We start from the raw sequence: 56043 nt of genomic DNA, 5'->3' as shown, positions 1-56043 counted from the left end.
TTTTCCGGTTCGACGAACAGCCGATCGTGTCAAATTTGGTCTAACAGAGCCTTAATAATTGGCGCAGCGTATAGCGCGCTTTGCCTTCTTCTTTTTGCAATAGCCATAATACGTGGAGGGCAAAACTATGCGCATAGCATGCTGGCTGCATTTTTGCCCGCAATGATGATTAACGCCGTATTGGTGATATCGGTTGCGTTGGAGACGGTGACCATCTATCGGATAACGGGCAGCGCTGTATTGAGCGGGGCCGTGGTGATAGTTGGATTTGTCATGAGCTTGACGCTCTACGGAGCCTTCCTTCAGACACCCATACCATCCTTGCGATGGATTTTCCTTCTTCCGGGGCCGTATCTTGGAGTCGGATGTGCCCTTGGGTATAGCGATATGGGCCAGCTGACGCTTCTGGGATATGGCGTGGCAGCCAGCTGTCTATCGGTATTGATTTACGCTCTCGTGAGCTTTCGTGCCGGGGGTGTGTTCAATGGCTCGTCAGATTAAAAGATTCCTCCATTCAGAATGGAAGCATGTGAGCAAATGGGCGTACGCCTTAATCCTGGTAATTTATGCGTGCATGGTGGTATTGCAGCTTAATTCTTTCCCGATGTGGCTCTGTGGCCTCCGTGAGAACAGTTTCTTGGGCTTTTTCCCAGACCCGACGCTTCGGCTATCGGCGGAGGATGCCCTTCTATTTGGTAATGCAGAGGTTTTTCGCGGTCTGCTGTTCAACGTAGCCCCGTTGGCTCATGCATTGTTCTTTCCGTTCATTGCTGCTTGTATTGTGCCGCGCTTTGTCAGTTCGGGCTTTGTCGAGGAACCGTGGGGGCTGTCGGAGGCCCGGGGAGGGAAGCGTGTGTGCGCTATCGTTGCGCGAGCGATGCTGTCTTCTTTTGCCCTTTTGGGCGCGTTTATCCTGACGAGTGTCGTTTTGTACTGTCTTAACTGCGCGATCGTTTTGGATGCTCAGCAGTATTTCAACCTGCATGTATTTTGCTATCGACTTGTTCTTGCTGCCGCTGCCTGCCTTGCATACGTGGTTTCTTGCGTAATCGTTGTTTCCTATTTTGGGTCCGGCTTCGGTCCGATTGGCATGCTGTTGCTTGTCAACGTCGTAGCGATCTACATACAGATCGGGGCCAATTCCATGCTTCCGCTTCCAGCCTCGATGCTCATGTGGATTTGCGGCGTGACCCCGTTGGGGAATGGTCAATGCATCTCGATTTTAATTGACTGCCTCATAAACGTAGCAAGCGTTTTTACCATTTGCTTTACCGTTGATCGATTGCGGTCGAGATTTCTTTGATTGTTTGTGAGGGATGATCATACCGAGCATACCAAATACAGGGGGGCGGACACCGTGGCTGGTGTCCGCCCCCCTGGCTTAGGAGGCTTTAACTTGTGTAGCTTGCGAGCTAGCGGGTCTGCTTTACCTTGGTCGCTGCCTCGACAAACGACTTCCACAGGTTAAAGTCGGTCTCGAGCGTCTGCCAGGTGTATTCGGGATGCCATTGCACGCCCAGGCAGAAAGGCTGGCCTTCGACCTCGATGCACTCGGGAACGCCGTCGGTTGCCTTGGCGACCAAACGCGTGCTCTTACCCAGACGATCGACGCAGCAGTGATGTGCAGAGTTGGTCTGGATCAGCCTGTGCCCGCCAACCGCGCGCTCCAGCAGCGAGCCCGGCACGACCTCGACGGGATGCACGGGGTCGTTGAGCACGTGGGTATGGCGCCACTGCGTGCGGCCCTCGCGAGCGCCCAGGCTCGGCACGTCCATGCACAGGGTGCCGCCAGTGGCGACATTGAGCAACTGCGTGCCGCGGCAGGTGGTAAAGAGCGGCTTCTTGGCGCGAAGCGCCTCGTTAACCAGCTTAAACTCAAAGCGGTCACGAATTTCACAGCACAGCGTGGGGTCGTAAGGACGCTCGTCGCCCCAGCGTTTGGGGTTGACGTCCGGGCCGCCGGGAATAGCGATACCGTCAGCGATTTCCACGTAATGACGGATGACATCGACGTCTTCGGTAATAGACATCTGCAGCGGCAGGCCACCGGCGGCAAGAATGGCATCGACAAAGACACTTGCGATTTCCTCGTTGGGGGAGAGCGTCTCGCTCAAATAGGGTTTCGCTTCTTCCCAGCGTGGTGCTACCAGGATGAGCGGGCGGTCGGCGGGATCGACGTTGACGTGCGGGGTGTAGGACGATGAGGTGCGGGTTCCGATCATGGGCGTGGCTTTCGAATCCGGGTGGACATGGCGCAGGGGCGGCGCGGGACAAACTGCTTCTGATGAATTTGCCCCGCGTGGTAATTGGGTTAGTGCCCCTTGATGGAGTTGAGGAAGTCCTGGGCGCGTTTGGTCTGGGGGTGGTCGAAGAACTCGTCGGGCGTGCCGACTTCCACGATCTGGCCGTCGGCCATAAACACGACGCGGTCGGCTACACGGCGGGCAAAGTTCATCTCGTGCGTAATGACGATCATCGTCATGCCCTGCTGGGCCAGACGGATCATGACCTCGAGCACCTCGTTGATCATCTCGGGATCAAGGGCGCTTGTGGGCTCGTCAAAGAGCATGGCCTTGGGCTGCATGGCGAGTGAACGGGCGATGGCCACGCGCTGCTGCTGGCCGCCCGAAAGCTGTGCGGGTACCTTGTCGGCCTGCTCGGCCACGCCCACGCGGCTCAGCAGGTCCATGGCGCGCTCACGAGCTTCCTCCTTGGACACGCCCAGCACGTCGACCGGCCCCAGCATGACGTTCTGCAGCACGGTCATATGTGCGAACAGGTTGAACTGCTGAAACACCATGCCCAGTTCGGCACGCATGCGGGCAAGATCCTTGCCTTCCTGCGGCAGAGGCTCGCCCTCGATGAGGATCTCGCCCGAGTCGATGGTTTCCAGGCGGTTGATGGTTCGGCACATGGTCGACTTGCCCGAGCCCGAGGGGCCGATCACGACGACGACTTCGCCGCGGTCGACCGAGAGATTGATGTCGTTGAGGACGTGCAGATCGCCATAGTGCTTATCGACGTGCTTGAGCTCGATCAGCGGCTGATTGCCGGTAGGAGAAGTGCTCTGTGCCATGGTGCTCGGCTCCTTATGACTCGAAATGGTAAAGCGTTAGCGAATGATGGTCGCGCCGGTCTTGTGCGAAACGTAGACAGCGGCCTTGTTGATCGCGACGTTGATGAGGATATAGATGACCGCGATCACCAGGTAGACCGACACGAGGGCGTCGTAGTTGGTAATGAGCACGCGGGCGTTTTGCATAAGGTCGGGGTAGCTCACCACGTAGGCGACGGTGGTGTCTTTGACGACGACCACAAGCTGCGAAATCAACGACGGAATGATAAACCGAATGGCCTGCGGCAGCACGATTTTAAAAGTGATTTTAGCCTTGGAGAGACCGAGTGCCTGGGCGGCCTCGACCTGGCCGCGCGGCACGGCATTGACGCCGGCGCGGAAGATCTCGGCGAGTACGCCGGCCGCGGCGAGCGCGACGGGAAGCGTGAGCATCCAAAACGACGGCAGTGAAATCTTGTACTGAGGCAGCACCAAAAAGAAGAAGTAGATGAACAGCAGGCTCGGCACGCCACGGAAGAAATCGGTGAGCACGCGGCAGACCAGCTGCAGCGGCTTGATGTCGCTGGTACGGCCGAGCATGAGGGCTAAGCCCAGTACCAGCGCGATGGCGCCGGCGGTGAGCGCGACCTTTACCGTGCCCTCAAAACCGGCAAGCAGGAACTTCCAGGTGGTGAGGTGCGTAAAGAAGTACCAGTAATGGACCGAAAGCTGGCCGGTCACATAAAAGCGCTGCAGTACCAGAGCGATGAGCGCGGCCACGGCAACAAGTGAGATGGCGGTGCCGACGCGAATCTTGGCGCGCATCTTGGGGCCGGGAGCCTCGTAGAGCGCATCGCGCATGGTGAGCGCGGAGGTGGAGTGCTTGCTCATCGGAGGATCCTCACCTTCTTATCGATATAGTTGCCAATGTGGCTCACCACAAAGGCCGTGCCCAGGTAGCCGAGCGCCGAGATAAAGAACGCGGCGACGCCGCCGAGCGAGCGCGTGTTGATGTAGCTCACCACGCCGGTGAGCTCCTGCGGTTTAAGCGGCACCTGACTGCCGAGCGCGGTGGTGAGCATGACGGCGATAAAGAGGTTGGTCATGGGCAGCACGCTCGAGCGCAGCGCCTGCGGAATCACGATCTTGGCGAGGATACGGCTGAAGCTCATGCCCAGCGAGCGGGCGGCTTCCACCTGGCCGACACCGACGGTGTTGATGCCGCTCATAAAGTTCTCGGAGCCAAAGGCAGAACCCAAGAGCACTGTGGCGACGATGACGCAGGTGCGGTAGGGCAGGACGACCTTGAGCGGCGGCAGCGCGTAGACGACGATAATGAGCAGCGCGATGCCGGGGATGTTACGGAAGACCTGGACATACAGGTCGCCAAAGACGCGCAGCGGCTTGAGCGGCGACACGCGCATCACGGTGACGGCGACGGCCAGCACCATGGCGATGGCAAACGACTCAAGCGTCATGCCCCAGGTTGCTAGCAGCGCGTCAATGTAGTTCTGGCCATAGAGCGACCAGAGCTCGGAGAGACTCATGCGGACCTCCCGCCGATAAGGAAAGGGGGCTCCCGTGTGTACGGAAGCCCCGACAACTCAGTGAGGAAACAGTTTAGCGCAATAAAGCGCATCATGCGTTTCCATATGGTTTCGTAGCGGCCGTTACTAGGCGTATTGCCTAGGCGCCGATCTCGGGTAGCTCGGGAACATTGGTGTCGCCCGTACGGTCGCCAATGCAGATCTGCCACAGTTCGGTCCAGGTGCCATCGTCCTCGATCTTCTTAAGGAAGTCGTTGACAAAGGCGACGCCGTCGGAATCGAGCGGCAGGCCGATGCCGTAGGGCTCCTTGCTGCCGAAGGGCTTACCGGCAATCTTGTACTTACCGGGCTCGCGGACCAGGGCGCTCTGCTGCATGTTGTTGTCGATGACGTAGGCATCGACGCGGCCCTGCTGGAGTGCCTGACGTGCCTCCTCGTCGGTCTTGAACTCCTGCTGGCTGGCCTTGGGGGCAAACTCCTCCAGGATGGCGGGGCCGTTGGAGCCGGACTGGACGGCGACGTTCTTGTCGGCCAGGTCGTCGACGCTCTTGATGTCCTCGTTATCGGCGAGCACCAGGATAGCCTGCTGGGTGTAATAGTAGGGACCGGCAAAGGAGACAAGCTTCTTGCGCTCGTCGGTGATGGTGTAGGTGGCAAAGACGGCGTCGACCTGGCCGTTCTGTAGGACGGACTCGCGCGTGTCCGAGGTCACCTGGGTGATCTCGATCTTGTTCTCGCCCAGAATGTAGTTGGACAGGAGCTGCGCGATGCCGGCATCGAAGCCACGGGTCTGACCGTCCTTCTCGTTGAGGAGGGAGAAGAGCGTGGAGGTCTGGACGCCACCGATCGTAAAGACGCCGGCATCCTTGACGGCCGTAGCCCAGGTGCTGGCGGCGATGGCGTCGTCATCGGCCTTGGGGCCGTCGTTGACGAGCTTGTCGAATGCCTTGGCGTCGAGTGTGGTGGAAGCCTCGGTATCATTGGAGCTCTTGGAAGAGCCGGCGGCGGAACCCTTGTCGGCCTCGGCGCTGGTGTCGGAGCAGCCGGCAAGACCAAGGCCGGCGACGGTTGCGAAGGTGGCGGCAACGAAGCCGCGGCGGTCGAGAACGACCTGCTGGGAGAGGTTCTTGCTCATGGTAGAACACCTTTCTCAATAAAATCCCTAGCGGTTGAGTAGAGTTATACCCTATCCCGCTCAAATGGGTCAACACGAAATAACTCAGAAACATACTTACCTTATGGGTTATTCTACCTACCATAAAGGGACAGGCACCTTTGTGGTGGTTCTTGCAGATGTGGTGGCCTGTCTCGCTGCTTTGTCTCAATCTGTAACAGGTAGACGAGGAAATGGGTTCTAACTGTTACAGATTGAGATTTTCTCTTCAGGGGAATTCGAATGTCTCGATCTGTAACAGTTAGACGGCCAAAAGGTCTCTATCTGTTACAGATTGAGACAAAGGTCAGGGGCAAAGACGGTTTGTCTAGATCTGTAACAGTTAGACGGGAATTCGGGCCATAGATGTTACAGATTGAGATAATCGCGCCGCGAAAATAAAAACCTCCGCAGGGGTGCTTCCCTTGCGGAGGTTTTTTACTCGTTAAGTAGCCTTACGGCTTCGGCGGCCATGTTCTCGGCCGTCATGCCGTTCTGAGCGAGCAGCTCGTTGGGGTCGTAGCGGTCGGGGAAGCCCTTGGCGATGCCGAAGGTGCGTGTGCGCAACGGCGTGCATGCCAGATAACATGCCACGCGCTCGCCCCAGCCGCCGTCCAAGATACCGTCCTCGAGGGTGACGACAACGCGATGCTCGGCGGCAAGGCTGTCGAGGAACTCGCGGTCGAGCTCGGTTGCAAAGCGCGGGTTGACGAGCGTGGCCTCGATGCCGTACTCGGCAGTCAGACGGTTTGCCACGCGCTCGCCCAGCTCAAAGAAATCGCCAAGCGCGAGCACGGCAACGTCGCGGCCCTGGCGCACGACATTGTAGCGCGCGACGCCGTAATCGTCGCCCTCGGCAGGCGCCAAGTCGGGGCGGCTTACCAGGCCAATGCCCGGCACACGGATCGCTACGGGATGCTCGCGGTGGTCGAGCGACCAGCTCAGCATGGACAGATATTCCTCCATGCAGGCAGGTGCAAGGTAGTGCATGTTGGGAAGTCCGCCCAGCATGGAAATATCAAAGAACGAGAGGTGCGTCTCGGACGTGGTGCCAAAGATCGACGCGCCAAATACCAGGATGGTTGCGGGGGCGTCGTTGAGGCACAGGTCGTGCCACAGCTCGTCGTAGGCGCGCTGCAAAAACGTGCCGTACACACCAAAGACTGGCTTGGCGCCCGAGCGCGCAAGCGCGGTGGCAAAGGTCACGGCGTGTTCCTCGGCAATGCCCACGTCGACAAAGTGCTTGCCTGCCGCGGCGCGAAGCTCGGGTGTAAAGCCCATGATGTAGGGCGTGGCAGCCGTGATGCCCACAACCTGCGGATCGCGCTCGATGGCGGCGCTGAGCGCCTCGCCCGTAATGTCGGCATAGGTGCGCGGCGCAGGCTCGCTCGGATGGCCCGGGCAGAGCTTGCGCCCAGTCGCCATGTCAAACGGACCCACATGATGCCAGCGCTCGGGGTCGCTCTGGGCTGGCTCAAAGCCCTTGCCCTTTGCGGTGGAGACGTGCAGCACGATGGGATGATCGATATCGCGCAGCTCCTGCAGCGTGTCGACCAGGGCCAACACATCGTTGCCGGTGTCCAGATAGCGGTAGTCGAGCCCCATCGCGCGGAAAACGTTGCGCTCACAGGTGCCGTTGCTGGCGCGCAGCTCGGCCAGATTGCGATACAGGCCACCGTGGTTTTCGGCGATGGACTGGTCGTTATCGTTGACGATGATGATCAAGTTGCTGTCGAGTTCGGCGGCATTGTCGAGGCCCTCAAACGCCAAGCCGCCCGAAAGCGAGCCGTCGCCAATGATGGTAATGACGTTGTACGTATCGCCCGCCAGGTCACGAGCGTGTGCCAGGCCGCAGCCCAGGCTCACCGACGTGGAGGTATGGCCCATGGCAAACAAGTCGTGCTCGGACTCGTCGGGATTGGCAAAGCCAGAAGCCTCACCATAACGCTCCGGATCGATATAAGTGTACGCGCGCCCAGTCAGCGCCTTGTGGGCGTAGGTCTGGTGCGAAACATCAAAGACAATCTTGTCGATGGGGGAGTTAAACACGCGATGAAGCGCAACCGTGAGCTCAACGACGCCCAGGTTGGGGGCAACGTGCCCGCCGACGGCGGCGGAGCTTTCGAGGATGGCGTGGCGAATCTCGTCGCAGAGCTGCGGGAGCTCGGCGCGATTAAGAGCCTTGACGTCCTCGGGCGTTGTCGTTTGCGTAAGCAGCATCGTTGTGGGTTACTCCATGCGAATCGAGCGCCGGCGCTCCCTCGGCCGGCACAATTGCACAAGACAGTCTCGCACATTTTGGCGTTTGATATGTGACGGCGGCGCGGTAATTCGCCAACTGGCGGGGCAAAACGTTTTGTCCGATGCCATACTAGTAAATTCGATGATGATTTTATTCATTGCGTGCAGGCTGCGACTTGTCGCCGGGAGTCGCTGGAAGGAGACAGCATGTCCGATGTCGCTCGTGCCGAGAAAATCGCGTGCGAAGTAGACCATGCTGCCCGTCAACTGGCACAGGCGGGCCGTCTGGACCTGACGCGCGAGTTTATCCAGCATGGCGACGTGACGGTGTATACGCATGTGACCTCGGTGGCGCGGGCAAGTCTGTCCTTTGCCGAGTGCTTGGGCCGTGCTGGCATTTCGGTCGACCGTGCCTCGCTGTTGCGCGGGGCCCTGCTGCACGATTACTTTCTCTATGATTGGCACGACCCCGATCCGAGCCATCGACTGCACGGATTTCGGCATCCATTTTTTGCCCTGGCGCGTGCCGAGGAAGATTTTGAGCTGACGCCGCGCGAGCGGAATATCATCGTGCGCCATATGTTTCCGCTGGTACCGGTTCCACCGACGTGTCGCGAGGCATGGATTGTGTGCCTGGCCGATAAATGGTGCGCTCTGTGCGAGACGGTCGCCGGCCGTCTGCGGCGCAAGGACGAGGCTGACGATGGCGTGAACAGCGAATCGAGCGAAAAGAGGAGAGGGTAGACGGTGGAAACCGCGATCGACATGGCATTTGACGGCGCGACGCTTGTCGCCTGTCCGCTCTCGGCGCTGGTACTCTCGTTTGCCTTCTACGGTTTTTGCGGCTGGGTATGGGAGTCGACAGTCTGCGCCATGCTCAACCACGGACGCTTTGCCAACAGCGGCTTTTTGCTAGGGCCGTGTTGTCCCATCTACGGTGCGGGCGGCATTGCGTGCTGGTTGCTGCTGCGTGGAATCCCAGACGCCTCGAGCCAGTTTGTCGCTGCCGCGCTCGTATGCAGCGTGATCGAATATAGCGTGGGCGTGCTGTTGGAAAAAACGACGGGTGCCCGGTTTTGGGATTACTCGCATCTGCCGTTTAACCTGCACGGACGCATCTGCCTGTACTGGGCCTGCGCGTTTGGCTTGGGTGCGTTGTGTATTTGCCGTTTAGTGGAGCCGGCATTGCTGGGGCTGCTTGGCCATCTGCCGGTGCTAATCGTGCGCTTGGCCGCCTTTATCGTCGCGGTCGCGATGATGGTCGATGCGGTGTGCTCGTTGGCGAGCTGGCGGCGTCTGTCCGATCAGCTTGAGCGTGTGCGTGCCGACCTTGCCGACCGCATCAATGAGTCGCTTGCCGACGCCTCCGACTCTATGCTCGAACGTATTCCCGATTCGGCGATTGACTCGGTGGCGCAGACGCATATCCGCGGTCGCGCCGTTAACGCTTGGCTGGCCGAGCTGGGCGACGCGGCGCTCGATGCCCTGCGCGAGAAGACTTCGATGCCGACGTTTATCTCGGATGGTGCTCGCGGCCTGGCGCTCGCTGCCCGCCGCGTGGCCGATGCCGCGCCGAGTATGCCGCGTCCGTCGCTCGGTCGTCGCCTTGCCGGCAAGCGCATGAGCCGCCCGGTACCGAGCGTGTCACTCAGCCGCCGCGACCTACGCTTCTTTAACGCCTTCCCGCGTCTGCGCATCAATCGTTACGAGGGTGTCATTCGAGCTACCGACCTCCGCGACCGAGCCCGCGAGCTGTTCCGGCGCTAGCCAGAGCGGAGCCAAGCGCGCCCTTCTCGTTCGCACGTTTCCCGTTCGTTTCGCGTCCGTTGCCGCGCCGTTTCCAAGATTGCGGTGCCGTTTCCATTCGACAACGCAGCGTTTAACAACGCCGTATCTGGTCTACACCAGTTGGCCCTCGGCCGCATCATGAGCGCCGACAACGTTCATGCGACCAAGGGGGAGCGAATGTACGATACGGGATCGACAACGTTTATGCTCATCTGCACCATGCTCGTGTTTTTAATGACACCGGGTCTGGCGTTTTTCTATGGCGGCCTGTCCAGGCGCAAAAATGTCATCAACACCATGCTTATGTGCTTTGGCGCCATTGGCCTGGTTGGTGTGCTGTGGATTGTTGCCGGCTGGTCGCTGGCCTACGGTGGCGACGGTTCTAACCCGTTTATTGGCGGCTTTGACCAGCTGCTGTGCCTGCCGGTGCTCAACCAGGTGCTGCAGGCGGCCGAGGGCAATGCTGCGGATGGTGCCGTCTACCCTCAGATCATCAACATCGCCTTCCAGATGGCGTTTGCCATGATCACCGCCGCTATCGTTACGGGCAGTCTGGCAGGCCGCGTTAAGTTTGGTGCCATGACGGCCTTCCTGGGCATTTGGCTGCTCGTGGTCTATGCGCCGCTCGCCCACATGGTTTGGGGCGGCGATGGTTCCTTTATCGGCGACATCATCGGCGCGCTCGACTTTGCCGGCGGCGACGTGGTACACATTTCGTCCGGTCTCACGGGCCTGATTCTCTGCTTAATGCTCGGCCGTCGTCGCGGCTTTGGTATGATGAGCTACCGTCCGCATAACGTGCCGTTTGTGGCGCTGGGCGCCGGCCTGCTTTGGTTTGGCTGGTTTGGCTTTAACGGCGGCAGCGAGTTTAAGGCCGACGCCGTGGCGGCGCTCGCCATCCTCAACACCGTGACGGCCAGCGCGGCGGGCATGGTCTCGTGGCTTGCCGTCGAGCGCGTGCACACCGGTCGCCCCACGCTGGTGGGTGCCAGCACCGGTCTGGTTGCGGGCCTTGTGGTGGTCACGCCGGGTGCGGGCTTTGTCGAGCCGTGGGCAGCGCTGGTCATGGGCCTGATCGTCTCGCCCGTCTGTTACCTGGCCATCAGCCATCTTAAGACCAAGTTTGGCTACGACGATGCGCTCGACGCGTTCGGTTGCCACGGTATCGGCGGCATCTTGGGCGGTGTGCTCACGGGCCTGTTCTGCGTGCCGGAGCTCTCGTGGACCGGTAAGGGCGGCCTGTTCTACACGGGCGACGTGTCGCTGCTTGTCTCGCAGGTTCTGGGCATTGTGGTGACGGTCGTTATTGTGCTGGTGCTCGACTTGGTGATCGCCGCGGTGGTCAAGGCACTGTTCCACGGCAGCCTGCGTGTGGACGAGGCCGACGAGGCGCTGGGCCTGGATGCCAGTCAGCACGGCGAGAGCGCCTATCCTTCTTTCTCCGGACTCGATTAGCAGCTTCCCCAAGCACCGCACCTTGCCGTTCAATCGTCGCTCACGTACTTAAGTACGCTTCGCTCCTCTTTCACGGCAATCTGCGGCACTTGGGAAACCTGCTAAGACCAGTCAGTTGAACTTATTGATCTCTGAGGTTGGTTTGCGGCACCTGGAAAACCCGTGCCATGTGAAGGACAATTCATTTCTTTTATTGAAGAGAGGAATTCACTATGAAGAAAATTACGGCTATCGTGCGCCAGGAGAAGCTTGAGGTTCTTAAAGATGCGCTGTTTGCTGCCGATGTTCGCGGCATGACCATCAACCAGGTGCAGGGCTGCGGCGCGCAGCATGGCTGGAAGGAATACGTGCGCGGCAACGAGTTGCTTGTCAACACGATCCCTAAGGTGCAGTTCACCCTCATCTGCGCCGATGAACATGTCGACGGAATTGTCGACATCATCTGCAATGCCGCCCGCACCGGCGCCGTCGGCGACGGCAAGATCTGGGTCGAGCCGGTCGAGGAAGTCATCCGCATTCGCACCGGCGAACATGGCCCCGCCGCGGTGTAGAATCGACCGTCTGCCATCCGCAACGTTAAAATGCTGCAATGAGGCACAAGGCTTGCGTTGCGGATGGGCGGATTATGGGTCGCAATAAATATCCCGAGGAGACGGTCGCGAAGATTCTCGACGCGGCACTGGAGCTATTCTGCGCACAGGGTTATGAGGGGACGAGTATTCAAGATATCGTTGACCGTCTCGACGGCATGACCAAGGGCGCTGTCTATCATCACTTCAAGAGCAAAGAAGAGATTTTCAACGCCGCGTTTGATCGGGCGATGACTCCGATTGTTGAGCACCGCCGCTCGATGCTTGGCGTCGGTAATATGACCGGAGCCCAAAAGCTCAAGCGACTGTACGCTCCCGAGTCCGTTGTTCCACAAATTGAGCTATGGGCACGTATGCGTCCTGCAGCAGATCCGGTAAAAAGCTCGCGCCTACTGGCGATGCAGTACCAGGGCTCATTTGACGAGTCGGCCGATGGCTGTCTCTTGCCAGTGATCGAGGAGGGCATCGCCGACGGCTCCATTGCGTGCGAATGCCCGCGCGAAGCGGCGGAGGCCGTATCGTTGTTGGCGAATCTTTGGCTGCTGCCATTGTTCCGTCCGCTCGAGCCCAAGGAGCGAATGCTCGCTCGCGCACAATGTTTGGCGCAGATGGCTGCCGCGGTGGGGCTCGATTTGGGTAATGAAGTGCTTCAGACAACGGCGCAGATTTGGGGCGTATGGGACCGCGCCGGGTGGTAATATAGATACCAACGGTATGTAATTGATTTGTGAGGGTAGCCACGGCTGCCCTTTTCAAGTCATTAAATACATACTAGTGGTATGTATAGGGGGTGGGCTTATGGCTGGGCTGAGAGACGTCGGTGTCTCGTTGAAATCAAAAACAGTGCGGTCAATCAGGCTCGCGGAACTTCTGGTTGCGCAGCTGTGCACGTATTCGATGCTGTCGGCGCTGTGCTTTGCGTATCCACTTTACTTGTTCGATCGCAGTGGATCGTCAACGTTATATGGCGTCGTCGCGGCGATAGCGTTCATACCCGGCGTACTTGCAACTCCGGTTGGCGGAATCTTGGCGGATAGGGGAAGACATCGCGAGGTCCTCGTGTCCCTCGGCATTGCTCTGATGACTGCATCACTGCTGTCTATCCCCATGAAGCACTCATTGCCTCTTGCGGTCGTCGTAGTAGCGATACTTTGTGTTCAATATGGTTCTCAATCGCTGCTGAAGCCAATGCTCCAAATTGAGACGGTGCGCATGGCGGGTGAAGAGAAGGTTGAGCGGGCCACTGCATTGGTTTCGCAGATGACCATGGTGAGCAATATCTTGGGCCCTGTGGTCGGGACGGCAGTCTATGGGTACTTTGGCATCGATGCTCTTTGCACAACCGCGTCGGTGGCGTTTGCGATTTCAGCTCTCTTGTTTGGGGGCGCGCTCAAGCAAAATGCCTCATTTGAAACGATGGGAGACGGCGCGACTCGTACGACATGCCGAAACGATTTTCGGGAGTCGATTCGGTATCTGTTGCAAAATGCATTATTGGTCGCTGTGATTTTGCTTGCGGCAGTTTTGAACCTTGCGTTGGTTGGGCTAATGATTGGCGCTCCCATTATTGTTACAAAGCATCTCGGCATGCAATCGTCCTGCGTTGGGATAGTTGAGGTGGCTATGGGCTTGGGTGGTCTTGCCGGCAGTGGCTTGGTCGGCATTTGGCCGCATCGTTTTTCTTTCAATGGCATATGTCGATATGTTGCGATGATCTGTTTTGGAGTCGCACCGATCATTGTCACGCTACTGTTCGGCGCAGATGCATGCATGCTCACCGTGTTTGTGGTTGGTTCGGCATGGGTCATGGTGTGGGCGAGCATTGCGTCGGTTGAAATTATCGCGTTTGTTCAGCGGGCAGCGCCGACTGAGCTCTGCGGAAAAGTGCTTTCGGTCGTTTACATGGTCCTTTCCTGCGCAATACCTATCGGCCAATTGACGTACGGGGTTGCATATGATCGATGGACACCGGCGATTGTATTCGCAGCCATGTTGGCGGTGCTGACGTTGACGACGGCTCTGTTTTATCGGCTGAAAAATCGATTGCGGCGATTGTCTTAACGCGCTGGGGCACCGTGAATTTGTGAAGGCGGTGGTACGCCGCGCCGGGACGGCATTGTTTGGACATGCCTCTCCTTCGTCTACAATATCGGGCAGACGAAGGAGAGGCATGTCCATGATCAAGATGTTCGCGAGTGACTTAGACGGAACGCTGCTGAACGCCCTGCACGAGGCGGATGGGACCATCCGCCGCGCCATTCGCGAGCTGACTGAGGCTGGCCTGCACGTGGTTCCCGCGACTGGACGCTCGACGTTGCCGATCGGCGAGCATGGCTTTACGGGCTTGGCGCTTGACGCCTGCTGCTCCAATGGATCCATCGTGCGCGACAGCCATGGCGAGGTGCTCAAGACTTGGACCATCGATCCGCAGGTCACTGAGGAACTGCTCAAGGCGTTCCCGGACATTTGCTTTGATTGTTCCACGCCCGATGGCATGTACTCGAGCGGTTCGTTCGAGATGCATCAGGCGGGCTTTAAAAAGGACAGTCCCATCAAGCGCATCGTGATGCGCGGCATGCGTGCGCGCGGCGGGTATCACGAGGAGCAGTATTTCGACCAGTCGATCGGTGACATCCTGCGCCACGATGTATGCAAGATCAATTGTCGCGTGACCTCGCCCGAGCTGGAGCGCGACCTTAAGGCGTATCTTGCCGAGCGCTCGGACCGTGTGGTCAACGCGCCGTTCGATCCGGTGATGTTCGAGATCACGGACGTGGCGTGTAACAAGGGCGAGAGTGTGGCCTGGCTGGCGGGCTACTACGGCATTGCCGAGGACGAGGTCGCGGTTTATGGCGACGGCGGAAACGACATCGCCATGCTCAAGCGTTTCCGCCACAGCTACGCGACCAAAAACGCTAGCGATGCAGCCAAGGTCGCCGCGAGCGCAACTATCGGCAGCTGCATGGTCCACGCCGTCCCCAAACACATGCTCGCCACCATGCATAAGCAGAGCTCCCGCACCATCATCGAATAATGTGACAAAGGGACTGCCCCCTCGTCACATTCCAAATATTGCCTTTACGTGTTGATGCACACGGTGTGCAATAATACTCGCACTGTGCAATAGCGCACAGGCTGAGTAACAAGGAGGACGCTTGTCCCAGCTCGAGAAATGCGATCGCCGGTCCCTTCGCTCGCAGCGTGCCCTTCGCCAGGCACTTGCCAGCGAGCTTGCCGAAAGCGGCGACCTTTCGCGCATTAATGTCGCGTCGCTCACCGAGCGCGCCGGCCTTACGCGCCGCACGTTCTATTCGCACTACCGCGATATCCCCGACTTCATCAATCAAATCGAGGACGGCTTGCTGGCCGAGATCTGTGAACGCATTGAGCTCATCACCGCAGCTCAGCTGCCCGATCTCTACCACAACATCGATGAACTCGAGCCGGCGCCCGGTTCGGTTGAACTGCTGCGCTATCTTGCGGCCAACCGCGACTTAATCGGTGCGCTGCTGGGTCCGGGCGGCGACCAGGCCTTCATTAAAAGGATCATCGACACCGCGCGTGAGGCTGTGGTGCCGCGTGCGCAGACGGGCATTTTGGGCCTGGCGCTGGGCACGTTCTTTGACTACTACGTCACCTACGTCGTGAGCGCCGAGGTCGGCATGATTCAGCGCTGGTTTGAGCGTGGGCTCACCGAATCGCCCGAGGCCATGGCGCGCATTATGACGGTGCTCGCTTTTGTGCGCCCTGGTGACCTGTATGGCCAACCCATCGATATCAACGTGCCGGAATACGGCATGAAGCTATTGAACTTGCAGCTCGAGGACGCGGCCGACACCGCCGCAACCGTCGAGTCCAACAACTAAGAGGAGAGACAATGAGCAAACTCGTCGAGGGCATCAAGGATCGTATGGTCGCTGCCGCACGCGAGGCCGCGCCCGCCGTGGTGGACGCCGCGCAGAAGGCCGCGACCGCGGCTGCCGAGAAAGTTGCCGAGGCAGTTGCCGATGCCAAGAACGCGGCAGGGGAGACGCTCACCGCTGACGCAGCCACGCCCAACGTTGCCGAGTCCGTAACCGCCACCGCCGCCCACGCCCCCGAAGGCGCGATCTTCAACCCCGAGGCCGCCCGCGGCAACCTGCACCTGGGCATCGACGTGGGCTCCACCACCGTCAAGCTTGCCGTGCTCAACGATGACAACCAGATCGTCTACGCCAAGTACCAGCGCCACCACACCGACGTCCGTGCCTGCGCCCGCGATCTGTTCGAGGGCGCCGCGACTGTGCTGCCGACGGCCCAGATGACCTGCGCCATCACCGGCTCGGGCGGTCTGCTGCTGTCCCAGTGGCTCGACTTGGAGTTTGTCCAGGAGGTCATCGCCAGCAAACGCGCCGTCGAGACCCTTATCCCGGCCACCGATGTCGCCATCGAGCTGGGCGGTGAGGACGCCAAGATCATCTACTTTGACAACGGCATCGAGCAGCGCATGAACGGCACCTGCGCCGGCGGCACGGGCGCGTTCATCGATCAGATGGCCACTCTGCTGCACACCGACGCGAGCGGCCTCAACGAGCTCGCGGCCAACGCCACCACCATCTATCCCATCGCCAGCCGTTGCGGCGTCTTTGCCAAGACCGACGTGCAGCCGCTCCTCAACGAGGGCGCCCGCCCCGAGGACGTCGCCGCTTCCATCTTCCAGGCCGTCGTGACCCAGACCATCTCGGGCCTGGCGTGCGGCCGTCCCATTCGCGGTAACGTCGCCTTCCTGGGCGGCCCGCTGCAGTATCTCTCCGAGTTGCGCCACCGCTTCTACCTCACGCTCAACCTGGACGAGGAGCACCGCATTGTGCCCCAAAACGCCCACCTGTTTGTGGCGAGCGGCGCTGCCATGGCGCACGAGTCCAACAAGCTCAGCACGTTCCCGCAGCTTATCGAGGCCATCGACAGCCTGGGTGACACGCAGGGTGCCGAGGTCGAGCGCCTGGATCCGCTCTTTGCCACCGACGAGGACTTTGCCGAGTTCAAGAACCGCCACGACCAGGAAGTCGTCCCCAAGGGTAAGCTCGACGGCTACACCGGCCGCGTGTTCATCGGCATCGACGCCGGCTCCACCACCATGAAGGCCGCGCTCGTGGGCGAGGACGGCCAGCTGTTGCACACCTGGTACGGCAACAACAACGGCGACATCCTGGGCACGGCCAAGGTCATCATGGCCGATTTCTACAATCACATCCCTGCCGGCTGCACCATCGGCCACGTGACCACCACGGGCTACGGCGAGGCGCTGCTCATCGAGGCCCTCAAGGCCGATTCCGGCGAGATCGAGACCGTCGCGCACCTGCGCGGCGCCAAGGCATTCCTGCCCGGTGTCGAGTTTATCCTGGACATCGGCGGCCAGGACATGAAGTGCCTGCGCGTGAAGGACGGCGTCATCGAGCACATTATGCTCAACGAGGCCTGCTCATCGGGCTGCGGCAGCTTTATCGAGAGCTTCGCCGTGTCCATGAACATGGACGTGCGCGCGTTCGCCGATGCCGCCATCCATGCCAAGGCCCCGGTCGATTTGGGCAGCCGCTGCACGGTCTTTATGAACTCGCGCGTCAAGCAGGCGCAAAAGGAAGGTGCCACGGTGGGCGACATCGCGGCCGGCCTGTCCTATTCCGTCATCAAGAATGCCCTGTTCAAGGTCATTAAGCTGCGCGACCCCAAGGAGATCGGCAGCCAGGTGATCGTTCAGGGTGGCACCTTTATGTCCGATGCCACGCTGCGCGCATTTGAGCAGCTCACCGGCGTGCACGCCGTGCGTCCCGACATCGCCGGCTGCATGGGTGCTTACGGTGCGGCCCTGCTCGCCCGCGACCGCGCCGGCGCCGACGGCACCTCGACCATCCTTTCTGCCGAGGACATCGCGCACCTCACCGTGACGCAAAAACACGTCCGCTGCGGCCGTTGCTCCAACAACTGCCAGCTCACCGTCAACGATTTTGGCGGCGGCAGGCGTTTCATTACCGGTAACCGCTGCGAGAAGGGTGCCGGCCACAAAAAGCAAAAAACCGAGGCTCCTAACCTCTTTAAAAAGAAAAACGAGCTGCTCTTTAACCGCGAGGTGCTGAGCCCCGACGAGGCCCCGCGCGGCACCGTGGGTATCCCGCGCGCACTCAACATGTACGAGAACTACCCCTTCTGGCATGCGTTCTTTACGCGCCTGGGCTTTAGCGTGCAGCTGTCCGACCAGTCGAGCAAGAAGACCTACCAGGCGGGCATCGAGTCCATGCCGTCCGAGAGCGTGTGCTATCCGGCAAAGATGAGCCACGGCCATGTGATGAACCTTATCGACCGCGATGTCGACTTCATCTGGATGCCGTGCGTGCGCTGGGAGCGCAAGGAGGATCCGACGGCTGGCAACTGCTATAACTGCCCCATCGTCATGAGCTACCCCACGGCGTTGGCACTCAACATCGACGAGATCCGCGAGCAGAACATCGAGTTCCTGTACCCGTTTGTGCCGTATCACGACAAGACCGAGCTCAAGCGCCGTCTGTACCAGGTGCTCGCCGTCGACCGTGTGGCCGATGCGCAAGCCGGTCGCGGTCGCGTGCGTGGGCCCAAGATCACGCGCTCCGAGGTCGATGCCGCTGTCAACGCCGCCTTTGAGGCCGATGCGCGTTTCCATGAGGACATCCAGACCATGGGCGAGGAGGCTCTTAAGTGGGTCGAGGACCACGGTGGCCACGGCATTGTGCTCGCCGGCCGCCCCTACCATAACGACCCCGAGATCAACCATGCCCTGCCCGAGCTTATCTCGAGCTTTGGCTTTGCGGTCTTTACCGAGGATTCGCTCGCGCACCTGGTAAAGCCTGAGCGTCCGATTCGCGTCGTCGACCAGTGGATGTACCACAGCCGCCTGTATGCCGTCGCCCGTTTTGTGACGATGCGCAACGACCTGGATCTGATCCAGCTCAATTCCTTCGGCTGTGGCCTGGACGCTCTGACCACCGACCAGGTGCAGGAAATCCTTGAGGCCAGCGGCAAGATCTACACCGTGCTCAAGATCGACGAGGTGTCCAACCTGGGCGCTGCGCGCATCCGCATCCGCTCGCTCATGGCGGCGCTCAAGGACCAGGAGGCCGAGCGCTTGGCCGAGGCTACGGCAGCGGGCGAGGCCTACGAGCAGGGCGACGCCGCGCCGGTGGCACCCTCCATGGATGCTCCCGCATTCGCGAGCCGCAAGTACACGTTCGAGGCGCAGCGTGAGAGCGCCTCGACCGCATGGCCCAAGGTGCCCTTTACCGAGCAGATGCGCGAGGAGGGTTACACCATCCTGTGCCCGCAGATGGCGCCGATCCACTTTGACCTGGTCAAAGAGGTGTTCCGCGGTGCCGGCTACAACCTGGAGCTGCTGCCCTCGACTGACCACGATGCCGTCGAGGCCGGTCTGCGCTATGTGAACAACGACATCTGCTATCCGTCGATCCTGGTGACGGGTCAGATCATGGAGGCCATCGAGAGCGGTCGGTACGACCTGTCCAAGACAGCCGTGGTCATCAGCCAGACCGGCGGTGGCTGCCGTGCCACCAACTACATCGCGCTTATCCGCAAGGCCCTGCGCGAGAGCGGCCACCCCGAGATTCCGGTGATCTCGCTTTCGGCCGTGGCGCTGGGCGAGGACAACCCCGGCTTTAAGATTACGCCGGCGCTGCTTAAGCAGGCAGTCTACGCGGTGCTCTTTGGCGACGTGATGATGCAGATGCTCTATCGTTGCCGCCCGTACGAGGCAACGCCCGGTGCGGCGAACGCACTCTACGAGGAGTACATGGCGCGCGCCCGCAAGCTGGCGCCCAAGTTCAACAGGCATAACTACACCAAGCTGTGCCGCGAGGCCATCCGCGCGTTCGACTCCATGCCGCTCGTGGGCGAGGGCACCAAGCCGCGCGTGGGCGTGGTCGGCGAGATCTTGGTCAAGTTCCATCCCACGGCCAACAACCACGTGGTCGACGTTATCGAGCGCGAGGGCTGCGAGGCCGTGGTGCCGGGTCTGCTCGACTTCTTCCTGTACTCCATGAGCAACGCCGAGCTGCAGAAGGACGAGCTGGGAAGCTCTCCCACTACGCGCGCGGGCATGCAGGCGCTCATCAAGCTGGTGGACTGGATGCGCACGCCGGTGGAGGAGATGCTCGAGAAGTCCCGCCGCTTTGAGGCGCCCGAGCGCATCGGCACCATGGCCGACAAGGCCCGCACAGTGCTTTCGGTGTGCAACAACATGGGCGAGGGCTGGCTGCTCACGGCCGAGATGCTCGACCTGATCGATCACGGTGCGCCCAACATCATCTGCACGCAGCCCTTCGCGTGCCTGCCCAATCACGTGGTGGGCAAGGCCGTAATCAAGGAGCTGCGCCGCCAACATCCCGAGAGCAACATCGTCGCGGTGGACTACGACCCCGGCGCGTCCGAGGTCAACCAGCTCAACCGTATTAAGCTCATGATCAGCGTGGCCAAGGAGAACATGCGCGCCGGTAAGGGCTTTAAGCTCGAGAAGGTGGCGCCGCTCGCGATGGACGAGGTCACCGGCCAGATGCGTGCTCATGACGGCTGTGTGAGCTGCGGGCCGGCCAGCGAGGAGGCCGTGGCATCGGTCGCCGAGCGCCTGGGACGCGGCATTAAGAAGTAACTGGCCTGCTATGGGCTAGATATGGGACAAACGGGTGGCAGCCGTACCGGTTACCACCCGTTTTTACTGGACATCTGTTGCGTAAACGGTCCAACTATCACCCCCTGCGAACTTGGATTTCGGAAGTATGCGGCAAAATTTGAATAGGCCGAGCACACTGGATATGCCCAAGCTTTGTACCTGCGGTTTTATTGGTGAAAAACCGGGGTGTGCTCGAGGGCTCCGGAATTTGCCGCATACTTCCGAAAACAACGTCTCGGTGGCACCAAAAATTGCCTCCAGAACCCTGAGATAATGAACATATTGTAGCCGTTCGCCGCAAATTATCGTCCGTTCATGGAACCTATCTCCAACGAGTTGTAACCATATGGTTTGATGTTGAAAACATATGATTGCCGGCAGGCCATAGGTGACGTTCCCCCTGATATCGGAGGTTCCAGGTATGTTTCGCGCTCCGTTAAATAACTATCGGTTGGGCTAACATGGGTCGCCGTGCTATTTCGATAACCCTTGCAGTGGTCTGCCTGGCTGTGCTCTTAGGCGCTACGGGGCTGTTTGCTATAAGTCGAGAAACATCCTATATGCAGGAATGTGCTTCCGAAGGCTTTGTCATTGATGGTTACTATCGGGATGACAAAACGAGTCGGGAAACCCTGGCTTTTCTTGAGGAGGACAACTGTCGATGGCAGCTGGTCGACCAAGACGGAATCTGCACAGACGGGCAGTTTAAGCGTACGGATGACCCCAACATCCTGATATTAAAGAAGGAAAACGGTGAAGAATTCGGTACGGTCCACGTGGCGTACTTGTCACGCCGACGCGATCAGGGCTTGCTCTACCTATTTAGAGATACCAGGGTGACCCGTTTTTATCTGGTGAGTACCGGTCCGGCGTTTACGGTGGAGTCTGGCGATGTCGATGCGGACAGTTGATTCACGGCAATAAAACAGCGAGCGGGGCACGGACATGAATCGCGCCCCGCTTTTTTGCTCGCGGCCTGCGTCGCGTCTGCGCCTCGTTCCGACTCGCGCCCGTGCGCGCATCCATCTCACATCCCGCATCACTTCACATCGAACTCCACGCGATCGAGTTCGGGCACGTTGAGGTCGATGAGCTTGCGGGCGACGTGGCGGTCGTGTGCCCCAAGCGTCTCGTCTGTCGTCACATGGGCGACAATCTCGCGCTCGACGATACCCTCCTCCTCGCCTTCGGTAGCCGAGGTCTCGACGGCGACGGTGTAGTCCTTAAAGCCTGGCAGCACCGCCGCAAGCTCGCGCGTGGTCTCGGTGATGCCGTAGCCGTCCTGCACGCCGGCCTGCGCCGAGCCAATGGATCCCGCGGTCATAACGATGCAGGGGATGGCAAAGATCACCGTACCCACGATGATGCGTCGGCGCACCTTGCGCGATAGCTCGTCGACCTCAGCGTTTTCCTCGGCAGTCACAATGCCGTCGCCGTTGAGGTCACGCTTGAGCGGTACACGTAAAAGAAGCAATACGGCTTCGGCCGCCAGCGCGATAAAGACGACGTTGATGCCAAACTCGTAGAGCGCCGAGAGGAACAGCGACCCGCTCGCGATGGCGATGCCGTAACCCGCCGCGCACAGGGGCGGCATGAGCGCGGTCGCCACGGCTACGCCGGCAATGAGCGTGGCGGGTTCCTGGTCGCGTGAGTTGCCTAGGCCGCCCGCAAAGCCGCCGGCGAGCGCGACAGCGAGGTCCCACACAGTCGGCGTCGAATTGTCGATGATGGCAGCTGTGGTGGTGCCAAGGGGCGAGAGCTTAAAGTACAACGTGGACGTGACCAGGCAAAAGGCCATCTGCAGCGCAAGGCTGGCGATGGCTTCGACGGTAATCTCACGGTCGAGCGTGGCGATGCCATATGCCATGGCAAGGACCGATCCCATGAGCGGGCAGATGAGCATGGCACCCACGATGGCGATGTCCGAGTCGATATCGAGGCCGATGCTTGCGATGAGCATGGCGATGATGAGGATGCATAGGTGGGAGCCAGTCAGACGCGCCCCGTTTACAAAACGCTTGCGGATCACGTGATAGGGCGCGCGTCCCTCGCGAATGTTGAATGCGCGCTTTAGGAAGCGGGTGGCGTTCTCCATGGCCTCACTATGGGCAGGGCGGATGCCGTGGCGCCGGTGATGGCGTTCGCGCAGCCGCTTGATCTGTTGCTTGTCGAGTTCCATGTCCACCTCGTTCTGGCACGGGCCGCGCAACGCGCCCGTTGTCCTAACTCTACACCGTGGCGGATGAGGTGTCTGTTGGATGCGGAATCCGATAGGGCGGATGACGCGGGAGCAAATGCAAATCACAGGTTCAATTTGATCCCGCAAGAATATGATGCACCAGCTCCTACATGTGTGACGAAATTGTGAAGCACGAGAGTGCGAGTTTCAAAAAATCCGCTGGTGACCAATGTTGCGCAACAGAATTCAAAAATCGGCACCTACAGTTTGAAGCGTATGGATACATCCGTGTCAAAGGGAGAAAGCCATGGCAAACTACAGCCCACAACACTTTGAGCCTCGGGCTAAGGCCGTCAACGTCAAGGGCGTTGCCAACCGCGCCGTCGCAACCGTTTTGACGGCGGGCCTCATTGTTCAGCCGCTTATGTCGCCGCTGGCGGCAATCGCCGCACCGTCAACCGATAACGGCGATTCTGTTCAGGGGGGGGGGTAGTTCTGTAGAGAACACCGTTGCCGCCGGTAACCAAGCGGTCGTAAAGACGGCTGCCCAGCTGGCCGAGGAGTCGGCAAAGCAGCTCAAGGACGCTCAGGCCGCCTACGATGCCGCCCAGAAGAAGGCCGACGCGGCGGGCCAGTCTCAAAAGCAGGCACAGCAGCAAAAGAATCAGGCCTCGCAGGCTGTGAGCGACAACGAAATCGAGCAGAACGCAGCAGAAGTCGCCGCGCTCCAGGAGAAGATTGACGAGCTCAAAGCCGCCGTCGAAAAGACCGAGCAGCAGCAGAAGAAGCTGGGCGACCTGAACGATCAGCTCGAACAGGCCAACAAGAGTGTCGAGGATAAGACCCAGGCGCTCAAGGACGCCAAGGCAAAGCAGGATGAGGCCAAGAAGGCCCTCGATGATGCCCAAGCCAAGCTCGAGGCCATGGGTATGGACGAGTACGAGACTGCCAAGAAGGCTGTCGAGGACGCGCAGGCAAAGCTCGATGATGCCAATAAGGCCGTTGCTACTGCACAGGCCAATCTGGACCAGGCCAAGGCTGCCGAGGCTAGCGCCCAGCAGGAAAAGAAGGACACTGAGACCGCTCTGACTTCCGCCCAGGCCAAGAAGCAGGAGACTGCCGCTGCTCTCGCTGCTGCGACCACTGCGCGCGATAACGCCCAGCAGAAGTTCGACCAGGCGCAGGCCGCGCTTGATGCCGCGACCTCGGGCACGGGTATCGATCTGAACGCGCTCGAAGCTGCCAAGGTCACTGCCGCCAGCGAGCTCGCGACCGCGCAGGCCGCGCTCGAAGCCGCGACGACTGCAGACGCCACTGCACAGGCGAACCTGCAGGCTGCGCAGACTACCGTCACCGCCGCGCAGGAGAAGGCCAACGCCGCCAACGCTGCTGTGGCATCTGCCAAGTCTGCATACGATGCGGCAAACAAGGAGTACAACGCCGCCGCCAGCGAGCGCGACGCCGCCAAGGCCGCATACGAGAAGGCGCAGCAGACCGAAGCAGACAAGAAGACCGCGTACGATAAGCTTGTCGAAGTTCGCAAGCAGAAGCGCAGCGAGTGGGAGACGGCATGCGCTGAATCCGATACCGCCAAGAAGGCATACGACACCGCGAATGCCGAGGTCGAGAAGCTTAACCAGCAGATTGCCGACCTCAAGTCGAACATGACCGTAGACCAGAATGTTATCAGCCAGGGCATGTTCGGCTTCATGAACTACATCATCGGCGGCAGCCAGTTCACAGCCACGCAGAAGAAGAACGCCCAGGACGCCGTATCGATGCTGACCGGTGCCGATGACAAGGCCGAATGGTATGACCAGTACGTCGATCAGGACATGTCTCGCGACACCAACCCGCTTTCCCTGGAGCAGATGCGCAACGCCCTGACATATCTCGACACCCAGAACAACCTCCGCAAGGCGAACGGTCAGTCGGCGCTCAGCGTCAGCCCCCGCATGACTGTGGCAGCCGCCCTTAATGCATCATATTCATCGAACATCTGGAGACACTCAGGCTGCTACTGGGATAACGGTGAAAATCTTGCCGGCGGAGGCGGCGCATATACCGGCGGCGAGACCGAGGATACACTCGGTTGGCCCTATACTGGTCTCTACACTCAGGAGAAGGTTAATTACGAGAATTGGATTAAAAAGTACGGTGTGGATAGCGAGGCTGGCAAAGCTCTCATGGCTCATCGCTATGATTCGTACTATATCTACCAAAACTATCGCGATGTGTATTCCGGCACAAAAGATGAAAACGGTAAGGAAAGAGGAGACGGCTGCGGGCACTATCTCAACGTTATCGATTCCGCTACGGTGGCTATCGGTATCGCAACCGGTAGCGGTAAGAACACCGATTCCGAGGTAACCGTATTCGATTACAGCGCTGATGATACTCAGGCTGATTTCACTGTCTCCGAGTTCAAGAAGCTCGTGAACGACTACATCGACTCTGCCTATAACGCTGGCGGCACGCAGGCGCAGAAGGCGCAGCTCAAGGAGCTTCAGGGCAAGCTCGCCGAGGCGCAGAAGAACTTTGGAACTACTAGGGAAGCTTACTTCGCAGCTGTAAACGGGCAGGATGCCGCCCAGGACGCTTTCGCCGCAGCCGATGCGAACATGAACACCGCCAAGGGCGAGTACGAGAAGGCTAAGTCCGGAACCGCCGCCGCAAAGACGGCATATGACGCCGCGAAGGACGCACTCGGCGGAATCGACATCGAGTCCCTCAAGCAGAACCTCGATGCCGCCAAGTCCGAGGCGACCGCCGCACAGGCTGCACTCGACGAGGCTAACTCCAAGCTCTCCGATTGCCAGACGAACGCAGCCGATGCCGCTGCTCGTAAGGCGAAGGCTCGCAGCGCCCGCGATGCTGCCAAGGTAAAGTCCGACCAGGCCAGCGAGGCGTATGACAACGCCACGGCTTCGGTCAAGGACCTTACCGCCAAGCGCGATGCCGCCAAGACGGACCTTGCGAACAAGCAGGGCACGCTTGACGATGCCAAGAAGGCCGACGACACTGCCCAGGCTGGCGTTGACAAGGCTCAGGCCGCAGATACGCACGCTGCGACCACTCTTTCGGACGCCAAGCAGGCAGTTGACGCCAAGAAGCAGGCCCTGTCCGACGCGCAGGCGAAGGTCAAGGTCGCGGAGGGCGAGCTGGCCGGCGCAAACAAGGCCTTCGAGCGCTTCGCCGGCGCCCAGAAGGCGGTCGACGACGCCAAGGCCGCCTATGACGCTGCCGTCGCCGGTGTCGCCGATGCCCAGAAGCAGCTCGAGGCCGCCAACGAAGCCGTCGTCGATGCGAACCTCGAGATCGTCAAGGCCAAGGCCGAGCTTGCCAACGACGAGGCGCTCAAGGCCGATCTTGAGGCTGTCGACCACAAGGCATCCCTTGCCGCGGGCACGACGGGCAACGAGAAGCTGGTCAAGCTGAACGCTGTCTACGCTCGCTATAAGGCCGCCGTCGATGCCGCCGCTGGCCTCAAGGCTGCTCTGAGCGATGCCGATGCCAAGCTGTCCGATGCCAACGACGCCTATGCCGCCGCGCTTGCCGAGCTTGGCGATGCCAAGGATGCCCTGGCTGCCGCGCAGGCCGAGTACGACAAGTATCATCCCAAGGCTGAGCTGCAGGCCAAGCCTCAGGTTGCGCAGGCTGCCGCAAAGGCTCCTGTCGCCAAGAAGAAGGCCACGGACGGTGCACTTGCTCAGACGGGCGATACCTCCGCGCTTGCAGGTGAGGTCTTCGTCATCGGCGGCATTACGCTCGTTGCCACGGGTGTGACGCTCGGCGATCGTCGTCGCAAGCAGATGTAGCGTTTCGAGCGTAGTTTCTGCAACGAACTTCAATTCATAACGGGACCGTCTCGTTAGCCAAACGATAAGGCCGGCGCGCTGTTAAATGCAGCGCGCCGGCCTTTCTTTGCGTTGGTATAAAAAGCCCGGTCGGCAGCCGCAAAAGCTACCGACCGGGCAAGTCGTAGGCAATATGGTTGCCGTCGAGCAGCTGCTCAGCTTAGCCCAGCAGGCTTAAGCCCACGGAGACAAACGCCAGGATAACGCCGACGATGGACTCGCCGCCGAGCAGGCCGCTGGCGACAACCAGGCCCTGTTCCTGGAAGGCGGCGTCCTTGGCAGCCCTCTCCTCGTCAGAAAGACCAGCGGTGGCGTCGCGGTGGGCGGACCACTTGTCGTAGGCGAGCTTGACGCAGGAGCCCAGGAATGCCGTGAGTGACATGTAGAACGGCAGGTACACGCCCAGGCCGATCATCATGGCCGGAATGCCGAGCCAGTACATGACGATGCCGGCGATAAAGCCACCTGCGAACCACGGCACGCTCGGGATGCCCGAGACCATGGTGGCGACGACGCTTGCCTGCGCGGCAACAAAGCTTTTGTCGGGGCCAAAGGCGTCCGGACCATAGGCGGTGACGAGCGCGACCATGACGGCTGCGGCGACCAGGGCGCCCACGATGCCGCCGATGGCTTGGCCGATCCACTGCGCACGCGGGTTGGTGCCCAGCACGGCGCCGGCCTTAAAGTCGTTCATGACGTCGCCCGCAAGGCCGCATGCCACGGCCACGATGCCGGCGATAAAGAACAGCTTGACCTGGGCGATCTGTGCGAAGGCAGCCACGATGAGCATGACGATGAGGCCGAAGATCTCCATGGGGTCGATGCCCGTCTGGCCGCAGCTCTGCGCGCTCATGATGGTGGTGACAAAGGTGAACAGCGTGACGATGACGGCCGGGACGGGGCCAAGGTCGAGCGCGATGGCGACGATCACGGCGATGGCGGCGGCGCCCAGGCCGATGATGCCGGCGTCGAGCTTAAGGGAGCCCGAGATGAGCGACTGCTCGTCGGTGTCGGTGGAGCTGTCGGCGGCAAGACCGCGGACGATACCGGCGACCTGCGGCAGGATGTCCTTGAGGACGACGGCGACGCCAAAGCCCATCATGAGGCCCATGCCCAGGGACTTGACGATGCCCTGCGCAGTCACAACGTCGAACAGACCGGCAGCGGTGCCGCCCACGATGATGCCAAAGTTGCCCAGCAGGGCGCCGGCAAACCAGAAGGCGACCGGGGCGAAGCCCACGAGGAAGCCGACGGAGAGCAGCATGGGCGAGTTGTAGATGCCAAAGGTCACGCCGGGGATGTTGAGCGTGCACAGCATGCTGGGCACAATGCCCAGAGCGTCGCGCAGCACGCTATAGATGCCGGCGATGGCCATGGAACCAAAGAGCTGCTTGCCGGTCTTGCCGCCAGCCTCGGTCGCGCGCAAGGTCTGAGCTGCGGCGTTGCCGGTGGGGAACTCAAGCGCGGCGTCCACGATAAAGTGACGGTGGATGAGCGCGGTGGCCAGCAGACCCAGGATAGTGCCGGCGAGTGCCACGATAAACATGTCGAGCCAGCTAATCTGGTCGGCATAGCCCAGCATCCAGGCGCCTGGGATGGTAAACGCCAGACCGCCGGCGACCATGGCGCCTGCGGACATGATGGTGTGGGTGACGTTTGCCTCGTTGAGGCTGGCGTTGCCCATGAGCTTAAGGAAGAACAGCGAGATGACGGCAGCGAAGACGATTGGCCAGGGGAGTGCGCCCATCTTGAGGGCGGTGTAGGCCGAGCTTGCCGTGATGATCACGCAGCCAAGGACGCCGATGACGACGCCGCGCAGCGTGAGTTGCCCGCGCATCGAAGCGCGGTTCGAGGGATTGCTCATATAAAACTCCTTTGCGTATATCCGCTTCCCCCGGGAGCGCCGTTACGGATACGGCGCGGGAAGTCGGGTTACCAAGGGCCGCCGCGTGAGCTCGCAAACGACCGCGCACCAGTATAGCCGCAAGCTAGTCATTTTGGGATGACTGGTTTAGGTAGGCGATATACTGCTGGACAGACGAAAGGAGTGCCGACGATGCTTAATGGGTGCGCATATATATTGACGGTCGACGTGGGCAACACGTTCATTCGCTTTGGCCTGTTTGCAGAGGATTCGGCCGCGGCGCAGGAATGTCCGCTTGCGACGTGCGAGATCACCACGCCGTCGAGCATCACAGCAGACGAGGTGAGCATGAGGCTCACGCAGGTCATGGGCGCGCTGTCAGCCGATGCGGGCATGCCGGGTGTGCTCGTTCCCGCAGCCGCAGTGCTGAGCTGCGTAGTGCCGGCGCTCGAGCGCCCGTGGAAGGCGGCGCTTTCCCGCACCTGCACGGGACGCGTGCTCACCGCGGGGCCGGGCCTCAAGACCGGCATGCCCGTACACTACGACGATCCGGCCGAGATCGGCCCCGACCGCATCGCCGACGCCGTGGCGGCCCGTGCCGTCTACGGCTCTCCGTGCATCGTGATCGACCTGGGCACTACGACCAATATTGAGGTCATCGATGCGCGCGGTACCTTTGTCGGCGGCGTCATCGCGCCGGGTCTGGCGCTCGGCGCCCGCTCGCTCTCGGCTGCTGCGGCACGCCTGCCGCAGGTCGAGCCCTCGGCACCCACACATGTAATCGGCCGCAACACGCGCGAGGCCATGCGTTCGGGCGTGGTTCTGGGCGAGGTGGCACGCATCGACGGCATGCTCGACATGGTGCTTGCCGAGATGCGCGCGACCAAGGCCGCGGGGGAGGGCAATGTACCCATCGTCATTACCGGCGACGATGCCGAGGCACTTGCGGCGCTGGTCGGCCATAGCCTGACGGTCGATGACGCGCTGACGCTGCGGGGTCTCGCCGAGCTCTACCGCATCAATCAAAAGCCTCGTCGCGCATAAAGCCGAGGACATCGGTGGGAGAGGAAACAGCCCCACCTTTCACCTGCTACAATGGGTCAAATTATTGCGATTACGGAGGTGTCTGCCATGTCGGACGATCTTCATCAAACTTCGTCAGGCAAGCGCCTGGACGTCATTAGCTGGGACGAGTTCTTTATGAGCGTGGCCATCGCCGCGCAGCGCCGCAGTAAGGACCCCAACACGCAGGTGGGCGCGTGCATCGCCAGCACCAACCACCGCATCCTTTCGGTGGGCTACAACGGTACGCCCTCGGCGCTCAACGACGACTTTTTCCCGTGGGGCACGAGCGACGACCCGTTGCAGGACAAGCACAACTACGTGGTGCATGCCGAGGCAAACGCCGTGCTCAACTACCGTGGCTCGCTCAAAGATCTTGAGGGTTCCACGGTCTACGTCACGCTGTTCCCGTGCCACGACTGCGCCAAGATTTTGGCGCAGGTGGGTGTGGGCGAGGTTGTCTACCTGGACAACAAGTACGCCGACACCGATGACGGACGCATCAGCCGCCGCATCCTCGACTCCTGCGGCATTAGCTACCGCCAGGTTATCGTCGATGTTCACATCGGCACCGAGGGGCAGGCTCAGCAGTAGCGCGTGGCAACGCCAGCTGGCAACAAAAGGCAGCCAAAAGAGCCCCGTCCCAAATTGACTACTCGTGAAAGTCGCGTCTGCGCGCATGGACGGCTCGTGAGCGGGTACACGGCTGTAGTAACATAGCTTCTGTCCGCGGGCGCGCCCGCGTAATTGTGAGAAAGGAGCCCCTGTGGCTGTTAACGAAGAGCTGCTTAAGAAGGTTCTTGAAGAGATTCGCCCCAACCTGCAGGCCGACGGCGGCGATATGGAGTATGTGGGCGTTGACGACGAGGGCGTCGTCAAACTGGAGCTGCAGGGCGCTTGCGCCGGCTGCCCCATGAGCTCGCTGACCCTGTCCATGGGTATTGAGCGTATCCTCAAGGAGCATGTGCCCGGCGTTACCCGTGTCGAGCAGGTCAATGCCTCCGGCGAGACCGACGACCTGTACGACGAGTACGCGCCGTTCTAAGATGCGAAAGCTGCGGACGGCATACTCCGCATAGACGTTACGCCCAAATATGCGGCCGCGAGCGCAAGGCCCGCGGCCGCATTTGTATGTAGGGAGTAGGAGGGTCGACATGCTCAACGACTTCTACCATATGCTTGATCCCGTCGCGATTTCGGCGGGGCCCATCACGATTTACTGGTATGGTCTGGCCTATGTGGTCGGTGCCCTGCTCACGGCGGTCGTCATGTACCGCACGCAGCGTCGCTGGGGCTTTAGCATCACGATTGACGACCTGACGAGTGTCGTGGTCGGCGTGGTCTTTGGCCTTATCATTGGCGCCCGTCTGTTCTACGTCATCTTTTACGGCGACGGCTACTACTGGGCGCACCCGCTCGAGATCTTTGCCACCAACGAGGGCGGCATGAGCTTCCACGGTGGCCTGGTCGGCGGCATCTTGGGCGGCATCATCGTGTGCCGCATGTATAAGCTCGATGCATGGACTCTGGCAGACCTTGCCGTCATCGGCGCGCCGCTGGCCTTGTGTCTGGGCCGTTGTGCCAACTTTGTCAACGGTGAGCTGTGGGGCAAGCCGACCGATCTGCCCTGGGGTGTGGTCTTTGGCGGGACTGCGGGCGATATGCCGCGTCACCCCTCCCAACTCTACGAGGCATTTCTTGAGGGCATTGTGCTCTTCTGCATCCTGCAGGTGCTCAGCCGCAAAAAGCCGCTACTGCCCCAGGGCACGTTTATGGGCGTGTTTGTGATGGGTTACGGCATCGTCCGCTTCCTCGTCGAGTTCGTGCGCGTGCCCGACGCCCAGCTTGGCTATCTGCTGGGCGGCGTCATCACGATGGGTCAGCTGCTGAGCCTTCCGCTCGTTATTGCGGGCCTGGCGCTCATCATCTTCGCCCGACACCGCAATCGCCCCCAGCGCATCTACCTCGACGCTTAACCACCACATACGACCACAAAGGGGGCAGGCACCTTTGTGGTGGTTTGCTGGGCAATGATGACAGAACCGTAACGTTTCCCCAGATAAAACCTGCCAAAATAAACCTGTCCCTTTTTGGCAGGTTTCTAGAAAGGCTTTCGGACTGTGAAGGATTCCGATCTCTCCACAACGGCTGCGCGCGACGCGGCCCGCATCGTCTGGTTTAAGCGCTACCCCGCCAAGCAGACGCTCATCGCATTTCTGCTCGCGCTGTTGGCGACCACGGCGTTTTCCATCGATCCCGCCCCGGTGTCGAGCAACGCAGTCTTGGCGATTGACCCCAAAGCCTCGGGCATGCTGTACGTGTGCTACGAGGTGCTCCTCTCGTTTGCCGGCCATACCGACGCGGTCATGCTGCTTGCGCTTGCCTGCCTGCTCACGCTGCCGTTTCGCTACGTATTCTTTGGCCGTGGCGACACCTGGCGCCCGTCGATCATTCTGCCGTCGCTGTTTTTCGCCATCTGCATGGTGTTCGGCCGCAGCTACGACCTCACCGACTCGGCCGAGATTGTTCTTGGCGACAAGGCCCGCATCATCTGTGCCTGGATTGGCGGCGCGGGCTGGATGCTCTTGGCGATCGTTGCCTTCTACCTGGCTTTTGAGTGTCTAGATTGGCTGAGCTCTCGGCGCATTCCGTTTTCCGAAGCGCACTTTGGCCGCGTATGGCGTGTGGCTCACGCCGTGCTCTCGGCCCATCCCTTTGCCGGGCCCTTCCTGGTGCTTATGATCGCCTGGGCGCCCACGCTCATCGCTTCGCTGCCCGGCCTTTTTATGGGAGATACGGGTGCGCAGATTCGCCAGTGGTTCAACTATCCCAACGGCACGAGCGACTACCTGCGCCTACTCAACCCCAATGTCCTGCTCAACGGGCATCACCCGGTCGTGCACACGGCCATTATCGGCTCGTGCGTTCAACTGGGGCTTTCGCTGTTCAGCAGCGCTAACGCGGGCCTCATCATCTATACCTGCGCTCAATTTGTCATCACGGCTGCCTGCATGGCCTATTCCATTTCGTCGCTGCGCAAACTGGGCGTGAGCCTGCCGGTTCGCGGTACGATCCTGCTGTTCTTTGCGTTTATGCCGATGTTCTCTAACTACGCGGCCCTGCTCACCAAAGACGTGCTCTTTGCCGACGCGTTTTTGGTGCTGCTGGTACAGACCGTCAAGCTCGTGGCATGTGGCTTGCCCCGTCGTGATGCCAATGTCGAGCGGGCGGGCGAGAAAGCCCCCGTGCTCTTTGCGCGCCACGACTGGCTGTTGCTTGCGCTGGCTGCCATGGGTTCCACGTTTTTGCGCAATGGCGGTCTGGTCTTTCCGTTGGCGGCCTGCGTGATTGCGGCGGCGTTTTGCGCATGGGATGTACATGTCGCCCGTCGTGCGGCTAAGCAGACGGGCACCGCGGTCTCATGCGCCACGCCGCGCTTCCGCTGGGTTGGCGTCCTCGCGGTGCTCGCACTCTGCCTTGCCTCTAATATGTACTTCACCAAGGTCTTTATGCCGACGCACGACATCACGCCTGGTTCCAAGCGCGAAATCCTCTCGATTCCGTTCCAACAGACGGCTCGTTTCGTCCAAAAGCACGACGGCCTCAACTCGGGCGTCAACCCCACGGTAAAGGAGGACGGCACCATCGTGGAGGCTCCTTGCGACGGCTTGGTGACCGACGAGGAGCGCGCCGTGATCGACCGGGTGCTCAAGTACGAGAATCTGGGCCGCCGTTACAACCCGGATAAGTCGGATGCCGTCAAGAACTGCTTTAACGAGTACGCCTCGCAGGAGGACATCAAGGCCTATTTTGAGGTCTGGGCGCAGATGTTCAAAAAGGATCCCGAGTGCTATATCTCGGCGCTCATCAATAACTATTACGGCTACTTTTATCCGAGCGCGCGCGATGCCTGGGTCTACAGCACGGCGCGTAGTGCCGAGATCATGGCGCGTCCCGACAACCTCAAGTACTTCGACTTCCATCCGGTTGACAGCAACGTGGTGCGCTGGTGCGACCACCTGATCAATCTGTACCGTGTGGCGGTGCAGCGCATCCCGTTTATTTCGCTCACCATGAGCTCGGCCACCTATGTGTGGATTATGATCGCCGTGGTGGTCTACCTGCTGCGTCGTCATTCATGGCGTGCGCTGGCGATCTGGGTGCCGCTGTTGGGCGTGCTCGCCGTGTGCCTGATTGGTCCGTGCAACGGCTCGACCTACATGCGCTACCTGTATCCGGTCATCGCCTGCATGCCCTTCGCCATCGGCGCCACCGTCACCCGCAGTGACTTCCTCTGGTCCTAACCTGGTGCATTGGGGTCAGGTTTCTTTGCTGCACCAAAGGGGCCATCATCACGACGCCTTCATTTTGGGGTTTATCTTGCAGGCCAGTAGGTATATCATAACGACGTTTGTTTATATTGCCCGAGCATCTGCGCTGGGCTTTAGGTCGAAACCGATAGGAGACACGTATGTCCGGACACTCTAAGTGGGCCACAACCAAGCATCGTAAGGGCGCGCAGGACGCCAAGCGTTCCGCCCTCTTCTCCAAGCTCAGCCGCAACATCACCGTTGCTGCCCGTCTCGGCGGCGACCCGCTGCCCGAGAACAACGCCAGCCTCGCCGCCGCCGTTGCCAAGGCCAAGGCTCAGTCCATGCCTAAGGACAAGATCAAGTCCGCTATCGACAAGGCTTTTGGTTCGGGTGCTGACGCCGCCGTCTACGAGAACATCGTGTACGAGGGCTACGGTCCCGCCGGTGTTGCCGTCTACGTCGACTGCCTGACCGACAACCGCAACCGTACCGCCGCTGATGTCCGTTCCGCCTTCTCCCACGCTGGTGGCAACCTGGGCACCTCCGGCTCCGTCGCCTTCCAATTTGAGCGCAAGGGCCAGATCGTCGTCGCCAAGGAGATCCTGGACGAGAACGCCAAGAAGGAGACCATGATCGCCAACGGTGCTGCCGGTGACGAGGATGAGTTCATGATGGCCATCGCCGAGGCCGGTGGCGAGGACTACGAGGATGCCGGCGAGGAGTGGATCGTCTGGACTGCTGCCAACGACGTCATGGCTGTCTCCAAGGCGCTCGAGGAGCAGGGCGTCCAGGTCAAGGGTTCCGAGACCACCATGGTCCCGACCACCCCGACCGAGGTCTCTGGTACCGACGCCAAGAAGGTCCAGCGCCTCATCGACCGTCTTGAGGAGCTCGACGACGTCCAGGACGTCTACAGCACCATGGACATGACCGACGAGGTCATCGCTGCCCTCGAGGAGGAGTAGCGCCAGCACGGATTGAGCCGTGCATATCTGGGCATAATGAAGCGAGCATGCAAGCCTCGTGGAATAGATGAGCCGGATCCGCGTGCGTAGAGCACCGGACCCGGCTCTTTTATAATGATGCGAACCGTTCTGCATTTCGAGAGCCGAGATTTGAAGGGAGCGCCGCGTGCGCGTACTCAAACGAGCCCTAGCAATCGTGTACCTTGCCGCCACCATCGTGGCGCTGGGTACACTTGTCTGCCAGTTTTGGGGGCCGTATACGTATCGCTTTATGTTGCTGATGCGCGACCCCATGCCGCGCATCGTCGTGACGGTGTGCGCCGGCGTCGTGGCGCTTGGCGTACTGCTGAGCTTTTTCCGCCTGATGTTCGCCCGTCGCGAGCCGTCCTGCGTGCATCCGGCGGGGGAGCGCAATATCGAGGTTACCCTTGCGGCGCTTTCTTCGTGCGCCAGGGCTGCTGCCGAGCGCGACGACCGCGTGATGGTTGAGCATATCGAGGCCCGCGTCCAAGGCTCCGACGATTCGCACGTCCGTTTTAAGGTCGAGGCCATCGCGCTCGATGATAAGGACGTTGCCGCTCTTGCCACCTCGATGCAGCAGCGCATCGAGAAGGCCTGCGACACCATGCTCGGCACGCCGGGTACGACCGCGCGTGTCCGTTTTTTGCCGTCCAAGACTACCGTCCAGACCGTGGAGGTTTCCGGTGATTGATACCAATCAAGATAAGACCGCTCGTACGCCGCGCCTGACGATTGACCAGAGCGCTACGCCGGCGAGCGAACCTGTTGATTCCAAAGCAGAGGCAACCGAGTTACAAGACGCGGCAGCCGCGGATTTTGACGAGGCTATGGGTCTCATCAAGGGTACGGGCGCTGCCATCTGGAGCTATGCTGTGCGTCATCCCAACACCACGCTCGGTGCCGTCGCCGGCTTTATCCTCGCCGTGTTGGTGCTCACGCTCGGCCTGTGGGATACGCTCGTCATTGCATTCTTCGTGCTGATCGGCGCTGTGATCGGTCAAATTCGCGACGGCGAGAACGGGATCGTCAACTTCTTCGGCCGTCTGTTTAGCGGCCGCTAATATGTATTCGACTGTCGCATCCGCGGCAGGCATAAGGAGGAACCATGGCTTTTAATACGAAGGTCGATGTAGCCGATACCGAGCTCGAGGAGAACGAGGCGGTCGTCGCCGAAGCTGAGGATGTGACGCTCGAGGACGAGGCTCTCGTCGAGGCCGAGTCCGATACGGATGAGGACGACGAGGAAGCAGACGAGTCCGAGGACTCGCTGACCTATTCCAACGGCGTGATCGAGAAGATCGTTGCCATGGCCACTCGCGAGGTTCCGCACGTTCTGGGCATGAAGGGTAACCTCATGCACTTTGTGCAGGAGCAGTTTGGTGCCGAGAATCTGACCAAGGGCGTGACGGTCGAGGTCACCGATGACAATCGCGTGGTCGTCAACATCTCCGTCATCATCGAGTACGGCGCCTATGCGCCCGCGATTTTCGACGATGTCAAGGCACGTGTCACCGAGCGCCTTGCCGCGATGACCGGCCTTGAGGTGGCGGGCGTCAACCTGCGCATCGAGGATGTCATCACCCCCGAGGAGTACGAGCACCGCACCAGCCAGCACGAATAACCTTTCAAAAGGGGACAGGTTTGTTTTGGCAGGTTTTATCTGCGAAAACATTAAACGGCCGACCGCGCAAGCAAAAGCGTGGCCGGCCGTTTTTGTACGCTCCCGATATAGTTATACCGCTCGTCTAACTAAGGGTTGCAATCCCCACGTTCCGCGTTACTCTAATGGGCGCATTGTTTCCAAATTGTTAACGAGGGGTTGCCGTAATGGCCGACGAGCACGAAACAGAAAGCAAGGCATGGGCAATTGAGGCCGCTGCGGCAGAGGCGGCGTCGCGTGCTGCCGAGGAGGTGCATCGTCCTCCCGTAGTGCCGATGGAGCGCGTGGTCGATCGCGATGTTATCGAGCGGGGCGAGCGCGCTGGTCGCAAGCGCAGCCAGGAGCCGGGCTTTCCGCGCTTTTTTGCCGAGCTCAATTTGGGCCTGATCCTCACTGCCTTTGCCATCGTCGCGTTTAAAACCCCTAATCACTTTGCTTTTGGCGGCACCTCGGGCGTGTCGGTCATTCTGTCCACGCTGTTCCCGACCCTGCCCGTCGGCGTCTTTATGTGGATTATCAATGCGGTCCTGGTCGTTCTGGGCTTTATCTTTTTGGAGCGCAAGGCAATCCTGTGGAGTGTCTTTGCCTCGTTTGCGCTGTCCGCCTATGTTTCGCTGTTTGAGCTCTTTATTCCGACCGATGTCTCGATGACGGGCGATATGTGGCTCGACCTGTGCTTTGCCGTGATTCTGCCGGCGCTCGGCAGCGCCATCGTCTTTGATATTGGTGCCTCGACGGGCGGCACGGACATCCTCGCCATGATTCTCAAACGCCGCACGACGCTTGAGATCGGCCGTGCGCTGCTGCTGGTCGATATCGGCATCGTGACCATCGCGGCCTTCTTGTACGGCCCGCGCGTCGGTCTGTATTGCGTGCTCGGCCTGTTTGCCAAGACGCTTGTGGTCGACAAAGCCATCGAGAGCATCCACCTGCGTAAAGTCTGCACGGTCATTTGCTCCGAGCCCCTTAAGGTCGAGGAGTTTATCGTCAAGCATCTCAACCGTACGGCGACTATCAGCCGCGGCTACGGTGCTTTCTCGGGCAAGTGCGTGACGGTGATCATGAGCGTGCTAAGCCGTCGCGAGGCCGTGCAACTGCGCCGCTATGCGCGCGAAGTCGATCCGGGTGCCTTTATCACGATTGTCGACAGCTCCGAGATCGTCGGCAAGGGTTTCCGCGGAACGAACTAACGCGGTCGAGCTCATCAAACAATCGAATAGCGCCCTGCGCATTGCAAATGCGTCATGTTGGAGTATTTGTCCCCACATTGGGTGATAATGATGCCAAAGACATCGTTTGCGATCCAGATGATTCGTTCAAGATACGAAGGGATGATTCTATGTTCTGCTCGCAGTGTGGCGCCCCCATGGGCGATAACGACAAGTTCTGCGGCACGTGTGGTGCCCCCAATGCCGGTGCCGCAGCCTCTGCCCCTCAGGGTCAGCCCCAGCAGTTTGTTCCGCAACCGCCCGTGGCGAATGCGTCCAAGGGCTGTGTGGCTCAGGCGTTTGAGGATATGACCAAGACTCCGGGCGTGCTGCAGCGCGTGTGCCAGATTGCCTTTTTACCGGCGCTGATTTGTGTTGTGTCGGTACTCGTGCTGTTTATTCCCGTTATTGGCGGCATTGCGGCTGCCATCGGCTTTTTGGCAGCTTGCATTGCGAGCGTGTGTGGTTCCGGCTTTGGTATTGAGTGGGGTCGCGATCTGTCGCTCAAGGTTGATGGCGGTATGGATCGTCCACTCATGCGTTCCACGTCGTTTGGCCTCGGAGTCTTTTCGAGCGTTATCTCGGTCGTGCTCGAGGTTATCGCTGCCATTCCCGTTATCGGTGTAGTGCTTTCGCTGGTGGAGAGCGTGGTAATTGGCGCCGCGGGCTCGTATTCGTATTACGGCTCCTATGCACTCGAGGCAGCGCTGTTTGGCTCGCTTGGCCTGCTTGTCCTGGCTATGATTGCCACGGCGGTCTTGGGGGTCTTCTTTAAGATGTTCGCCGACATTGCCGTGATGCACTTTGCGGTGACCGGTCGTGTCGAGAGCGCGTTTTCGCTCGACAAGGTCTGGGCGGCGTTTAAGCACAACAAGACCAAGCTGTTCTGCGCTTCGTTCCTTCCCGAGTTTTTGACGGGTCTGGTCGCCAACGTTGTCACATGGATCCTGACGCTCGTCTTCGGCGCCATTGCCTCTGTCGGTATGTATAACTACTACTACCGTCCTTCGGCTATTGAGGCGCTTGTTACCGGCGGTGGCATCACGCTCGTATTGTTCTTGGTGCTGACGGCGTTTGTCACGGTATTCCTTACGGTCTTTGGCAAGATGCTCAAGCATCGTGCCGTTGACTATTGGGTTGCGCGCTACGCAAGCGAGTGGGCCGACGAGGACAAGGACGACGTCCTGACTTTTGTGCTGCCGTTTGAGAAGAAGTCTGCTCCGGCTGGTTTTAGCGCCGACGCAGCGCCCGTATCCGATTCCGCTGCGGCGCCGGCGCCTGCGCCCGAGCCCGCGCCCGTGCCCGTGCCTGAGCCCGAGCCTGCGCCAAGCTCCGACGAGGACCCGCAGGACGAGTAACCCTGCCACCTGCCATTTGGGGACGGGGTAGAAACGGTAGAAATAGCGCTTGACAAATGAGCGGGGGAGGACGTGTCGAAACGTCCGCCCCCGCTTTGATATCGCGATGTGGCTATGACTGCGAGATGGCCGCGAATCGACTACTCGCCGCGCTTCTCCTCGCGGCGAGCGGCGGCACGTGCATCGTGGATGCCCTTGATCGCGGCATGGCGTGCCGTGCGGGCGTCATGGATGGCGTCGCGAGCCTCGGCGGTCGTTGCCTTGGCAGAGCGCAACTTGGCGGCCAGGTCGGGGTTGGTTTCGGCGACCGCGGTGATCGCGGGGCCGTCGAGCTCCTCTTGTGTGGGCTCGGCCAAAAAGTCGATGGCATACTGGGCGGCCACCATGGAGCCCTTTGCCAGCACAGTCTCGTCGATCTTGTAGAAGCAGGAATGTTGGGCGTACGTGGCGCCAATCTTGGGGTTGCGCGTACCTACAAAGGCGAGCACGCCCGGTACGCGGCGCAGGTACTCCGAAAAATCCTCGCCCGAAAGCGTGCCGCGGTAATGGCCTTGGCCGGTGGGGCCCAAGCATTTGATTACTGCCTGGCGGCAGCGCTCGCTCGAGGCGGCATCGTTTTCGACCTTGTAGTTGGCGATGGTGTAGTCGGTGAGCTTTGCCTCGGCGCCCAAGGCGGCCGCGGTATGCTCCACGATGCGGCGCATGAGCTCCGGCATTTCCTCGTGGGTCGAATCGCCGTAGGTGCGCACCGTGCCGGCGAGGTAGGCCGTGCCGGCGATAACGTTGCGCGCGGTGCCGCCGTGCAGCTCGCCGACGGTAATGACGGCCGGCTCGTAGGGACTGATCTCGCGCGAAACGATGGTCTGCAGAGCGTTGACGATCTCGGCGGCAACCATAACGGCGTCGTGACCGCGCTGGGGCATGGCACCGTGGCACGAGGTGCCGCGGACGTCGATGCGGAACCAGTCGGTATTGGCCATGCGCGGCCCGGGCTCGCAGCTCACGGTGCCGGCGTCGACCTCACTCCAGATGTGCGCGGCGTAGGCGCCATCGACGCCGTCGAGCACGCCCGTGCCGATCATGAGCTTGGCGCCCTGGCCGTTTTCCTCGCTGGGTTGGAAGACGATGCGGACTTCGCCGTGGATGTCGTCGGTCATATGGCGCAGGATTTGCAGCGTGCCGAGCATCATGGCGATGTGGCAGTCGTGGCCGCAGGCGTGCATGCAGCCCTCGTTGACGCTGGCAAACTCCTCGCCGGTCTGCTCGGTGACGGGCAGGGCGTCGATGTCGGCGCGCAGCAGGATGCGGCGGCGTGGCGTGCCGTCCTCGCGATAGGCGTCGGGCGCGGTGCCGCGAAGGGTTGCCACAAGGCCCGTCTTAAGGGGACGCTCGTAGGGGATATTCATGGCGTCGAGCTGGTTGGCGATGTCAGAAGTCGTGCGCTCCTCGGCAAGGCTCAGCTCCGGGTGCTTATGGAAGTGGCGGCGCTGCTTGATGATATAGGGTTCAAACTCGGTAGCGATATCTTTGATGGCTGCGGTGACGTCGTCAGCCGCGCGAGCCTCGGTCGCCGCCATAATCTGCTGTGCCTTGGTCTTCGTCATGGTCGATTTGCTCCTTGCTGGGTTGATCGCAAAATCGTACAGGCTCTCTCCAGTATGCCACCTGCCGCTAGGGCTGGTAAAGTTGCCGTTTGCCGCTTGGGGTTTTGTTACAAGGGCGGGGGAGTACACTCGGGGGTGTTGAATTTCCTGCCAGAGATGGGGATGCCCATGCAACATATCGATCGGATTATCCGCTCTAAGAACGTCTTTACCGCGCAAGACGGCATCGATACCGCCCGCGAGCTGGCGATTGCCATCGCAGGCGACCGTATCGTCGCAGTCGGTGCGCCCGATGACGTGATTGCCGCCGCGCCTGCCGCCACGCCGGTTATCGACTACGGCGAGCAGTTTGTCTGCCCCGGTTTCCATGACGCGCACCTGCACTTTTTCCATACCTCGGTCGGCTCCTCGCCGTACATGCTCATGGATATGGGCACGTCAGAGGCGGCACTGGTGCAGCATGCGCGCGAGTTTTCCCAGGACCTGCCCGATGACGCTTGGGTTGTGACGCAGGGCTGGCGCGACTACCGTTGGGACCCGCCCGAGCATCCTAGCAAGGCGTCGCTCGATGTGGCATTCCCCGATCGTCCCTGCGTTATGTATTCGGGCGACGGGCACACGCTTTGGCTCAACAGCCGTGCACTCGAGGCGCTCGGCGTCACGCGCGACAGTGAGCCGCCGGCGGGCGGCAGCTACGACAAGGACGCAAACGGCGAGCTCACGGGCATTGCTCACGAGGCAGCTGCTATGCAGCTGCTACCGCGCTGCCTTGAGTGGCTGGGCGAGGATCGCATCGCAAGCGCTTACGCCGATCAAATGAGGCGGATGGCCGAGCAGGGCATCACCTCGATATGCGATATGTCGCTCATGCCCATGCCGGGCTGCGATTTTATCCGCGATGACGTCTACGACAAACTGCAGGCAGCTGGCAAACTGGGCATCCGTGCCCATCTGTTCCCCACGTTGCTGGATGACCAATCGCGCTTAGAAGAACTGCAGACCCGCTACGCGAACAACGCGCTGCTCTCGGCGCCTGGTTTTAAGCAGTTCTTCGACGGCGTCTCGAGCGAACACACGGCCTATCTCACCGATCCCTATACCAACCCGCGCTTCCCGGGCGATCAAGGTCGCCTGACGGTTCCCGTCGAGCGCATGCGCAAGCTGGTCCTGGCGGCAGCCGAGCGCGGCCACACCGTGCGCATCCACGTTATCGGCGACGGCGCCATCCATGCCGCACTCGATATCTTTGAGGAGGCGGCAGAGCTCTACGGCTTGCCCCAGCACGGCCATAATACGCTTGAGCATTTGGAGAATCTGCTGCCCGAGGACATCGATCGTCTGCGCAAACTCAACGTCATTGCCTCGAGCCAGCCCTGTCATATCACACTCGACCCGGGTGGTCCGGAGCGCGACCTGGGCTTGGAGCGTGGCCGCATCATGTGGCCGTTTGCGACCTATAAGCAGCGCGGCATCCGCCAAGCCTTCGGCACCGATAGCCCCATCACAGCCGTTACCAGCATGAACGTGCTCTACACGGCTATCACCCGCCAAGACCCCCGCAGCCACTGGCCCGAGGGCGGTTGGCTGCCGAGCGAGCGTATCGATGCGGCAACGGCTCTGCGCAACTACACCCTGGGCAGCGCTTATGCAGCGGGCGACGAGCAAAACCTCGGCAGCCTAGAACCCGGCAAATACGCCGACCTGGTAGTCCTGGACCAAAACCCACTCACCATCGACCCCCAAGAACTCCAAGCCACCAAAGTCCAAGCCACCTACCTAGCCGGCAACCTGATCTACGAGCGCTAAGTATTCATGTCTTACCGTTAAACGCGGCTCGGGCAGCTTATTTTGGGATGGCGCTCGAGCCGCGTTTGTTTGCAAATGGGGGGTTCGTTAGGAGCGTCCCCGCCCTGCTTGATTTGGGCGCGGGGCGGAGGCGCCGCCGCCCCGCGCCCAATTTGGACAGCAGCAATGCTATCTCTAGGTGTTTTGCATACTTTCCATTACGAATTGCATAAAAAGGCTGGGATGTTCTTCCGGATCCTGATGTACCCCCGTCCGCGCCGTGCAAAAAACGGAGTATTCAGCACCGCGAGCTCTGCCTGTGCCGCTGCGGCTGAGTAACGTTGCAGAGATTGACGTCATTTTGTGCTCCGGTGCGGCGTGAGGCATGCCTTTCTGTCCTGACGGGGTTTGCCTGCCGACCAAAATCGCCGGCCGAAGGCGTCCTTGGGACCAATATGGTGTGTCCGGCACGTATGCAGCCGTCCTAGTCTGCTGAATACTCCCAAAAATGCACGGTGCTCCCCAGGGGACCCGTGCGCGCAGCGAAAACCATGCACATGTCGCTATCCGCATCGCCATTTTGCTGCACTGACTTTTCTGAATGCCGGGCCCGAATTAGTTAACCTGCCTCCCGTGTGGCTCCGGAGGGGCGGGGCATAAGGTTTATCGCGAGTTCCGCACGAGCCGAAGGCCACTTAATGTGGCCTTCGTGCGAGCAGGACTGCCCGAGCAGGAAACCTTATGCCCCGCCCCTCCGGAGCCACACGGGAGGCATCGCTAAGTTATCCCCCGGCATTCAGAAAATCTAAGTGCCAAAAAATAAGATTTTTTGACTCCGTGTTGTATAACCCGCCATTCGTGGGTACCATTCAACGCGTACGCAAACAAAAAGGGTTAATTCGCGCGGCATAACCGCGCGGCCCAAAAAGGAGGAAACAAGCATGTCGTCTTTGAAGCCGCTTGCAGATCGTGTTCTGGTCAAGCCCGACGAGGCCGAGCAGAAGACCGCTTCTGGTCTGTATATCGCCAGCAACGCCCAGGAGAAGCCGCAGCGCGGCACCATCGTTGCCGTTGGCGCCGGCAAGGTCAACGACAAGGGTGAGCGCATCCCCATGGACGTCAAGGTCGGTGACGTTGTCATCTATGGTAAGTTCGGTGGCAACGAGGTCAAGGTCGACGGCGAGAAGTATCTGCTGATGCGCGCCGACGACATCTACGCTGTCGTCGAGGCCTAGTCTCGTCAGAATCTCTGATTCGTCTTTGAACGCGCCCGCCGCATAGGACTCGGAAGCGGCGACGCGAGTCACATTTCTTTTGGAGGATTACCTACCATGGCAAAGAACATTACGTTCAACACCGATGCCCGCGCTAAGCTTGCCAAGGGCGTCAACACTCTGGCCGACGCCGTTACCGTCACCATGGGCCCCAAGGGCCGCTACGTTGCGCTGCAGCGCACGTTCGGTGCTCCGACCATCACCAACGACGGCGTTTCTGTCGCCAAGGAGATCGAGCTCGAGGACAACATCGAGAACATGGGCGCTCAGCTGGTGAAGGAGGTCGCCACCAAGACCAACGACACCGTGGGTGACGGCACCACCACCGCAACCCTGCTCGCTCAAGCCATCGTCAACGACGGTCTGCGCAACGTCGCCGCTGGCGCCAACCCGCTGGCCATCCGTCGCGGCATCGACAAGGCCGTCAACGCCGCCGTCGCCGAGATGAAGAAGCAGGCCAAGCCGGTCGAGACCAAGGAGCAGATTGCTTCCGTCGGTACCATCTCCGCCGGTGACCCCGAGGTCGGCGAGAAGATCGCCGAGGCCATGGAGGTCGTGGGCAAGGATGGCGTCATCACCGTCGAGGATTCCCAGACGTTCGACATCACCATCGACACCGTCGAGGGCATGCAGTTCGACAAGGGCTATGTCTCCGCTTACTTCGTCACGGATAACGACCGCATGGAGGCCGTGATGAAGGATCCGTACATCCTCATCACCGACCAGAAGATCTCCAGCGTCCAGGACATCATGCCTGTTCTCGAGGCTGTCCAGCGCGCTGGCCGTGGCCTGCTCATCATCGCTGAGGACATCGATGGCGAGGCTCTGCCGACCCTCGTCCTCAACAAGATCCGTGGCGCCCTCAACGTCTGCGCCGTCAAGGCCCCGGGCTACGGCGATCGCCGCAAGCGCATCCTGGAGGACATCGCCGTCCTCACCGGTGGCCAGGCTGCTCTGGACGAGCTGGGCGTGAAGGTCGCTGACATCACCGCTGATATGCTCGGTACCGCTAAGTCCGTCACCATCTCCAAGGACAACACCGTCGTCGTCGGCGGCGCTGGCTCCAAGGAGGCCATCGACGCCCGCATCGCTCAGATCAAGGGCGAGATGGAGAACACCACCTCTGACTTCGACCGTGAGAAGCTCCAGGAGCGCCTGGCCAAGCTCTCCGGTGGCGTTGCCGTCATCAAGGTCGGCGCTGCTACCGAGTCCGAGCTCAAGGAGATCAAGCACCGCGTTGAGGATGCCCTGCAGGCTACCCGCGCTGCTGTCGAGGAGGGCATCGTCGCCGGCGGTGGCGTCGCCTTCATGGACGCTGCTCCTGCGCTCGATGCTGTCGAGATCGACGACCCCGAGGAGAAGATTGGCGTCGATATCGTCAAGAAGGCTCTGACCGCTCCGGTCGCTACCATCGCCAAGAACGCTGGTTTTGAGGGCGCTGTCGTGGTCGACAAGGTTGCCGAGCTGCCCGCCGGCCAGGGTCTCAACTCTGCCAACGGCGAGTGGGGCGACATGATTGAGATGGGCGTCCTCGACCCCGTCAAGGTCAGCCGCGTCACCCTGCAGAACGCTGCTTCTGTCGCCAGCCTGATTCTCATCACCGAGGCCACCGTCTCCGATGTGCCCAAGAACACTCAGCTTGAGGACGCTATCGCTGCTGCTACCGCTGGTCAGCAGGGCGGCGGTATGTACTAAGGCCGACAAGGTCTAGAACTCCCACTGGGAATCCGGGGGCGTGACGGGGGCTTCTCTCCGGAACGTCCTCGGACATGCAAAGAGGCTCCGCATCGCGCTTCGCGCTGCGGAGCCTCTCTGCGTCCTGCGGAATGTTCCGGAGAGAAGCCCCCGTCACGCCCCCGGATTCCCTGCGTTTACGGCCTTGAGGTCGGCGGGCGGAGAAGGACGTGGTCGATAGGGATACGTGTCCCCTTCGCTGTTTCGCGCTTTGCGCGAAAGGCGCGCTACTTTGGGATGGATGGGGAACGTGGTTGTTGCGGTGGCTTTTCCCTTTTGCTGTTTCGCGGCTTTGCCGCGAAAAGCGCAGCACTTTGGGATGGGCGGGTACGTTATTGTCGCGCTGCTCTGTCCCGGCCGCATTTCTAGAGCGTTTCCCCCACCACAAATTACCCTCGGCATACTTGCGCGAACGATTGCTCGTGCTACACTTGCAAGTGCTGTTTCAGGGCGGGGTGGAATTCCCCACTGGCGGTAAATCGGGCGGTGCCAAAGGGGTGCCGCGGAGCAGGCGAGGCGTCTGCGACCGAGCCGATGAGTCCGCGACCCGAGCGTGTGTTGGTTCGCATGCCGGCTGAACTGGTGAGATTCCAGTACCAACGGTTAGAGTCCGGATGAAAGAGGCAGGTGATCTTATGTCTGAACAGTCGCAGCATATCCATTTTGAGAACACGAATAGGTGGAGCACCAAACAGCTCGTTACCATGGCGCTGATGTGCGCCTTGGGCGCCCTGTTTATGTATGTGCAGCTGCCCATCCTTCCTTCGGCGCCGTTTTTGACGTATGACCCGTCGCTGGTGCCGGCGATGGTGTGCGGTTTTGCGTATGGTCCTGGCGCCGGTACTGCTGTTGCCGCTATGGCGATTGTTATCCATGCGCTTACCACGGGCGATTGGGTCGGCGCACTTATGAACCTGGTGGCTACGCTGGGCTACATTCTGCCCGCGGCTATCGTGTACCAGAAGATGCATACCTATAAGGGTGCCGTGATTGGCCTAGTGTTCGGTGTCATTGCCGCTACGGCGCTGTCTATGGTCGCTAACCTTACCATTGGCGTATGGTTCTGGTATGGCTCGGTCGATGTGATCGCCCCGCTCATGATTCCTGCCGTGCTGCCGTTCAACCTTATCAAGACCGTGCTTAACTCGGTATTGACGCTTGCAGTGTACAAGGCAGTCTCCAACCTCATCACGCCTAAAAAGGACCAGGTCAAAGGCCGCGCATGATTGAGTGTCGGGGCGTTTCCTTTAGCTATGACGGTGCCGTGTCGGCACTCGACGGTGTCGATCTGAACATCGAGGACGGGGAGTTTTTCTGCATCCTCGGTGGCAATGGGTCGGGCAAGTCGACGTTTGCCAAGCATCTGAATGCACTGTTGCAGCCTGATGCGGGCACGGTACGCATCAACGGTATGGATGCGTCCGACCCCGAGCTGGTCTACGACATTCGTTCGACCGCGGGCATGGTATTCCAAAATCCCGATGACCAGCTGGTGGCAACGCTTGTCGAAGATGACGTTGCGTTTGGCCCCGAAAACCTTGGCGTGCCATCGGCACAAATTGCGCAGCGTGTACGCGAGGCGCTGAAGGGCGTGGGGCTGGTGGGCTTTGAGCGCCACGAGACCCATGCGCTTTCGGGCGGCCAAAAGCAGCGCGTGGCGCTTGCCGGCGTGCTCGCCATGGAACCGCGCGTGCTCATCTTGGACGAGGCGTCCTCGATGCTCGATCCGCGTGGACGCAAGGGCCTCATGAAGGCTTGCCACGCGTTGCACGATCGCGGCATGACCATCGTGATGATTACGCACTTTATGGAAGAGGCCTCCGAGGCCGATCGTGTCGCGGTATTTCGGGCGGGGCGCGTTGCCGTGTTGGGCACGCCCGAGGAAATCTTGACGCGGGCGGACGAACTCGCGCAGCTCAACCTGGATATGCCGGCGTCGTGCTGTCTGGGCAGGGCACTATCTGCGAGGGGCGTGCCCGTTTGTGCACAGGTGCGCGAGGCGGATATGGTCGCCGAGATTGCGCAGGCTTATGTTGAGCGAAATGTGGCGGGCGCCACGGAGCGGCCTTCCGTGCCCGATGCTCGCGTGCCCGACAATGCCTCCTCCGAGACCGACGAGACAAATGTTTCGGAGCCCGTTATCGAGATTTCCCACCTCTCGTATAGTTACTCGCTGAGCGCTCGCGAGCGTCGCCGCTGGCACAAGCGCTCGGCCACTGCGGACGCATCGAGCAAACAGGCTCTTTGGGGCAACGATCCAAACAGCCCCTGGGCGCTGCGCGATGTATCGCTGACGGTGCGTCGCGGCGAGTTCCTGGGCTTGGCAGGTCATACCGGTTCGGGTAAGTCGACGCTGGTCCAGCATCTCAACGGTTTGATTCGCCCCCAGGAGGGATCCGTTCGCGCGCTGGGGCTCGACCTATCAAACAAGAAAGACGCCGCTGCGGTTAAGGCCAAGGTCGGCGTGGTATTTCAATATCCCGAGCGTCAGCTGTTTGCCGAAACCGTGACGCAGGACGTGGCGTTTGGCCCGCACAACCTTGGCTTGCCGCAAGATGAAGTCGACCGTCGCGTCGAGTCGTCGCTCTCGCGCGTGGGCCTCGACCTTTCCACGGTCGGCGACAAGAGTCCCTTTGAGCTTTCGGGCGGTCAGCAACGGCGTGTGGCATTCGCCGGTGTGCTCGCCATGGAGCCCGAAGTCCTGGTGCTCGATGAACCCATGGCGGGGCTCGATCCGGCTGCGCGCAGGGATTTCCTTGAGCTTATCGATCGACTTCACCGCGATGGCCTGACCGTTGTCATGGTTTCGCATAGTATGGATGACCTGGCCAACTGCTGCGACCGCATCGTCGTGATGAACGAAGGTGCGGTGTTTGCCGAGGGAACCCCCGCGCAGGTGTTTGCACATGCCGATGAGCTCAAGTCGATCGGCTTGGGCGTTCCCGCCGCCCAGCGCATGGCGTTGGCGCTCGCGGAGGCGGGCGTGCCGCTGCGTTGCAGCGGGCTCTATACGGTTGAGTCGCTGGCCGACGAGCTGGCAGATTTGCTGATCGGTCGCTCAGACGGTCCTTCTAACGTCGCGGACATTGCTAAATCCAAGACGGTCGCGCGAGAGGAGGGCTGCTAATGGAGGCGTTTTCGTTTGGCAGCTACTATCCGAGCGATAGTGCGATCCATCGCCTGGATCCGCGCACCAAGCTGCTCCTGGGCTTTGTGTTTTTAATCACGACGCTGACCGTCGGCGGCTTCCGCGGACTGGCTCCTGTCGCAATTTTCGTCGTGCTGATCTATGCCGTGTCCCTGGTGCCGGCTCGTCGCGTTCTGTCGTCGATGGCGCCGCTGCTGGCAATCGTCGTCGTGGTCGCGGTGCTCAACTTGTTTACCGATCAGAGTGGGCGCATCCTGTGGCAGCTCGGCTTTCTGCAGATAAGCGAGGGCTCACTGCGTTCTGCCGCCTTTATGGCGTGTCGCCTGACCCTGATGATGGCCGGCATGAGCGCCATTACGCTCACCACGCCTACGCTCGACCTCACCGCGGGCTTTGAGCGTCTGCTCGCACCGTTTGCGCGCGTGGGGCTCCCTGCGCATGAGCTCGGCATGATCATGGGCATCGCGTTGCGCTTTATGCCGCAGTTTGCCACCGAGATGAAGCAGACGGCGGACGCGCAGGCAAGCCGCGGTGCACGCGTAACGGGTGGCCCGCTCGGCGGCGTGCGTATGCTCGGCAGTGTGGCGATTCCACTGTTCACGGGCGTGTTCCGTCATGCCGAGACGTTGTCTGCCGCCATGGATGCACGCTGCTATCACGGCGAGCAGGGCCGCACGCGTCTGCATGCGCTTGCATTTCGCCGCGGGGATGCGCTGGCTGCGGTTGTGACGATGCTGCTGTTTGCGTGTGTCATCGTCGTCAACCTTCAACTTGTTTAGGCGCGATTCGAGCGCAAGAAAGGGGTCCCTATGACCGACAACGACCGCACGGCTCAGCTTGAGCGCGCCTGTTCGTATCTCAGGCGCATTCCGGCGTGGTGTCTGGCCACGACCGATGTGACCGACGGGCATCAGCCTCGCGTGAGGCCGTTTTCGTTTGCCATGGTCGATGACGGTAAGCTGTGGTTTTGCACGTCGCGCGACAAGGATGTGTGGGCGGAGCTGAGTGCGAATCCCAAGTTTGAGCTCTCGGGCTGGAAGCCGGGGGAATGTTGGATCGTGTTGACCGGCGAGGCCGCACTTGAGGACGACGCGGTTGCGAGCGACAAGGTGCGTCAAGCGGGTTTTAAGCACATGGTGGGCATCGGCGAGGAACACGAGAGTGCCAACGACGGCCGCCTTGCTTTCTTTTCGGTCCGCAACATTGCCGCGCGCTTCTGTGATATCGACGGCAGCGAGGAGCGCCTGGAGCTCTAGAGCGTCTCAAATTAACTACCCGTTCCGAATTAGCTAGCGCCAGGAGGACACATGGACGGATTGAATACGGTGTTGGAGTATCTGACGTCGGTGCCGGCATGGTATTTGGCGACGAGCGTTGACGGACAGCCTCATGTGCGTCCGTTTTCGTTTGCGCAGATCCAGGATGGCAAGCTGTGGTTTGTAACAGCGCGCACCAAAGATGTGTGGCAAGAGCTGCTGCAAAACCAGCGCTTTGAGGCCACGAGTTGGTGGCCGGGCCATGGCTGGCTCATCTTGCGCGGGCGTGCCGGCTTGGATGACCGGGCTTTAGGCGAAATGCGCGAAGCTGGGTGGAAGCATCTAGAGCGCCTGGGCGAGCACTATGAGGGGCCTAACGACCCCACGCTCGTCTTCTTTAGCGTCGAGGATCCCGAGGCTTTTATCTGCAATCACGACGAATGGGTGCCGGTCGAGCTCTAGCCAGCTGGCTCATCCTAACAACTTGGTTTTCGCATGGGCGGGCCCCGTATTGCCCGGCGCCGTTAGGAGCGCCGGTCAATACGGGGCCCGCTCCATTTGTCAATTCCTTCAAGCGAATGTGTCGGGAATGTTTCAATGCATGAATATGCAAGCCATTTACGTATTAATGCATCTTTTGGTGCTAAAGTTTCAACTCACTTCATAACGACTGCTGCGAAATGCGCATCGGTGCATAAATCGCAGACAAGGAGTCTGATATGTCTTTGAAGGTTGGAATCGTCGGCGCGGCTGGATATGCCGGAGCCGAGCTCATTCGCCTCGTCCTCGGTCATCCCGAGTTTGAACTTGCTGCCATTACGTCCAACGCCGATGCCGGCCAGCCGTTGTCTGCGGTGCACCCGAGCTTCACCGGCGTAAGCGATCTTGTCTTTACGACGCATGATGCCCCTGAGCTCAAGAACTGCGACGCGGTCTTTTTGGCCGTGCCGCACACGGCTGCCATGGCACAGGTGCCCGCGCTGCTTGCATCGGGCGTCTCCTGCTTTGATCTTTCGGCCGACTACCGTCTGAACGACGCGTCCGTTTTTGAGGCTTGGTATGCCGCCGAGCATACGAGCCCCGAGCTGCTCAAGACCCGTGCCTTCGGTCTGCCCGAGCTGTTCTGCCAGGACTTGGAGACCGCCGCATCCGACCATGCCGACGGCAAACCCGTGCTGGTCGCCTGCGCCGGTTGCTATCCCACCGCAACGAGCCTTGCCGCCGCGCCCGCCGTGCGCGCGGGCTGGGTGGCCGAGAACGGCCCCGTGATTGTCGATGCCATCAGCGGTGTGACGGGTGCCGGCAAGTCCTGCAACGCTCGTACGCATTTTTGCAGCGCCGACGAGAATTTGGAAGCATACGGCGTGGGCAAGCATCGCCACACGCCCGAAATCGAGCAGATCTTGGGCCTGACCGATCGCGTCGTCTTTACCCCGCACCTGGCACCGCTCAAGCGTGGTCTGCTCTCCACGGTGACGCTGCCGCTCGCGCCGCAGGCTCTCGACACGTTGGCTCTTGAGGATGTTGTCGACTATTACAAGCAGTTCTACGCTGGACGCACCTTTGTGCGCGTGCTCGACGCCGGCCAGCAGCCCAAGACGGCTTCGGTCGTCGGCACCAACGCCGCCCAGATTGGCCTCGCGCTCAACAAGCGCGCGGGCGTGCTGGTGGCGACGGGCGCCATCGACAATCTGTGCAAGGGCGCTGCGGGCCAAGCAGTCCAATGCGCCAATATCGTCTTTGGCTTTGACGAGCGACGAGGCTTGCCCACAGTGGCGTGCCCGGTGTAGCACATTCGATTGTTAACGATTTGGTAGTCGGGCATCGAGTGGGGCGCCACTCTTAAGCTGGTCTCATGATCACGACTGGCATGGCGCACCAACCGATGTCCGTTTTTTGTTTGATATAAGGAGTCGTAAGGACGATGAATACAGAGCAGTTCGATATCAAGATTCGTGCCGTCGAGGGTGGCATTACGGTAGCGGCCGGCTTTAAGGCCGCGGGTATTCATGCGGGTTTTCGCAAGAATCCCGAGCGCTTGGATTACGCGCTCGTCGTGCCCGATAAACCCTGTCCCGGTGCCGGCGTGTTTACGACCAATCGCTTTTGCGCAGCGCCTGTGCAGGTGAGCCGCGCCAACCTGGGCGGTGTGGGCAAGGGCTATGGCATCATCGCCGGCGTTTCAATCAACTCCGGCAACGCGAATGCCGCCACGGGCGAGACGGGCCTTGCCTGCGCGCGCGAGACGTGCAACATCGCCTCGCAGGTCATCGGCTGCGAGCCCCAGCAGATTCTGGTTGCCTCCACGGGTGTGATTGGCCAGATTCTGTCGATCGACACGTTTGAGACCGCCATTCCTGCTGCCTACGAGGCGCTCTCCGCCCACGGTGGCGCCGATGCCGCTCGCGCCATCATGACGACCGACACGCACTCCAAGGAGTACGCCGTATCCTACGTCAGTGAGGCTGCGGGTCATGCGGGCAATGTCTATACGGTAGGCGGAATGTGCAAGGGCTCGGGTATGATCATGCCCAACATGGCCACCATGATCGCAGTTATCACCACCGATGCCCCCGTCGAGCCTGCGGCACTTCATGCCCTGCTGCTCTCGACCGTCAAGCAGACCTTTAACAAGGTAACGGTCGATTCCGACACCTCGACCAACGACACCTGCATCATGCTTGCCTCCGGCGCCGCTGCCGCAGATGCCGAGCCTATCGTCGAGGGCTCCGATGCCTTTGACGAGTTGGCATTTGCCGTGCACGAGGTGTGCGAGAGCCTGGCGCGCAATATCGCCGCCGATGGTGAGGGCGCATCTAAGCTTGTTACGGTCAACGTTACCGGCGCCGTGAACGACGAGGAGGCCGATATCGCCGCCCGTGCCGTTGCCAACTCGCCGCTCGTTAAGACCTGCATCGCCGGCCACGACTGCAACTGGGGCCGCGTTGCTATGGCGCTTGGCAAGTGCGGCGTGAAGTTTAATCAGGAAGACGTTTCCATCGACATGATGGGCATGCCTGTCTGTCGCGATGGTCTGACTGCTCCCTTTGACGAGGACGAGGCTCTACGACGTTTCGAGGCGCCCGAGATCGTGATCTCGGCCGACCTGGGCGCAGGCGACGCGGCAACGACCGTGTGGACCTGCGACCTCACGCATGAGTACATCTCCATTAACGGCGACTACCGTTCCTAGATTCCAGGCACGCTGCGCATCTTGCCGCGATTGCGGACAGCGGAGCACGGCGCGATAACGATACGAAAGACGAGGCAGATTATGAAATTCGCACGCGATTGTCGTTCGAACGAATCCAACGAAGCAACCGCGCAGCTGCTGTTCGAAGCGCTGCCGTGGATTAAGAACCTGACCGGTAAGACGGTTGTTATCAAATATGGCGGAGCCGCCATGGTTGATGAGCAGCTGCGCCGCGACGTGATGAGCGACATCGTGCTGCTCAAGATCATCGGCATGCGCCCTGTTATCGTGCACGGTGGCGGCAAGGCCATCAACGAGGCGCTGAGCCACTACGACATCCCCGTCGAGTTTAAGAACGGCCAGCGCGTGACCACGCCGGCGACTATGGATATCGTGCGCGAGGTGCTGGGCGGCAAGGTTAACCAGGAGCTGGTTGCCGCCATCAACCACCACGGCAACCTGGCCGTGGGCGTGTCGGGCAGCGATGCTGGCACGCTCATCGCCGAGCCGCTCGACCCCGAGCTCGGTCGCGTGGGCAAAGTGACGCACGTTAACACCGACTATATCGAGCGCTTACTCGATAGCGAGTACATCCCCGTTATCGCTACCGTCGCGGCGGGGGAGGACGGCGGTTTCTTCAACATCAACGCCGATACCGCCGCCGGTGCCGTTGCGGCAGCGCTCCACGCGCACAAGGCGATCTTTTTGACCGACGTCGACGGCCTGTACAAGGACTTTAGCGATAAAGACTCACTCATCTCCAACCTAACACTCGACGAGGTTAACGAAATGCTCTACGGCGGCGAGGTCGATAAGGGCATGATTCCCAAGCTGCGCGCGGCCGTCGATGCGCTTGCCGGCGGCGTATTTCGCGCTCACATCATCAACGGCACCACGCCGCATTCGCTGCTGCTGGAGCTGCTGACCGATGCCGGCGTCGGTACCGTGATCCATTCCACCGAGACGGCTTACGAGTTCGATACGCATCCGCATCCGCTTTCGACGTTTGCTGCGCGTCTGACCGAGAATCTTGACGAGGTCGAGAAGCTTCAGACGGTCTAGCTGACCCTCAGCCGCCCCATTCCTACACCCATAGGCCTGCGCCGTCCGGCGCTCAACGAAAGGCATCCCATGTCACTTGCAGCTCAGCAATCGCTTGAATCCCATTACGTTATGCATACCTTTGGCCGCTCTCCGGTCGAGTTTGTCGAGGGTCACGGCATGAAGCTCACCGGCGACGATGGCCGTGAGTACCTCGACTTTCTTGCCGGCATCGGCGTGTGCAGCCTAGGTCATGGCGACCCGGCTGTGCTCTCGGCGCTCGAGGCACAGACCAAAAAGCTCATGCATGTCTCCAATTACTTCTACATTGAGCAGCGCGGACAGGTCGCGGCGCTGCTGTCCAAGCTTGCTAACGACGACGTAGATGGTGCGCGCGTGCTTGCCGATGCCATTGCCGCCGGCGATGAGACCACGGCAGCTGCTCTTGGTGCCCCGGCTGCGGATGAGCAGGTTTGGGAGACCTTCTTTGCCAACTCTGGCGCCGAGGCCAACGAGGGCTCGATGAAGCTCGCGCGCCTGTACGCCAAGCGTGCCGGTAATGGCGGCAACACCATCGTGTGCATGCGCGGCGGCTTCCACGGCCGTACGCTCGAGACCATTGCCGCCACCATGCAGGATTGGCTGCAGGACAGCTTCCGCCCGCTGCCGGGTGGCTTTGTGGCCTGCACGCCCAACGATGTGGATGAGCTGCGTGCGATCTTTAAGCAGCTGGGGAGCGAAATTTGTGCCGTGATGCTCGAGCCGATCCAGGGTGAGAGCGGTGTGCATCCCATGACCGAGGAGTTTATGGCTACGGCGCGCGACCTGGCACACGAAGTGGGCGCCGTGCTTATCGCCGACGAGGTCCAGTGCGGCATCTTCCGCTCCGGCAAGCCGTTTGCGTTCCAGACCTATGGCGTGGAGCCCGACATCATGAGCCTTGCCAAGGGCATTGCTGATGGCGTGCCCATGGGTGCCGTCGTGGCGAAGAAGGAGATTGCCGACGTGTTTAAGCCGGGCGACCACGGCTCGACCTTTGGCGGTAGCTGCTTGGCCATCGCGGCGTGTGCCGCGACGCTCTCCGCGCTTGTGCGTGGCGATTATGCCGAGCATGCTGCCAAGGTGGGTGCCTATATGGAGGCAAAGCTCGCCAAGCTGCCGCACGTGACCGAGGTACGTGGTCGCGGCTTGATGCTCGGCTGTGATTTGGATGATGCCGCGGGCGACGCGCATGGTGTTGTTGCCCGCGCGCTGGCCGCCGGTGCCGTGATCAACGCTACGGGCGCGCATACGCTGCGTTTCCTGCCACCACTCGTCTGCGAGGAAGCCGACGTGGACAGTCTGATCGAGATCCTGTCGGGTGTTTTGGGCTAACGCGGCGCAATAACTCAATTTGGACCGAGTTCCGGACTGCGGACGTGCCCTATGCGGCATGATTCAGCGGTCTGGAGCCCGTTTTGCCTTAGATTTGCTAAGGCAGGGAGACCTGCTGGTCAAAAAACATCAAATATGAGTACTGTTACCGATTTGGTAGCAGCAATTTTGGACTAATAAGGCCAGATGGCAAGTCGAAATGGCGATGAATACACGATTTTGATCTGACTGTTAGTCCTTATAATGGACATATGTTGCGTAACCTAAGCAAACACTATCTGTTTATATGTTGCAAGCAAAGTAGCAGTACTCATTTTTGCCATTATTTGGCCACGGCCTTTGTGACAGATGTGCTGGCGGGTTCGAATCCCATGCGCTGGGCCCAAAAAAGAAAGGCTCCCATTGCTGGGAGCCTATCAAATCAGTGGTGGGCGATGAGGGATGTCGCGTGCGGCTGACGCCGCCCGCTTTCGCTTCGGGCCTACGGCCCTCGCGTGCTGCGCTGGAAAACGCTTCGCGTTTCCTCAGCTCCGCACCCTTTCGGGTTCGAATCCCCCCGCGATGGGCCCAAAAAAGAAGGCTCTGTTAGACCAAATTTGACACGATCGGCTGTTCGTCGAACCGGAAAA

At 60.5% G+C, this 56043-nt stretch carries 45 protein-coding genes and 1 riboswitch; of the genes, 36 read left to right on the top strand and 9 right to left on the bottom strand.

Annotation, left to right across the window (positions count from 1 at the left end; all coding sequences use genetic code 11):
- A partial coding sequence (locus DWW51_RS10395; RefSeq protein WP_231501606.1) for a hypothetical protein occupies nucleotides 1–501 on the top strand: 501 nt, incomplete at its 5' end.
- Nucleotides 485–1303, top strand: coding sequence for a hypothetical protein (locus DWW51_RS07555; RefSeq protein ID WP_147344061.1), 819 nt, complete (start codon nucleotides 485–487; stop codon nucleotides 1301–1303). The genes DWW51_RS10395 and DWW51_RS07555, both read left to right, overlap by 17 nt.
- A gap of 109 nt (nucleotides 1304–1412) precedes the next feature.
- Here the strand turns inward: DWW51_RS07555 and DWW51_RS07550 are convergent, their stop codons facing one another.
- The 6 genes from DWW51_RS07550 to DWW51_RS07525 all read right to left on the bottom strand — a co-directional run bounded on the left by DWW51_RS07550 (nucleotide 1413) and on the right by DWW51_RS07525 (nucleotide 7975).
- The gene (locus DWW51_RS07550; RefSeq protein WP_117774063.1) at nucleotides 1413–2222 is read right to left on the bottom strand and encodes a gamma-glutamyl-gamma-aminobutyrate hydrolase family protein; all 810 of its coding nucleotides are present in this window, start codon (nucleotides 2220–2222) and stop codon (nucleotides 1413–1415) included.
- 89 nt (nucleotides 2223–2311) lie between these two features.
- Nucleotides 2312–3076 (bottom strand): amino acid ABC transporter ATP-binding protein, encoded by a 765-nt coding sequence (locus DWW51_RS07545; protein ID WP_117774062.1) that lies wholly within the window; start codon nucleotides 3074–3076, stop codon nucleotides 2312–2314.
- 36 nt (nucleotides 3077–3112) lie between these two features.
- Nucleotides 3113–3946 (bottom strand): amino acid ABC transporter permease, encoded by an 834-nt coding sequence (locus DWW51_RS07540; RefSeq protein ID WP_117629933.1) that lies wholly within the window; start codon nucleotides 3944–3946, stop codon nucleotides 3113–3115.
- Entirely contained in the window at nucleotides 3943–4602 is a 660-nt protein-coding gene (locus tag DWW51_RS07535; protein WP_022094657.1) for an amino acid ABC transporter permease, read from the bottom strand. Before DWW51_RS07535 ends, DWW51_RS07540 begins: the two co-directional genes overlap by 4 nt.
- 139 nt (nucleotides 4603–4741) lie before the next feature.
- Nucleotides 4742–5737 (bottom strand): glutamate ABC transporter substrate-binding protein, encoded by a 996-nt coding sequence (locus DWW51_RS07530; protein WP_117774061.1) that lies wholly within the window; start codon nucleotides 5735–5737, stop codon nucleotides 4742–4744.
- Nucleotides 5738–6193: 456 nt separating this feature from the next.
- Nucleotides 6194–7975, bottom strand: coding sequence for a 1-deoxy-D-xylulose-5-phosphate synthase (locus DWW51_RS07525; RefSeq protein WP_117774060.1), 1782 nt, complete (start codon nucleotides 7973–7975; stop codon nucleotides 6194–6196).
- A gap of 228 nt (nucleotides 7976–8203) precedes the next feature.
- On the opposite strand from DWW51_RS07525, the gene DWW51_RS07520 reads away from it, so the two are divergent.
- The 10 genes from DWW51_RS07520 to DWW51_RS07475 all read left to right on the top strand — a co-directional run bounded on the left by DWW51_RS07520 (nucleotide 8204) and on the right by DWW51_RS07475 (nucleotide 21429).
- On the top strand, nucleotides 8204–8740 hold the full coding sequence (locus DWW51_RS07520) for an HD domain-containing protein (protein WP_117774059.1): 537 nt from the start codon (nucleotides 8204–8206) through the stop codon (nucleotides 8738–8740).
- 3 nt (nucleotides 8741–8743) lie between these two features.
- A complete protein-coding gene (locus DWW51_RS07515; protein WP_231501605.1) occupies nucleotides 8744–9763 on the top strand; it encodes a putative ABC transporter permease in 1020 nt (339 codons plus the stop codon).
- 198 nt (nucleotides 9764–9961) lie between these two features.
- Complete coding sequence (locus tag DWW51_RS07510) at nucleotides 9962–11239, top strand: ammonium transporter (protein ID WP_089572300.1); 1278 nt, start codon at nucleotides 9962–9964, stop codon at nucleotides 11237–11239.
- Between the two features lie 212 nt (nucleotides 11240–11451).
- Nucleotides 11452–11790 (top strand): P-II family nitrogen regulator, encoded by a 339-nt coding sequence (locus DWW51_RS07505; protein ID WP_099432138.1) that lies wholly within the window; start codon nucleotides 11452–11454, stop codon nucleotides 11788–11790.
- A gap of 74 nt (nucleotides 11791–11864) precedes the next feature.
- The gene (locus tag DWW51_RS07500; RefSeq protein ID WP_158551690.1) at nucleotides 11865–12527 is read left to right on the top strand and encodes a TetR/AcrR family transcriptional regulator; all 663 of its coding nucleotides are present in this window, start codon (nucleotides 11865–11867) and stop codon (nucleotides 12525–12527) included.
- A gap of 100 nt (nucleotides 12528–12627) precedes the next feature.
- Nucleotides 12628–13890: an MFS transporter gene (locus DWW51_RS07495; RefSeq protein WP_117629937.1), complete on the top strand. Its 1263-nt coding sequence runs from the start codon at nucleotides 12628–12630 to the stop codon at nucleotides 13888–13890.
- Nucleotides 13891–13999: 109 nt separating this feature from the next.
- Nucleotides 14000–14863 (top strand): HAD-IIB family hydrolase, encoded by an 864-nt coding sequence (locus DWW51_RS07490; RefSeq protein WP_369832571.1) that lies wholly within the window; start codon nucleotides 14000–14002, stop codon nucleotides 14861–14863.
- Between the two features lie 121 nt (nucleotides 14864–14984).
- Complete coding sequence (locus tag DWW51_RS07485; protein ID WP_117774058.1) at nucleotides 14985–15695, top strand: TetR/AcrR family transcriptional regulator; 711 nt, start codon at nucleotides 14985–14987, stop codon at nucleotides 15693–15695.
- 11 nt (nucleotides 15696–15706) lie between these two features.
- Nucleotides 15707–20497, top strand: a complete 4791-nt coding sequence (locus tag DWW51_RS07480) for a 2-hydroxyacyl-CoA dehydratase (RefSeq protein ID WP_117774057.1) — start codon at nucleotides 15707–15709, stop codon at nucleotides 20495–20497.
- Nucleotides 20498–20979: 482 nt separating this feature from the next.
- Entirely contained in the window at nucleotides 20980–21429 is a 450-nt protein-coding gene (locus DWW51_RS07475) for a hypothetical protein (protein ID WP_147344059.1), read from the top strand.
- Nucleotides 21430–21557: 128 nt separating this feature from the next.
- Here the strand turns inward: DWW51_RS07475 and DWW51_RS07470 are convergent, their stop codons facing one another.
- The gene (locus DWW51_RS07470; protein ID WP_117774055.1) at nucleotides 21558–22697 is read right to left on the bottom strand and encodes a DUF389 domain-containing protein; all 1140 of its coding nucleotides are present in this window, start codon (nucleotides 22695–22697) and stop codon (nucleotides 21558–21560) included.
- A 410-nt stretch (nucleotides 22698–23107) separates the two neighbouring features.
- On the opposite strand from DWW51_RS07470, the gene DWW51_RS07465 reads away from it, so the two are divergent.
- Nucleotides 23108–26515, top strand: coding sequence for a CAP domain-containing protein (locus DWW51_RS07465; RefSeq protein ID WP_117774054.1), 3408 nt, complete (start codon nucleotides 23108–23110; stop codon nucleotides 26513–26515).
- A 199-nt stretch (nucleotides 26516–26714) separates the two neighbouring features.
- Here the strand turns inward: DWW51_RS07465 and DWW51_RS07460 are convergent, their stop codons facing one another.
- Entirely contained in the window at nucleotides 26715–28418 is a 1704-nt protein-coding gene (locus tag DWW51_RS07460) for an OPT/YSL family transporter (protein ID WP_117774053.1), read from the bottom strand.
- 192 nt (nucleotides 28419–28610) lie between these two features.
- Between DWW51_RS07460 and DWW51_RS07455 the strand changes: the two genes are divergently transcribed.
- The 11 genes from DWW51_RS07455 (at nucleotide 28611) to DWW51_RS07410 (ending at nucleotide 39005) form a co-directional block, all read left to right on the top strand.
- Entirely contained in the window at nucleotides 28611–29462 is an 852-nt protein-coding gene (locus DWW51_RS07455) for a type III pantothenate kinase (protein WP_117774052.1), read from the top strand.
- An 87-nt stretch (nucleotides 29463–29549) separates the two neighbouring features.
- The gene (locus DWW51_RS07450) at nucleotides 29550–30074 is read left to right on the top strand and encodes a dCMP deaminase family protein (RefSeq protein WP_099432128.1); all 525 of its coding nucleotides are present in this window, start codon (nucleotides 29550–29552) and stop codon (nucleotides 30072–30074) included.
- A gap of 172 nt (nucleotides 30075–30246) precedes the next feature.
- The gene (locus DWW51_RS07445; protein WP_099432127.1) at nucleotides 30247–30525 is read left to right on the top strand and encodes a NifU family protein; all 279 of its coding nucleotides are present in this window, start codon (nucleotides 30247–30249) and stop codon (nucleotides 30523–30525) included.
- 109 nt (nucleotides 30526–30634) lie between these two features.
- Entirely contained in the window at nucleotides 30635–31456 is an 822-nt protein-coding gene (gene lgt, locus DWW51_RS07440) for a prolipoprotein diacylglyceryl transferase (RefSeq protein WP_117774051.1), read from the top strand.
- A gap of 144 nt (nucleotides 31457–31600) precedes the next feature.
- Nucleotides 31601–33784: a DUF6020 family protein gene (locus DWW51_RS07435; protein WP_231501604.1), complete on the top strand. Its 2184-nt coding sequence runs from the start codon at nucleotides 31601–31603 to the stop codon at nucleotides 33782–33784.
- 167 nt (nucleotides 33785–33951) lie between these two features.
- Nucleotides 33952–34758 (top strand): YebC/PmpR family DNA-binding transcriptional regulator, encoded by an 807-nt coding sequence (locus tag DWW51_RS07430; RefSeq protein WP_055251993.1) that lies wholly within the window; start codon nucleotides 33952–33954, stop codon nucleotides 34756–34758.
- A gap of 166 nt (nucleotides 34759–34924) precedes the next feature.
- Nucleotides 34925–35470: an alkaline shock response membrane anchor protein AmaP gene (locus DWW51_RS10390; RefSeq protein WP_231501603.1), complete on the top strand. Its 546-nt coding sequence runs from the start codon at nucleotides 34925–34927 to the stop codon at nucleotides 35468–35470.
- The gene (locus DWW51_RS07425) at nucleotides 35463–35840 is read left to right on the top strand and encodes a DUF2273 domain-containing protein (RefSeq protein ID WP_231501602.1); all 378 of its coding nucleotides are present in this window, start codon (nucleotides 35463–35465) and stop codon (nucleotides 35838–35840) included. Before DWW51_RS10390 ends, DWW51_RS07425 begins: the two co-directional genes overlap by 8 nt.
- 44 nt (nucleotides 35841–35884) lie before the next feature.
- Entirely contained in the window at nucleotides 35885–36400 is a 516-nt protein-coding gene (locus tag DWW51_RS07420; RefSeq protein WP_055251999.1) for an Asp23/Gls24 family envelope stress response protein, read from the top strand.
- Between the two features lie 206 nt (nucleotides 36401–36606).
- Entirely contained in the window at nucleotides 36607–37629 is a 1023-nt protein-coding gene (locus tag DWW51_RS07415; RefSeq protein WP_117584120.1) for a YitT family protein, read from the top strand.
- 149 nt (nucleotides 37630–37778) lie between these two features.
- Nucleotides 37779–39005 carry a zinc-ribbon domain-containing protein gene (locus DWW51_RS07410; RefSeq protein ID WP_197032212.1) on the top strand — a complete coding sequence of 409 codons (1227 nt, stop codon included), beginning with the start codon at nucleotides 37779–37781 and terminating at the stop codon, nucleotides 39003–39005.
- Nucleotides 39006–39145: 140 nt separating this feature from the next.
- On the opposite strand, the gene DWW51_RS07405 is transcribed toward DWW51_RS07410, so the two are convergent.
- The gene (locus DWW51_RS07405) at nucleotides 39146–40609 is read right to left on the bottom strand and encodes a M20 family metallopeptidase (protein ID WP_117774048.1); all 1464 of its coding nucleotides are present in this window, start codon (nucleotides 40607–40609) and stop codon (nucleotides 39146–39148) included.
- Between the two features lie 168 nt (nucleotides 40610–40777).
- Here DWW51_RS07405 and DWW51_RS07400 point away from each other — a divergent pair, with 168 nt between their 5' ends.
- From DWW51_RS07400 to DWW51_RS07345, 12 genes are all read left to right on the top strand, one after another.
- Nucleotides 40778–42415, top strand: a complete 1638-nt coding sequence (locus DWW51_RS07400; RefSeq protein ID WP_231501601.1) for an amidohydrolase — start codon at nucleotides 40778–40780, stop codon at nucleotides 42413–42415.
- A gap of 920 nt (nucleotides 42416–43335) precedes the next feature.
- Entirely contained in the window at nucleotides 43336–43629 is a 294-nt protein-coding gene (groES, locus tag DWW51_RS07395; RefSeq protein WP_022094351.1) for a co-chaperone GroES, read from the top strand.
- Nucleotides 43630–43725: 96 nt separating this feature from the next.
- Nucleotides 43726–45363 carry a chaperonin GroEL gene (groL, locus tag DWW51_RS07390; RefSeq protein WP_006234938.1) on the top strand — a complete coding sequence of 546 codons (1638 nt, stop codon included), beginning with the start codon at nucleotides 43726–43728 and terminating at the stop codon, nucleotides 45361–45363.
- Between the two features lie 476 nt (nucleotides 45364–45839).
- Nucleotides 45840–46032: riboswitch (FMN riboswitch) on the top strand.
- A 5-nt stretch (nucleotides 46033–46037) separates the two neighbouring features.
- Entirely contained in the window at nucleotides 46038–46628 is a 591-nt protein-coding gene (locus tag DWW51_RS07385) for an ECF transporter S component (protein ID WP_117563816.1), read from the top strand.
- Nucleotides 46625–48529, top strand: a complete 1905-nt coding sequence (locus tag DWW51_RS07380; protein WP_117774047.1) for an energy-coupling factor transporter ATPase — start codon at nucleotides 46625–46627, stop codon at nucleotides 48527–48529. The genes DWW51_RS07385 and DWW51_RS07380 overlap by 4 nt, the downstream gene beginning before the upstream one ends.
- The gene (locus DWW51_RS07375; protein WP_117774046.1) at nucleotides 48529–49329 is read left to right on the top strand and encodes an energy-coupling factor transporter transmembrane protein EcfT; all 801 of its coding nucleotides are present in this window, start codon (nucleotides 48529–48531) and stop codon (nucleotides 49327–49329) included. The genes DWW51_RS07380 and DWW51_RS07375 overlap by 1 nt, the downstream gene beginning before the upstream one ends.
- Nucleotides 49330–49359: 30 nt before the next feature.
- Nucleotides 49360–49806 carry a pyridoxamine 5'-phosphate oxidase family protein gene (locus DWW51_RS07370; RefSeq protein ID WP_117774045.1) on the top strand — a complete coding sequence of 149 codons (447 nt, stop codon included), beginning with the start codon at nucleotides 49360–49362 and terminating at the stop codon, nucleotides 49804–49806.
- A gap of 51 nt (nucleotides 49807–49857) precedes the next feature.
- Nucleotides 49858–50268 carry a pyridoxamine 5'-phosphate oxidase family protein gene (locus DWW51_RS07365; protein WP_117637582.1) on the top strand — a complete coding sequence of 137 codons (411 nt, stop codon included), beginning with the start codon at nucleotides 49858–49860 and terminating at the stop codon, nucleotides 50266–50268.
- A gap of 257 nt (nucleotides 50269–50525) precedes the next feature.
- On the top strand, nucleotides 50526–51596 hold the full coding sequence (gene argC / locus DWW51_RS07360; protein ID WP_117774044.1) for an N-acetyl-gamma-glutamyl-phosphate reductase: 1071 nt from the start codon (nucleotides 50526–50528) through the stop codon (nucleotides 51594–51596).
- 134 nt (nucleotides 51597–51730) lie between these two features.
- Nucleotides 51731–52999, top strand: coding sequence for a bifunctional glutamate N-acetyltransferase/amino-acid acetyltransferase ArgJ (gene argJ, locus DWW51_RS07355; protein WP_117774043.1), 1269 nt, complete (start codon nucleotides 51731–51733; stop codon nucleotides 52997–52999).
- Nucleotides 53000–53080: 81 nt separating this feature from the next.
- Nucleotides 53081–54061 carry an acetylglutamate kinase gene (argB, locus tag DWW51_RS07350; RefSeq protein ID WP_117648252.1) on the top strand — a complete coding sequence of 327 codons (981 nt, stop codon included), beginning with the start codon at nucleotides 53081–53083 and terminating at the stop codon, nucleotides 54059–54061.
- Nucleotides 54062–54130: 69 nt separating this feature from the next.
- Nucleotides 54131–55414: an aminotransferase class III-fold pyridoxal phosphate-dependent enzyme gene (locus tag DWW51_RS07345; protein ID WP_117745772.1), complete on the top strand. Its 1284-nt coding sequence runs from the start codon at nucleotides 54131–54133 to the stop codon at nucleotides 55412–55414.
- The last annotated feature ends 629 nt before the right edge of the window (nucleotides 55415–56043 follow it).

Source organism: Collinsella sp. AF15-51 (assembly GCF_003462845.1).
GTDB lineage: Bacteria > Actinomycetota > Coriobacteriia > Coriobacteriales > Coriobacteriaceae > Collinsella.
Note: the sequence above shows the minus strand (reverse complement) of the source record. Positions and strands in the feature narration are given on the sequence as shown.

Bases quoted from the DNA above. Each gene is read 5' to 3' on its own strand.
- DWW51_RS07555 (WP_147344061.1), top strand. From the start codon at position 485: ATGGCTCGTCAGATTAAAAGATTCCTCCATTCAGAATGGAAGCATGTG.
- DWW51_RS07550 (WP_117774063.1), bottom strand. From the start codon at position 2,222: ATGATCGGAACCCGCACCTCATCGTCCTACACCCCGCACGTCAACGTC.
- DWW51_RS07545 (WP_117774062.1), bottom strand. From the start codon at position 3,076: ATGGCACAGAGCACTTCTCCTACCGGCAATCAGCCGCTGATCGAGCTC.
- DWW51_RS07540 (WP_117629933.1), bottom strand. From the start codon at position 3,946: ATGAGCAAGCACTCCACCTCCGCGCTCACCATGCGCGATGCGCTCTAC.
- DWW51_RS07535 (WP_022094657.1), bottom strand. From the start codon at position 4,602: ATGAGTCTCTCCGAGCTCTGGTCGCTCTATGGCCAGAACTACATTGAC.
- DWW51_RS07530 (WP_117774061.1), bottom strand. From the start codon at position 5,737: ATGAGCAAGAACCTCTCCCAGCAGGTCGTTCTCGACCGCCGCGGCTTC.
- DWW51_RS07525 (WP_117774060.1), bottom strand. From the start codon at position 7,975: ATGCTGCTTACGCAAACGACAACGCCCGAGGACGTCAAGGCTCTTAAT.
- DWW51_RS07520 (WP_117774059.1), top strand. From the start codon at position 8,204: ATGTCCGATGTCGCTCGTGCCGAGAAAATCGCGTGCGAAGTAGACCAT.
- DWW51_RS07510 (WP_089572300.1), top strand. From the start codon at position 9,962: ATGTACGATACGGGATCGACAACGTTTATGCTCATCTGCACCATGCTC.
- DWW51_RS07505 (WP_099432138.1), top strand. From the start codon at position 11,452: ATGAAGAAAATTACGGCTATCGTGCGCCAGGAGAAGCTTGAGGTTCTT.
- DWW51_RS07500 (WP_158551690.1), top strand. From the start codon at position 11,865: ATGGGTCGCAATAAATATCCCGAGGAGACGGTCGCGAAGATTCTCGAC.
- DWW51_RS07495 (WP_117629937.1), top strand. From the start codon at position 12,628: ATGGCTGGGCTGAGAGACGTCGGTGTCTCGTTGAAATCAAAAACAGTG.
- DWW51_RS07490 (WP_369832571.1), top strand. From the start codon at position 14,000: ATGTCCATGATCAAGATGTTCGCGAGTGACTTAGACGGAACGCTGCTG.
- DWW51_RS07480 (WP_117774057.1), top strand. From the start codon at position 15,707: ATGAGCAAACTCGTCGAGGGCATCAAGGATCGTATGGTCGCTGCCGCA.
- DWW51_RS07475 (WP_147344059.1), top strand. From the start codon at position 20,980: ATGGGTCGCCGTGCTATTTCGATAACCCTTGCAGTGGTCTGCCTGGCT.
- DWW51_RS07470 (WP_117774055.1), bottom strand. From the start codon at position 22,697: ATGGAACTCGACAAGCAACAGATCAAGCGGCTGCGCGAACGCCATCAC.
- DWW51_RS07460 (WP_117774053.1), bottom strand. From the start codon at position 28,418: ATGAGCAATCCCTCGAACCGCGCTTCGATGCGCGGGCAACTCACGCTG.
- DWW51_RS07455 (WP_117774052.1), top strand. From the start codon at position 28,611: ATGCTTAATGGGTGCGCATATATATTGACGGTCGACGTGGGCAACACG.
- DWW51_RS07450 (WP_099432128.1), top strand. From the start codon at position 29,550: ATGTCGGACGATCTTCATCAAACTTCGTCAGGCAAGCGCCTGGACGTC.
- lgt (WP_117774051.1), top strand. From the start codon at position 30,635: ATGCTCAACGACTTCTACCATATGCTTGATCCCGTCGCGATTTCGGCG.
- DWW51_RS07430 (WP_055251993.1), top strand. From the start codon at position 33,952: ATGTCCGGACACTCTAAGTGGGCCACAACCAAGCATCGTAAGGGCGCG.
- DWW51_RS07420 (WP_055251999.1), top strand. From the start codon at position 35,885: ATGGCTTTTAATACGAAGGTCGATGTAGCCGATACCGAGCTCGAGGAG.
- DWW51_RS07415 (WP_117584120.1), top strand. From the start codon at position 36,607: ATGGCCGACGAGCACGAAACAGAAAGCAAGGCATGGGCAATTGAGGCC.
- DWW51_RS07410 (WP_197032212.1), top strand. From the start codon at position 37,779: ATGTTCTGCTCGCAGTGTGGCGCCCCCATGGGCGATAACGACAAGTTC.
- DWW51_RS07405 (WP_117774048.1), bottom strand. From the start codon at position 40,609: ATGACGAAGACCAAGGCACAGCAGATTATGGCGGCGACCGAGGCTCGC.
- DWW51_RS07400 (WP_231501601.1), top strand. From the start codon at position 40,778: ATGCAACATATCGATCGGATTATCCGCTCTAAGAACGTCTTTACCGCG.
- groES (WP_022094351.1), top strand. From the start codon at position 43,336: ATGTCGTCTTTGAAGCCGCTTGCAGATCGTGTTCTGGTCAAGCCCGAC.
- groL (WP_006234938.1), top strand. From the start codon at position 43,726: ATGGCAAAGAACATTACGTTCAACACCGATGCCCGCGCTAAGCTTGCC.
- DWW51_RS07385 (WP_117563816.1), top strand. From the start codon at position 46,038: ATGTCTGAACAGTCGCAGCATATCCATTTTGAGAACACGAATAGGTGG.
- DWW51_RS07380 (WP_117774047.1), top strand. From the start codon at position 46,625: ATGATTGAGTGTCGGGGCGTTTCCTTTAGCTATGACGGTGCCGTGTCG.
- DWW51_RS07375 (WP_117774046.1), top strand. From the start codon at position 48,529: ATGGAGGCGTTTTCGTTTGGCAGCTACTATCCGAGCGATAGTGCGATC.
- DWW51_RS07370 (WP_117774045.1), top strand. From the start codon at position 49,360: ATGACCGACAACGACCGCACGGCTCAGCTTGAGCGCGCCTGTTCGTAT.
- DWW51_RS07365 (WP_117637582.1), top strand. From the start codon at position 49,858: ATGGACGGATTGAATACGGTGTTGGAGTATCTGACGTCGGTGCCGGCA.
- argC (WP_117774044.1), top strand. From the start codon at position 50,526: ATGTCTTTGAAGGTTGGAATCGTCGGCGCGGCTGGATATGCCGGAGCC.
- argJ (WP_117774043.1), top strand. From the start codon at position 51,731: ATGAATACAGAGCAGTTCGATATCAAGATTCGTGCCGTCGAGGGTGGC.
- argB (WP_117648252.1), top strand. From the start codon at position 53,081: ATGAAATTCGCACGCGATTGTCGTTCGAACGAATCCAACGAAGCAACC.
- DWW51_RS07345 (WP_117745772.1), top strand. From the start codon at position 54,131: ATGTCACTTGCAGCTCAGCAATCGCTTGAATCCCATTACGTTATGCAT.